The sequence below is a fragment of the candidate division WOR-3 bacterium genome, from assembly GCA_039802005.1.
In the GTDB taxonomy this organism is placed as follows: domain Bacteria; phylum Hydrothermota; class Tepidihabitantia; order SM23-42; family JAOAFX01; genus JAOAFX01.
Genome location: JBDRVV010000005.1, coordinates 1 through 57,671, shown reverse-complemented (window position 1 = coordinate 57,671; position 57,671 = coordinate 1). Strand labels below are relative to the sequence as shown.

Annotated in this window: 60 protein-coding genes and 3 tRNA genes (1 of these 63 running past the window's edge); 26 read left to right on the top strand and 37 right to left on the bottom strand. The window is 36.6% G+C overall.

The window, feature by feature from the left end:
- The 4 genes in view from recG to ABIL69_02895 are tightly spaced (at most 3 nt apart) and all read right to left on the bottom strand, a layout consistent with a single transcriptional unit that may run on beyond the window.
- Window positions 1-738, bottom strand: partial view of an ATP-dependent DNA helicase RecG gene (recG, locus tag ABIL69_02910; GenBank protein MEO0122936.1) — the 5' portion only. 1,344 nt of this gene lie to the left of the window's left edge; the window shows 738 of its 2,082 coding nt (coding positions 1-738); it begins with the start codon at window positions 736-738; the stop codon falls past the left edge of the window.
- Window positions 738-1,811, bottom strand: a complete 1,074-nt coding sequence (locus tag ABIL69_02905) for a type IV pilus twitching motility protein PilT (protein ID MEO0122935.1) — start codon at window positions 1,809-1,811, stop codon at window positions 738-740. The genes recG and ABIL69_02905 overlap by 1 nt, the downstream gene beginning before the upstream one ends.
- The gene (locus tag ABIL69_02900) at window positions 1,808-2,872 is read right to left on the bottom strand and encodes a type IV pilus twitching motility protein PilT (GenBank protein ID MEO0122934.1); all 1,065 of its coding nucleotides are present in this window, start codon (window positions 2,870-2,872) and stop codon (window positions 1,808-1,810) included. Before ABIL69_02900 ends, ABIL69_02905 begins: the two co-directional genes overlap by 4 nt.
- Before the next feature lie 3 nt (window positions 2,873-2,875).
- A complete protein-coding gene (locus ABIL69_02895) occupies window positions 2,876-3,595 on the bottom strand; it encodes a hypothetical protein (protein ID MEO0122933.1) in 720 nt (239 codons plus the stop codon).
- A 110-nt stretch (window positions 3,596-3,705) separates the two neighbouring features.
- On the opposite strand from ABIL69_02895, the gene rfbD reads away from it, so the two are divergent.
- On the top strand, window positions 3,706-4,551 hold the full coding sequence (rfbD, locus tag ABIL69_02890) for a dTDP-4-dehydrorhamnose reductase (protein MEO0122932.1): 846 nt from the start codon (window positions 3,706-3,708) through the stop codon (window positions 4,549-4,551).
- Window positions 4,552-5,005: 454 nt separating this feature from the next.
- A tRNA-Leu gene (locus ABIL69_02885) sits at window positions 5,006-5,091 on the top strand.
- Between the two features lie 115 nt (window positions 5,092-5,206).
- Here the strand turns inward: ABIL69_02885 and ABIL69_02880 are convergent.
- From ABIL69_02880 to ABIL69_02870, 3 genes are all read right to left on the bottom strand, one after another.
- The gene (locus ABIL69_02880; GenBank protein ID MEO0122931.1) at window positions 5,207-7,273 is read right to left on the bottom strand and encodes a glycoside hydrolase family 57 protein; all 2,067 of its coding nucleotides are present in this window, start codon (window positions 7,271-7,273) and stop codon (window positions 5,207-5,209) included.
- Window positions 7,274-7,320: 47 nt separating this feature from the next.
- A complete protein-coding gene (locus tag ABIL69_02875) occupies window positions 7,321-7,980 on the bottom strand; it encodes a tetratricopeptide repeat protein (GenBank protein ID MEO0122930.1) in 660 nt (219 codons plus the stop codon).
- Window positions 7,981-7,992: 12 nt separating this feature from the next.
- Window positions 7,993-8,066, bottom strand: a tRNA-Arg gene (locus ABIL69_02870).
- Between the two features lie 100 nt (window positions 8,067-8,166).
- On the opposite strand from ABIL69_02870, the gene ABIL69_02865 reads away from it, so the two are divergent.
- Genes ABIL69_02865 through ABIL69_02840 form a run of 6 tightly spaced genes read left to right on the top strand, consistent with a single transcriptional unit; the run spans window position 8,167 to window position 14,692 of the window.
- Window positions 8,167-8,895 (top strand): polyprenol monophosphomannose synthase, encoded by a 729-nt coding sequence (locus ABIL69_02865; protein MEO0122929.1) that lies wholly within the window; start codon window positions 8,167-8,169, stop codon window positions 8,893-8,895.
- A complete protein-coding gene (locus tag ABIL69_02860; GenBank protein ID MEO0122928.1) occupies window positions 8,892-11,057 on the top strand; it encodes a T9SS type A sorting domain-containing protein in 2,166 nt (721 codons plus the stop codon). The genes ABIL69_02865 and ABIL69_02860 overlap by 4 nt, the downstream gene beginning before the upstream one ends.
- A 35-nt stretch (window positions 11,058-11,092) precedes the next feature.
- Window positions 11,093-11,434, top strand: coding sequence for a hydrogenase maturation nickel metallochaperone HypA (gene hypA, locus ABIL69_02855; protein ID MEO0122927.1), 342 nt, complete (start codon window positions 11,093-11,095; stop codon window positions 11,432-11,434).
- Between the two features lie 12 nt (window positions 11,435-11,446).
- Window positions 11,447-12,097 (top strand): hydrogenase nickel incorporation protein HypB, encoded by a 651-nt coding sequence (hypB, locus tag ABIL69_02850; protein MEO0122926.1) that lies wholly within the window; start codon window positions 11,447-11,449, stop codon window positions 12,095-12,097.
- Between the two features lie 14 nt (window positions 12,098-12,111).
- On the top strand, window positions 12,112-14,418 hold the full coding sequence (gene hypF / locus ABIL69_02845) for a carbamoyltransferase HypF (GenBank protein MEO0122925.1): 2,307 nt from the start codon (window positions 12,112-12,114) through the stop codon (window positions 14,416-14,418).
- 55 nt (window positions 14,419-14,473) lie between these two features.
- Window positions 14,474-14,692 (top strand): HypC/HybG/HupF family hydrogenase formation chaperone, encoded by a 219-nt coding sequence (locus ABIL69_02840; protein ID MEO0122924.1) that lies wholly within the window; start codon window positions 14,474-14,476, stop codon window positions 14,690-14,692.
- 106 nt (window positions 14,693-14,798) lie between these two features.
- Here the strand turns inward: ABIL69_02840 and ABIL69_02835 are convergent, their stop codons facing one another.
- On the bottom strand, window positions 14,799-15,374 hold the full coding sequence (locus ABIL69_02835; GenBank protein ID MEO0122923.1) for a flavodoxin family protein: 576 nt from the start codon (window positions 15,372-15,374) through the stop codon (window positions 14,799-14,801).
- 4 nt (window positions 15,375-15,378) lie between these two features.
- A complete protein-coding gene (locus tag ABIL69_02830; protein ID MEO0122922.1) occupies window positions 15,379-17,496 on the bottom strand; it encodes a PEGA domain-containing protein in 2,118 nt (705 codons plus the stop codon).
- 144 nt (window positions 17,497-17,640) lie between these two features.
- Between ABIL69_02830 and ABIL69_02825 the strand changes: the two genes are divergently transcribed.
- The 4 genes from ABIL69_02825 to ABIL69_02810 all read left to right on the top strand — a co-directional run bounded on the left by ABIL69_02825 (window position 17,641) and on the right by ABIL69_02810 (window position 22,455).
- Window positions 17,641-18,006 carry a hypothetical protein gene (locus ABIL69_02825; GenBank protein MEO0122921.1) on the top strand — a complete coding sequence of 122 codons (366 nt, stop codon included), beginning with the start codon at window positions 17,641-17,643 and terminating at the stop codon, window positions 18,004-18,006.
- 74 nt (window positions 18,007-18,080) lie between these two features.
- Window positions 18,081-20,519 carry a DNA polymerase I gene (polA, locus tag ABIL69_02820; GenBank protein ID MEO0122920.1) on the top strand — a complete coding sequence of 813 codons (2,439 nt, stop codon included), beginning with the start codon at window positions 18,081-18,083 and terminating at the stop codon, window positions 20,517-20,519.
- A complete protein-coding gene (locus tag ABIL69_02815; GenBank protein MEO0122919.1) occupies window positions 20,519-21,586 on the top strand; it encodes a metallophosphoesterase in 1,068 nt (355 codons plus the stop codon). Before polA ends, ABIL69_02815 begins: the two co-directional genes overlap by 1 nt.
- Window positions 21,583-22,455 carry a membrane dipeptidase gene (locus tag ABIL69_02810; GenBank protein MEO0122918.1) on the top strand — a complete coding sequence of 291 codons (873 nt, stop codon included), beginning with the start codon at window positions 21,583-21,585 and terminating at the stop codon, window positions 22,453-22,455. Before ABIL69_02815 ends, ABIL69_02810 begins: the two co-directional genes overlap by 4 nt.
- Before the next feature lies 1 nt (window position 22,456).
- On the opposite strand, the gene ABIL69_02805 is transcribed toward ABIL69_02810, so the two are convergent.
- The 5 genes from ABIL69_02805 to ABIL69_02785 all read right to left on the bottom strand — a co-directional run bounded on the left by ABIL69_02805 (window position 22,457) and on the right by ABIL69_02785 (window position 25,521).
- Window positions 22,457-23,605: a radical SAM protein gene (locus ABIL69_02805; protein ID MEO0122917.1), complete on the bottom strand. Its 1,149-nt coding sequence runs from the start codon at window positions 23,603-23,605 to the stop codon at window positions 22,457-22,459.
- A gap of 117 nt (window positions 23,606-23,722) precedes the next feature.
- Window positions 23,723-23,795 (bottom strand) — tRNA-Ala (locus ABIL69_02800).
- Between the two features lie 72 nt (window positions 23,796-23,867).
- On the bottom strand, window positions 23,868-24,719 hold the full coding sequence (locus tag ABIL69_02795) for a hypothetical protein (GenBank protein MEO0122916.1): 852 nt from the start codon (window positions 24,717-24,719) through the stop codon (window positions 23,868-23,870).
- Between the two features lie 39 nt (window positions 24,720-24,758).
- Window positions 24,759-25,307 carry a hypothetical protein gene (locus ABIL69_02790; protein ID MEO0122915.1) on the bottom strand — a complete coding sequence of 183 codons (549 nt, stop codon included), beginning with the start codon at window positions 25,305-25,307 and terminating at the stop codon, window positions 24,759-24,761.
- A gap of 13 nt (window positions 25,308-25,320) precedes the next feature.
- The gene (locus ABIL69_02785) at window positions 25,321-25,521 is read right to left on the bottom strand and encodes a hypothetical protein (protein ID MEO0122914.1); all 201 of its coding nucleotides are present in this window, start codon (window positions 25,519-25,521) and stop codon (window positions 25,321-25,323) included.
- A gap of 170 nt (window positions 25,522-25,691) precedes the next feature.
- Between ABIL69_02785 and rplM the strand changes: the two genes are divergently transcribed.
- From rplM to frr, 6 genes are read left to right on the top strand one after another with little or no spacing between them, the layout of a single operon-like run.
- On the top strand, window positions 25,692-26,120 hold the full coding sequence (gene rplM, locus ABIL69_02780; protein MEO0122913.1) for a 50S ribosomal protein L13: 429 nt from the start codon (window positions 25,692-25,694) through the stop codon (window positions 26,118-26,120).
- An 11-nt stretch (window positions 26,121-26,131) separates the two neighbouring features.
- Window positions 26,132-26,515, top strand: a complete 384-nt coding sequence (gene rpsI / locus ABIL69_02775; GenBank protein MEO0122912.1) for a 30S ribosomal protein S9 — start codon at window positions 26,132-26,134, stop codon at window positions 26,513-26,515.
- 15 nt (window positions 26,516-26,530) lie between these two features.
- Entirely contained in the window at window positions 26,531-27,238 is a 708-nt protein-coding gene (gene rpsB, locus ABIL69_02770) for a 30S ribosomal protein S2 (GenBank protein ID MEO0122911.1), read from the top strand.
- Window positions 27,239-27,826, top strand: coding sequence for a translation elongation factor Ts (tsf, locus tag ABIL69_02765; GenBank protein ID MEO0122910.1), 588 nt, complete (start codon window positions 27,239-27,241; stop codon window positions 27,824-27,826).
- Window positions 27,819-28,526: a UMP kinase gene (pyrH, locus tag ABIL69_02760; GenBank protein ID MEO0122909.1), complete on the top strand. Its 708-nt coding sequence runs from the start codon at window positions 27,819-27,821 to the stop codon at window positions 28,524-28,526. The genes tsf and pyrH overlap by 8 nt, the downstream gene beginning before the upstream one ends.
- A 20-nt stretch (window positions 28,527-28,546) precedes the next feature.
- On the top strand, window positions 28,547-29,104 hold the full coding sequence (frr, locus tag ABIL69_02755) for a ribosome recycling factor (GenBank protein ID MEO0122908.1): 558 nt from the start codon (window positions 28,547-28,549) through the stop codon (window positions 29,102-29,104).
- Here frr and ABIL69_02750 read toward each other — a convergent pair whose 3' ends face one another.
- Genes ABIL69_02750 through ABIL69_02740 form a run of 3 tightly spaced genes read right to left on the bottom strand, consistent with a single transcriptional unit; the run spans window position 29,105 to window position 31,307 of the window.
- Entirely contained in the window at window positions 29,105-29,782 is a 678-nt protein-coding gene (locus ABIL69_02750) for a hypothetical protein (protein MEO0122907.1), read from the bottom strand. It lies immediately after the preceding gene.
- Window positions 29,779-30,762: a hypothetical protein gene (locus ABIL69_02745; protein ID MEO0122906.1), complete on the bottom strand. Its 984-nt coding sequence runs from the start codon at window positions 30,760-30,762 to the stop codon at window positions 29,779-29,781. Before ABIL69_02745 ends, ABIL69_02750 begins: the two co-directional genes overlap by 4 nt.
- Window positions 30,759-31,307: a hypothetical protein gene (locus tag ABIL69_02740; protein ID MEO0122905.1), complete on the bottom strand. Its 549-nt coding sequence runs from the start codon at window positions 31,305-31,307 to the stop codon at window positions 30,759-30,761. The genes ABIL69_02745 and ABIL69_02740 overlap by 4 nt, the downstream gene beginning before the upstream one ends.
- A gap of 119 nt (window positions 31,308-31,426) precedes the next feature.
- Between ABIL69_02740 and ABIL69_02735 the strand changes: the two genes are divergently transcribed.
- The 4 genes from ABIL69_02735 to ABIL69_02720 are packed head-to-tail and all read left to right on the top strand — an operon-like array spanning window position 31,427 to window position 34,542.
- Window positions 31,427-31,732, top strand: coding sequence for a hypothetical protein (locus ABIL69_02735; GenBank protein MEO0122904.1), 306 nt, complete (start codon window positions 31,427-31,429; stop codon window positions 31,730-31,732).
- 17 nt (window positions 31,733-31,749) lie between these two features.
- The gene (locus ABIL69_02730) at window positions 31,750-32,199 is read left to right on the top strand and encodes an Hsp20/alpha crystallin family protein (protein MEO0122903.1); all 450 of its coding nucleotides are present in this window, start codon (window positions 31,750-31,752) and stop codon (window positions 32,197-32,199) included.
- An 8-nt stretch (window positions 32,200-32,207) separates the two neighbouring features.
- Window positions 32,208-33,698, top strand: coding sequence for a DegQ family serine endoprotease (locus ABIL69_02725; GenBank protein ID MEO0122902.1), 1,491 nt, complete (start codon window positions 32,208-32,210; stop codon window positions 33,696-33,698).
- 4 nt (window positions 33,699-33,702) lie between these two features.
- Entirely contained in the window at window positions 33,703-34,542 is an 840-nt protein-coding gene (locus ABIL69_02720) for an RNA polymerase sigma factor RpoD/SigA (GenBank protein MEO0122901.1), read from the top strand.
- Window positions 34,543-34,553: 11 nt separating this feature from the next.
- On the opposite strand, the gene hslV is transcribed toward ABIL69_02720, so the two are convergent.
- Complete coding sequence (gene hslV, locus ABIL69_02715; protein ID MEO0122900.1) at window positions 34,554-35,078, bottom strand: ATP-dependent protease subunit HslV; 525 nt, start codon at window positions 35,076-35,078, stop codon at window positions 34,554-34,556.
- 83 nt (window positions 35,079-35,161) lie between these two features.
- Between hslV and ABIL69_02710 the strand changes: the two genes are divergently transcribed.
- Together ABIL69_02710 and ABIL69_02705 are read left to right on the top strand one after the other, a co-directional pair.
- Window positions 35,162-36,058: a hydroxyacid dehydrogenase gene (locus tag ABIL69_02710; GenBank protein MEO0122899.1), complete on the top strand. Its 897-nt coding sequence runs from the start codon at window positions 35,162-35,164 to the stop codon at window positions 36,056-36,058.
- 64 nt (window positions 36,059-36,122) lie between these two features.
- A complete protein-coding gene (locus ABIL69_02705; GenBank protein ID MEO0122898.1) occupies window positions 36,123-37,394 on the top strand; it encodes a DUF1015 domain-containing protein in 1,272 nt (423 codons plus the stop codon).
- A 1-nt stretch (window position 37,395) separates the two neighbouring features.
- Here the strand turns inward: ABIL69_02705 and nadD are convergent, their stop codons facing one another.
- From nadD to ABIL69_02615, 18 genes are all read right to left on the bottom strand, one after another.
- The gene (nadD, locus tag ABIL69_02700; protein MEO0122897.1) at window positions 37,396-37,992 is read right to left on the bottom strand and encodes a nicotinate-nucleotide adenylyltransferase; all 597 of its coding nucleotides are present in this window, start codon (window positions 37,990-37,992) and stop codon (window positions 37,396-37,398) included.
- Window positions 37,979-38,740 carry an outer membrane protein assembly factor BamD gene (bamD, locus tag ABIL69_02695; protein MEO0122896.1) on the bottom strand — a complete coding sequence of 254 codons (762 nt, stop codon included), beginning with the start codon at window positions 38,738-38,740 and terminating at the stop codon, window positions 37,979-37,981. The genes nadD and bamD overlap by 14 nt, the downstream gene beginning before the upstream one ends.
- Window positions 38,740-39,609 carry a tetratricopeptide repeat protein gene (locus ABIL69_02690; GenBank protein ID MEO0122895.1) on the bottom strand — a complete coding sequence of 290 codons (870 nt, stop codon included), beginning with the start codon at window positions 39,607-39,609 and terminating at the stop codon, window positions 38,740-38,742. Before ABIL69_02690 ends, bamD begins: the two co-directional genes overlap by 1 nt.
- Window positions 39,606-40,418, bottom strand: coding sequence for a purine-nucleoside phosphorylase (locus tag ABIL69_02685; protein MEO0122894.1), 813 nt, complete (start codon window positions 40,416-40,418; stop codon window positions 39,606-39,608). The genes ABIL69_02690 and ABIL69_02685 overlap by 4 nt, the downstream gene beginning before the upstream one ends.
- A complete protein-coding gene (locus tag ABIL69_02680; protein ID MEO0122893.1) occupies window positions 40,415-40,864 on the bottom strand; it encodes a DivIVA domain-containing protein in 450 nt (149 codons plus the stop codon). Before ABIL69_02680 ends, ABIL69_02685 begins: the two co-directional genes overlap by 4 nt.
- A 12-nt stretch (window positions 40,865-40,876) precedes the next feature.
- Complete coding sequence (locus ABIL69_02675; GenBank protein ID MEO0122892.1) at window positions 40,877-41,881, bottom strand: diguanylate cyclase; 1,005 nt, start codon at window positions 41,879-41,881, stop codon at window positions 40,877-40,879.
- A 13-nt stretch (window positions 41,882-41,894) separates the two neighbouring features.
- On the bottom strand, window positions 41,895-43,004 hold the full coding sequence (locus ABIL69_02670) for an alanine--glyoxylate aminotransferase family protein (GenBank protein ID MEO0122891.1): 1,110 nt from the start codon (window positions 43,002-43,004) through the stop codon (window positions 41,895-41,897).
- Window positions 42,991-43,482 (bottom strand): archaemetzincin family Zn-dependent metalloprotease, encoded by a 492-nt coding sequence (locus tag ABIL69_02665; protein MEO0122890.1) that lies wholly within the window; start codon window positions 43,480-43,482, stop codon window positions 42,991-42,993. Before ABIL69_02665 ends, ABIL69_02670 begins: the two co-directional genes overlap by 14 nt.
- Before the next feature lie 9 nt (window positions 43,483-43,491).
- Complete coding sequence (locus ABIL69_02660) at window positions 43,492-44,241, bottom strand: slipin family protein (GenBank protein ID MEO0122889.1); 750 nt, start codon at window positions 44,239-44,241, stop codon at window positions 43,492-43,494.
- Between the two features lie 115 nt (window positions 44,242-44,356).
- On the bottom strand, window positions 44,357-45,457 hold the full coding sequence (locus ABIL69_02655; GenBank protein ID MEO0122888.1) for a SpoIID/LytB domain-containing protein: 1,101 nt from the start codon (window positions 45,455-45,457) through the stop codon (window positions 44,357-44,359).
- Window positions 45,458-45,895: a Mut7-C RNAse domain-containing protein gene (locus ABIL69_02650; protein ID MEO0122887.1), complete on the bottom strand. Its 438-nt coding sequence runs from the start codon at window positions 45,893-45,895 to the stop codon at window positions 45,458-45,460.
- Between the two features lie 5 nt (window positions 45,896-45,900).
- Window positions 45,901-46,839, bottom strand: coding sequence for an AAA family ATPase (locus ABIL69_02645; protein ID MEO0122886.1), 939 nt, complete (start codon window positions 46,837-46,839; stop codon window positions 45,901-45,903).
- Between the two features lie 36 nt (window positions 46,840-46,875).
- Window positions 46,876-47,472 carry an RdgB/HAM1 family non-canonical purine NTP pyrophosphatase gene (gene rdgB, locus ABIL69_02640; protein ID MEO0122885.1) on the bottom strand — a complete coding sequence of 199 codons (597 nt, stop codon included), beginning with the start codon at window positions 47,470-47,472 and terminating at the stop codon, window positions 46,876-46,878.
- A gap of 45 nt (window positions 47,473-47,517) precedes the next feature.
- A complete protein-coding gene (locus tag ABIL69_02635; protein MEO0122884.1) occupies window positions 47,518-48,171 on the bottom strand; it encodes an SPOR domain-containing protein in 654 nt (217 codons plus the stop codon).
- Entirely contained in the window at window positions 48,171-49,190 is a 1,020-nt protein-coding gene (locus ABIL69_02630) for a sugar phosphate nucleotidyltransferase (GenBank protein MEO0122883.1), read from the bottom strand. Before ABIL69_02630 ends, ABIL69_02635 begins: the two co-directional genes overlap by 1 nt.
- 13 nt (window positions 49,191-49,203) lie before the next feature.
- A complete protein-coding gene (locus tag ABIL69_02625; GenBank protein MEO0122882.1) occupies window positions 49,204-49,944 on the bottom strand; it encodes a DUF3108 domain-containing protein in 741 nt (246 codons plus the stop codon).
- 4 nt (window positions 49,945-49,948) lie between these two features.
- Entirely contained in the window at window positions 49,949-50,851 is a 903-nt protein-coding gene (locus ABIL69_02620; protein ID MEO0122881.1) for a M48 family metalloprotease, read from the bottom strand.
- 1 nt (window position 50,852) lies between these two features.
- Window positions 50,853-51,395: a LemA family protein gene (locus ABIL69_02615; GenBank protein ID MEO0122880.1), complete on the bottom strand. Its 543-nt coding sequence runs from the start codon at window positions 51,393-51,395 to the stop codon at window positions 50,853-50,855.
- 89 nt (window positions 51,396-51,484) lie between these two features.
- Here ABIL69_02615 and ABIL69_02610 point away from each other — a divergent pair, with 89 nt between their 5' ends.
- Window positions 51,485-52,810: an HD-GYP domain-containing protein gene (locus tag ABIL69_02610; GenBank protein MEO0122879.1), complete on the top strand. Its 1,326-nt coding sequence runs from the start codon at window positions 51,485-51,487 to the stop codon at window positions 52,808-52,810.
- Here ABIL69_02610 and ABIL69_02605 read toward each other — a convergent pair.
- Window positions 52,787-54,085, bottom strand: a complete 1,299-nt coding sequence (locus tag ABIL69_02605; protein ID MEO0122878.1) for a thymidine phosphorylase — start codon at window positions 54,083-54,085, stop codon at window positions 52,787-52,789. The two genes, ABIL69_02610 and ABIL69_02605, sit on opposite strands and share 24 nt — an antisense overlap.
- Window positions 54,086-54,435: 350 nt before the next feature.
- Here ABIL69_02605 and ABIL69_02600 point away from each other — a divergent pair, with 350 nt between their 5' ends.
- Window positions 54,436-57,375, top strand: coding sequence for a T9SS type A sorting domain-containing protein (locus tag ABIL69_02600; protein MEO0122877.1), 2,940 nt, complete (start codon window positions 54,436-54,438; stop codon window positions 57,373-57,375).
- Window positions 57,376-57,671 lie beyond the last annotated feature (296 nt).

The following is a 57,671-nucleotide window of genomic DNA, read 5'->3' as shown; positions in this document are numbered from 1 at the left end:
ACCTTCCTGGCTCTTTGCTTTTAGTCTTCTTCGAGCAAGGGCGAGTTCAAAGAAGAAAAATTCATCATAAACGAGTCGCTGCCGTGCTTTTTTTGCCTTTTCAATTGCCTGAGGAAAATGCAAATCTTTTATTGCCTCTTTTAATGATGGAAGATTATTTTTTTGTAATATATATTCAGGGATAGTTTCTACAATTTCATTAAGACAGAGCTCAATGGCGATATTCATTGCCCTTCTTACATCCCAGATACCCAGTCCTTCTGTTAATGGATATATCGGAATTATTGTTCCCCCGGTTTTTTCTGAAATTGTTTCTTCGTCTCCGATTATTTCATAAATAGGATTGATGAATTGCTTATTGTAGAAAAAAGTTACTTTTCCTGAAACTATCAACCAATCACCAATTTTAAATTTGTTTTTCAAATCAGGTCTGTTAAACCATCTTAATACCACGCTGCCTGTTTCATCTTTCAACAATACATTGACCATTTCTCCCCTGTGTCTTGCTTTTTTAATTTCAATAAGATGAATCCTGCCTATAACCGTTGCTTCGTCATTAATCTTTAGGTCTTTTATCTTTAAAACAGTGGAGTAATCAAGATACCGATGCGGAATTAAAAATAAGAGGTCTTTTACATTCTCAACATTCAGTTTTTTGAAATAACTCGCCCTCTTTGGTCCAATTCCCTTTATGTATTGAACCGGACTATCAAGTCTTAAAAACTGTTTTTTTTGCACTATTTACCCTGGGTTATTATTTCAATCTCCTTATGAAATGTATCAGGGTTTAATGCCTTTGCCTCAGCATCCTTTATTGAGACAAGATTCTTCTTTACAAGATTTGCCAGACAGGCATCAAAGGTTATCATACCTTGTTGTTGGGAGGTCTGCAGGATAGATAGCAATTGATGGGTTTTTGCTTCCCTTATTAAATTGCGGACGCTCCCCGTAGCGATCAATAATTCATAGGCTGCGATACGACCCTTGCCATCTGCCCTTTTTATCAAATTCTGAGCAAATATTGCCAGAAGGTTCAATGATAATTGCATTCTTATCTGGTTTTGCTGATGGGGTGGAAAGACATCTATAATACGGTCAATAGTGGATATGGAATCCGCGGTATGGAGGGTTGTAATGACAAGATGCCCGGTTTCTGCGGCAGTAATTGCCAGCGAGATCGTTTCAAGGTCGCGCATTTCACCCACGAGGATTACATCGGGATCCTGCCTGAGTACAAATTTTAATGCATTCGCAAAGGAATGTGTGTCTCTTCCAACTTCACGCTGGGTTACGAGTGCCTTTTTATTCTTATGAATGAATTCAATTGGGTCTTCAACTGTGACAATATGGCAATTATCGTTTTCGTTACGATAGTCAATCAAGGCTGCCTGGGTGGTTGATTTTCCACAACCAGAAGGTCCGGTGACAACGATCAACCCCCTCGGTCTCATTGCCATATCCTTTAAAATCTGCGGGAATCCAAGTTCATCAATTGTTGGAATTTTTTCTGGAATAAGTCGGAATACTGCACCAATATTACCCTTCTGCCTGAACAGGTTGACGCGGAACCGAGCAACGCCGGTCATTTCATAAGATAGATCAAGCTCGTTATTTTTTTTGTATTCTTCAATCTGTTCCTTCTTGAGCATTTCAACGAGTCCTGATTCAATATCAATCGCTGTAAGGGGTGGAACTTCAAGACTTGTAAGGTCACCATTAATTCTCAAGATTGGTGGTGAACCTACCTTTAAAATCAAATCTGACGCACGACTATTTACCTGGGTATGTAAGAGATCATTGAGTTTTATCATGCTGACACCCGCCTTTCAAATTCATCGGGATTTGTGCAATGTGCAAGTGCCTCTTCATATTCAATTATTCCCTGATTCAGGAGATTGCGGAGATATTGATCCATCTGTATCATACCGAGTCTGGAACCAGTCTGTATCGCAGTATAAATTTGTGGTGTTTTTCCTTCCCGGATTGCACTGCGAATTGCCGGTGTGCAAACCATAATTTCAAATGCCGCAACGCGTCCGGCCCCGTCTTTTCTTCGCACCAGCGTTTCAGTTATCACCGCCTGAAGTGTTGTTGATAACTGGAGTCTTATCTGCTGCTGCTGGGCAGGCGGAAAAACATCAATGATACGGTCTATGGTTTGTACTGCATCAATTGTATGAAGTGTTGAAAAAACCAGATGACCTGTTTCTGCAGCAGTAATAGTTTGTGCCATTGTTTCAAGGTCGCGCATTTCACCCACGAGTATGATATCAGGATTCTGTCTTATGGCACGTCTTAACGCTTCGGCATAAGATTTTGTGTCAATACCAATTTCCCTTTGTTCAATAATGGATAACTTATCACGATGTAAAAATTCTATTGGGTCTTCAATTGTTATAATATGCTTTCGGAAATGTTGATTAATGTGTTCAATCATTGAAGCAAGGGTTGTAGATTTTCCACTTCCAGTGGGACCGGTTACAAGAACAAGACCCCTGGGTAGTTCAGCAATACGTTTTAATACAGATGGAAATCCCCATTCATCAATAGTTTTTATCTTTAAAGGTATGATTCTCATTACCACACCAATATTTCCCATCTGTTTAAAACAATTTACCCTGAATCTTGCTACTCCAGGTATCTCATATGCCATATCAAATTCAAGATTTTTTTCAAATATCTCGCGCTGGGCGGGTTTCATTAAACCATATATCAAACTTTCCATATCTTCTTTTGTTACTGGCGGATTGTCAGATCGTTGAAGTTCACCGGCAACACGGTATATCGGTGGTTCACCCACACGCAGATGCAAATCTGAACCTTCTCTTAAAACAAGTTCTTCTAAAAGGACATCAATTTCAATATTTGGCATATCTTATTTCTGCGTTCTAATGAATGCACGGAAGCCTATTGATGTATCAGTGATATAATCAAGTTGAGCCATTTTTGAAGAACTAATCTTAATGGTGTAAGGCATCGAATCTATTGGGAAAAGGGAATCAGCATTGCTGACGAACAGAATTGTATCAGCAATGGTCGTATCGTATAATGGATTTGTTAAATAATTTAGGAGACTATCTATTGATTTAGGCGCCCCCTTATATATTGCGATATCCGTGGTGTCAAAGCCCGATATACGGGTGAAAGATATGCAGAGTGTATCATTTAAGATAGAAATAAATTCTGCATCGGGTTTATGAAAATGCTGGACCGGGGGGATTTCTACCGATAGGTCAATTATATGGTCGCTCGCCTTTCCATAGAGTGAATTTAACCTGTAATAGACCTTTGTATTTGGTCTGAGTAAAGTATCGGCATCATTGAAATACATTATCGTATCAATTGGTACTGTATCAAGTGCAACGAAATTTGTTGAGTCATTGCTCCGCTCTACTATCACTGCATCAATCTGCGGTCTTTGCAATGTCCAGCCCCAGGTCAAATTCACAAATACCTGAGACTTTTCGCCGAGAATGCTCGTTTCAACATTAATAACCTCACTGGTATGTTTAACCCAACATTCAAGATTGACTTCCATTCCTGTTTCACACCCAATAACCATTAAGACAAATAGAAAAGCACATAGTTTCTTCATAGGACCTCCTTTTGGATAATTTGATAATAATAACTAATTTTAATTAATTGTCAATGGGAAACATAGGTTCGGACTTGACGCAGGATAAAAATCCAATATAATCTGAATGAATGAAAGTCTTTATTACTGGTTCCCAGGGATGTTTGGGAAGTGTGATGCAAAATCTGCTCAAACAGGAGAATGTTAACCATTTTGGGGTTGATGTGCAACAAATTGATATATCAGATTTCAAAAAAATCAATGAAACAATTATGAATTATAAACCGGATGTCATACTCCATTTTGCTGCAATCAGCGATGTTGATGCCTGTGAACGGGAACCCGATTTGGCGTTTAGAATAAATACCCTTTCAACCCTGGGTATTGCAATAATTGCCCGGAAAATAAATGCAAAATTGCTCTACACCAGCACAAATTTTGTATTTGATGGCAATATTGAGAGACCGTATTATGAATATGACGAACCCAATCCAATAAGTACATATGGAAAAACGAAGTATCTTGGAGAAAAATACATCAGAGAAATTTACAATCGCTTTTATATTGTCCGCACATCCTGGCTTTTTGGAAAAAATTCGAAAACATTTGCATCAAGATTTTTGCAGCAGAATGAGAAACCACGTTCAATAAGTGTTATTTGTGACCAGATTGGTTCTTTTACCTATGTTGTGGACCTTGCCGAAGCGATATTTAATATAATTAAATCAGAAAATTACGGTACATACCATATTGTAAATGGAGAGTATGGAACATGGCTTGATTTTCTGTTAAGGGCAAAGGAGATTATGAAATTTAACACAGAGTTGATTCCGGTCAAAACGGATGAATTAAATCTCCCCGCACCGAGACCAAAATTTGCACCACTTGGTTCAAAAAATTATGAATTTTTATTTGATAAAAAAATGCGTTCCTGGCAGGATGCCCTTGTTGAATTTATAAAGACACTCAAGATTTAAGTTCATATATCTTACCTTTCTAAATTTTTCAATATTAAGAGTTAGTTCCTGAATTTTCTTTTTAAATATCAGAAGTTTTGTTTTTATTTAATAATCTCCCACTATCTCCTTTTACAAAAGTTTAATCCCCCATTATCCCCCTTTTCAAAAGGGGGAAAGAGGGGGATTGAAATTGTGATTTCATAAATATTTGCGAAAAGTGGGTACGACAGAAAAAAGAAATGCACTATGGACATGTAGTATGAAGACTTAAAATTTCAAAAGAAAAAATGTGGAGAGGACTCAGGTAAAATTATAAGTTGACATATATCTATTTTTGGATATAATTTTTCTCCGACTCCGCATAATAAATGCGGGTCTGAGATCCCGAGCGGATGCGAGGGAAAAATCTTGATTTTGTAGTCCGCCTGGATATGTATAAAGAAATGTTGATGAGCAGATAAAATACTTTACTGCCGAGATGGCGGAACTGGGAGACGCGGCGGACTCAAAATCCGCAGTGCTGAAAGGCGCGTGGGGGTTCAACTCCCCCTCTCGGCATAAGGGTTTCCTCATTAAAAAATGGTTCAAGGTTATTGGGCATGGATGCTGTTATGATCTTTGGTCTATGGTTTAAGGTTAATGGGTTTGAGTGCTGGAAATATCTCTTGAATTTTCACACTGTCCAATTCTTTAAAATAATATCTTTCTGGGTAAGAATTACTCTTAAAAGCGGTGTGCGGTCTATTTCCTTGCCAGCTTCACGCGCCTTTATTATAAATTCTATGTAATCTTTAATTGTTCCTATGTAATCAAGGGGAATTGCTACTTCAACAAATTCATCTATTTTAAAGATGATATTTTTTTCCATACTAAGAATAAATTTTAATCCACCCGGTCTCTCAAAATCTATTTCATATTCATACTGGTTTATATCCTGATTTAAAATATCAAATCTTATGTATAAATTTTTATCATCAAATCCATAAAAGACCTTTGAAAATAGCCCAGCAAATCTCTGCATTGTGCCACCGGTTCTTTTTAAGTCAAGATAACCAGCGTTATACCACTCATAAAAAAATGTCAGTTTGCCATCAATGGTGGGTGAGATATAATCTATAGGTTGTGTAGCATATAACTCTGTCTGGGGGTTTATTGGCAGGAATAATTCATGCGGTGGTTCAATATTTATTTTTTTATATATCCAAAGTGCATTCTGTCTGAATAGTTGGTCAAATACTTCGGTTGTAACAGAGAAAAAATCATCTCCAAACCACCAGAACCAGTCACTGCCTTCAAGGAAATATAATCGCCTCCAGATTTCAGGGTCGTTTATTCCCGATTCAACGAGTTTATTCCTTAAATTTTTTATGATCAACCATGCCTTATGGTCTTCAGATTTACCAATCCAGATATTGAAGTTTGCTCCAATCCAGGAACCAGGAAATAAGTTTGTGAGACTATTAATTGCTTCTGAATGTTCATTCACAAATTTTGAGAATGTCGTTGTTGGAATTTTTTGTTCAGAAATGGTTTTATAAAGTAATTGTAGAAAATCAGTTCCATCATTCGCGAAATACTCCCAGGCATTTTCGCCATCAAGGATAACAGGAAGAATAAATTTTTCTAACGGTGAAAGGGAACCCGCAATTTGTTTTATCCTGCCTACAAAATCTTCAACTGCCTTTTCTGGTTCCCATCTGTTATATACGAATGCAATGCGGTCTGATAGTAAATGGTCCCGGAAAAATATCTTGATATTACCCATTTTCCAGGGTTTATAAAGCAGATTGCTGTGATTTGGAATTCCATTTTCATCCCGTTTGAATGAGATATTTATTGAGCGGGCAAGTATCTCCTCATCAGTTGCAATCCATTCAAGGCCAACATCGGATATAATTGGGATCAGTTCAGAGCAGACACTTCCCTCTGACGGCCAGAGTCCTTTTGGTTTAAATCCAAATATTTTTTCAAATACTTCTATTCCCTTTTTGATTTGTTCTTTTGCATCTTCGGGGTGTTTGAATTCAAAAGGTATCTCGAGATTGGGATTTGATATTTTTGCAAGATTGCTATTAATAAGCAAGGGCAGAATTGGGTGTGATAGTGGGGATGTCGTAAGTTCAATCTGTCCTGATTCTGCTGCTTTTTTATATTCATCAAAAATAGAATTAATTATTTTATTCTGTAGGTTAATAATGAGTTCTTTATCCTGCTCTCTATAATTCCTGCCTTTCTGATATAAATCTTTTATCTCGTCTCTAAAAACAGGGTCAATCCAGGTAAGATTTGCCCATATTTGTAAATCCCTGAATTCGTCGGTTGTAAAACTTTCGGCGACACTCGGCAATTCTTCTGGCACAAGTTTTTTGCCCCTTTTCATCAGTAGAGAAAAATACCTTGGATAGGGTTCAACCATTTCATCCCAGTTCGCAAGAAAAAAATCCTTAAGGATTTCAATTTTATCTTCTATAGTTAAATTTTCTGCTGGTTTTTTGAAAAGTAGAAACTGGCGATCAGTGCATTTGTTTTCCTTATATTCCTGGAGTTGCATGAGCAGGGTGGGTGTAAAATTGAATGTTGCATGAATCTGTGGAAAATTCTGTAGATTTTTTAACATATCAAGATAATCTTTTATTGCATGCAATCGGACCCAGGGCATTGGTAAAACTTTATCTTCTGGATTTGAGTATATCGGTTGGTGGAAGTGCCAGAGGAATGCAACCGATAGATTATTCATCATTAATCAATTCTTCGGGTCCTAAATACCAAAAAATGAATAGATAGGTATTATTTATTAAAATAGCCAAGATAGAATTTTGCATCATTTGTAATGTCCTGGGGTGGGTTCTGTTCCAGAAGTTTTCGCAGTATTTCTTTTGCCTTATCGGTGTTACCTAAAATTCCATTTATCCTTCCCCAGGCGAGCATTCCCAAATAATAGAAATGGGAATCTTTGTTTTTGGCAACACTCTCATAATACTTTAATGCCCGTTCATAATCTTTTAATCCTTCGGCGGCACAGCCCGCACCAAATTGTGCTGATGGGGTTAATAAAAAGTCTTTCTTTTCTTTAGATAGAAATTTATCAAAATAATCTAATGCTTCGCTGAATCGCGCAGTGTGGTAATTTATCACCCCGAGATAATAATAAGCTACCTTACCCGGTCTTGTATTATTATATTTTTCAGTTAACTGCAAAAAATAATTTTCCGCATCTTGCAGCCTTCCCATAGTAACAAAATTGATTGCCTGTGTATAAATCAACTCTGCTTCAGGATTTACTTTTTCTGAAGGATAAAAAAGATATCCTATAACAAATATTGCTGCAACAATACCTATCCCTATCCAGATTGCTATATCACGATGCCGAACAATAAATTTTATTAATTTTTCCATCGTTTTCTGGAATGAGTCTTCGGTCTTAAGACCTCGCTTCATGTCTCTCATAATTCTCCTAAATACCCCTGACCCGATTTGAACGGGTGACCTGCGGTTTAGGAAACCGCTGCTCTATCCTGCTGAGCTACAGGGGCACAGACATAGTTAGATTATATAAAATTTATAACGAAAGTCAATAATTACTTACCATTAAATCTGATTGACAAGTAGATTATTTTAAGTATAATGAAAATAATGAAGCGTGGATTGGTGATAATTCCAACCTATAATGAAGCGGTTAATATTGAGAAGATTATTAATGCAGTTCTTTCAAAATCGGAACAACTTGAAGTTTTGGTAATTGATGATAACTCTTCGGACAATACCCCAGAGATCGTTGAAAGTCTAATGAAACAAAATAATAGAGTGCATATCATTAAAAGACCTCGAAAAATGGGGCTCGGCACTGCCTATGTTACTGGGTTTGGATATGCGCTTGAAAATAACTACGATTTCGTCTTTGAAATGGACGCTGATTTTTCACACGACCCGAATGATCTACCCAGGTTCATTGAGCTCTTAGATAAATATGATTTAATCATTGGCTCCAGATATATAAATGGTGTGAGTGTTGTCAACTGGCCAATGAAGAGACTATTATTGTCCTTTTTTGCCTGTATCTTTGCGAGGATTGTCACCGGTGTCCCGGTGCGCGACCTTACCAGTGGATTTAAGTGTTATTCGCGCCGCGCGCTCGAAAGTGTAAACTGGAAAAAATTTAAGGTTGATGGTTATGGATTTCAAATCCAGAGTGTCTATGGTGTGTTCTGTGCCCGCCTGCCCATAAAGGAAATTCCGATAATCTTCGTAGAACGCAGAGCAGGAACATCAAAGATGTCAAAGAGAATAATCTGGGAGGCATTCTGGCTTGTATGGAAGTTACGACTTATGTCAATTTTCAACAAAAAATGGCTCTGTAAATGATTTTAATTGAATTTTTTATTCTTTCCATTTCGTTAAAACCAGTTTTCTATACAAATCACAATTATATATACAATATTGCAGTCAACGATTCGTTTGTTTATGCAGCAACTAATGGTGGTGTTGTTGGTTATAATTATCTAAATAATACTTTCAGAGTTTTAACAAATACTGATGGACTTACGGTTAATCGTCAGCAATGCATTGCAATTGACAGTGCAGGAAACATCTGGGCGGGTTCGAACAATGGACTTGTCCAGGTTGATAAATCATTCACTAATATCCGGATTTATCCGATGGAATGTTTGCCCTGCACAAGGGTGAATACAATCTATTGTTTAAAAGATACGATTTTGGTGGGAACTCAAAACGGTTTGTTAATCATAGATACAAAAGGCACATTAGAGAATTTCCAGGATGACAGAGTTTTAAAGGTATATGATTTCCAAGGATTATCTTCCAATAACGTGCTGACGATTGCAATCGATACTGGATTCTGGATTGGAACGGATGAAAAAATAACAAGATTTAGCAATGATTTCCAGAACTATACTATTTATGGTGTGGAAAATGGACTTCTTAAAAACTACATTAGAAAATTAAAAATTATAGATTCAGTTCTATATGTCGGAACTGATGCAGGATTAAACAGATTTACCGGAATCTATTTTGATACAGTAATTATCGGATATAAAATTGTTGATATAGAAAAAGCCGGTGATTCATTATTGCTTGCCCTTGATTCCATTCGTCAAATTGGCATATTTTTTCAGGGAAATTTAAGCCTTTTAAACGCAGGTATTCCATATCTGACCAGGGTCAATGATGTTGAGAATTATAAAGGTCAATGGTTCTGTGCCACCGGCAATCCCTTTAAATCCGATTATTTCGGGGAAGGAATAGGTATCTATAATTTTCCCAATCAACAATGGGAATTAAAAAAAGACAATGGTCTCGCTTCAAATCATATTTGTAGTATTACGGCAAATCAATACGGTGTTTTCATTGCGCACGGGACAAGGAATGTTGATGCACGCGGGGTTAGTTGGTTTAAGAATGATAATACCTGGCAAAATTTGTGTCAGGATTCACTTGTTCCAACAAAATTCATCCACCGTTGTGTCACTGCACCGGATAAAAGAGTCTGGTTTGCTCTACATTATACAGATTCTTTACTGGCAATTTCTTTTAACCCAGAGAATAATAGCTGGTATTATTTGAGGCAAAAGTATCGCGGTATTGATAGCACTGTAGCAATATGGGATTTGAAATTTGACCTGAAGAATAATATGTATCTTTCCCTTGCCGGACCATCAGACAAAATTTGGGTATATGATTCTGCATTGACAACAGCGTATCTCCTTGGCGATAGGACCCCGGGATTTGAGGTTGAACTTGCAATAGATTCAAGTTTGCGTGTATTTAGTACGATCTTTGATGCCGCAGGTGGAGTTTTGATGATTGATACCAGGGGGACTATTTTTGACCGCGGTGATGATGTTAATTTAAAGTATGGAAAGACCGATGGATTACTTTCACAGTTCTGTTCAGGTATAACAGTAGATGAAAAAAACAATGTTTACATTGCTAATGAAGTGGGTGTCTCGGTGCTTGTAAATAATATCTTTGAACACATAGAAAATTTTAATGGCGGTGTGATTTATGATGTACTCGCTGATGGCGAAGGCAGGGTATGGATAATGGCTGACAATGGAGTATACAATTATGATATAAACTACAAAATGCTTAAAGGTTTTACGTTCAATGAATTGGGTGTTAATGTAGAATTTTTGCCGGTAAGTAACGAAATAATACAGGTCCAAGGATTTTGCTATGATTCTTATCGTTCTTGTTTCTGGTTGGGTAGTCAGAATGGGTTGCTAAAACTTGAAATTATTAAAAAAGACACTTCTTCATTGGACAGTATAGTAATATATCCAAATCCTGTAATAAGAGGAGATGCGGTACGAATTAAGAATATTCCCAATGATGCTTCGGTCATTATATTTTCAATTTCAGGTAGAAAATTGACAGAAGGATTGAAACCAAACTCCCTGGGCGAAGTTCTCTGGCACATTCCCCATAATATATCAAGTGGTTTATACTTCGCACTGATTAATACCGGTAATGATAAAAAGGTTTGTAAATTTGCTATTGTCAAATAGATTGAAGCACATTGAATTAGTTTTTTCCCTATATTATGCATGAGTATAGTGTAACCAAGTCGCTTGTTGACCTTTGTAATCAGGAGGCAGAGAGACATAAAATAAATTCGGTAAAGTTAATAAAAGTTAGACTTGGAAAGTTCACCGGATTTTCTCCCGAGGCAATAAATTTTTATTTTGATTATTTAAAAAAGGGAACACGGTGTGAATTTGCGAAGATCGATTTTTTTGATATTCCGATTCGTATAAAATGCTGTGATTGTAATTTTGAAAATGAGATAGAAGAACCGTTATTTGTTTGTCCGCAATGTGGGAAAACAGCCATAGAGATATTATCGGGCAGGGAATTTTATGTAGAATCAATAGAAGGTGAATAAGAAAGGAGTATTATGAAGATAAATATTCTCAAACCTGTTTTGGTATCAAATCAGGAAAGGGCAAAAGAAAATAGAAAATTTTTTGATAAGTCAAATTCTTTGGTTTTAAATATCATTGGTTCACCGGGTTCAGGGAAGACATCGGTGATAGAGAACATTGTAAAAAGATTAAAATCGCGATTCAAAATCCTTGTAATAGAAGGGGATATCAAGGGGTCAATTGATAGCGAGAGGTTGAATAAATTGAAGATTGATACGATTCAGATAAATACCCAAACTGAATGTCATCTTGATGCATTTATGATTGCCCAAACCCTGCCTAAGGTGGATAAACCTTATGATTTAATACTTATTGAAAATGTTGGTAACCTTGTTTGCCCTGCCGAGTTTGAAATTGGTGAAGATTATAAGATCGCAATTCTTTCTACCCCGGAGGGCGATGATAAACCAATAAAATATCCCTTATTGTTTCATCTGGCAAAGGTTGTGATCATTAATAAAATTGACCTTTTGCCTTATCTGGATTTTAAGGTCAAAAAAGCCAAAAAAAATATAGTAAATAAAAACCCTAAGGCATTAATATTTGAAGTTTCAGCCAAAAATGGTAGAGGGTTTGATAAGCTTATTGATTTTATAAAAAAAGAACTGGCTAAGAAAAAGTAAAAATTTATTTATCAATGGCGCGGAGTCTTGTTCAGGTTAAAGGCATTGTTCAGGGTGTGGGATTTAGACCTTTTGTTTACCGCCTGGCAAATAGATTAAATCTTACCGGTTTTGTCCGCAATACGTCTTACGGGGTGGAGATAGAGATTGAAGGTAATACAAAAAGAATAAAAGAATTTTTAAAAAGACTTTCATTGGAAAGACCAGCTGCATCAATAATTGAATTAATTACAGTGAAACAGATACCAGTCAAAGGAGAAAAAAGATTTGTCATAAAACACAGTAAACAATCCAGTGGTTTCACCCAGATTTCACCGGATATTGCAACCTGTAAAGATTGTTTGAAAGAATTCTTTAATCCTGAAGATCGTAGATACAAATTTCCTTTCATAAATTGCACGAACTGCGGTCCCAGATATTCTATAATCTACACTACACCTTACGACCGTCAGCAGACTTCTATGAAAGAATTCAAAATGTGTCCGGAGTGTGAAAAAGAGTTTGAAGATGTCTATAATCGCAGATTTCATGCCCAGCCTGATTGCTGTTTTGTATGTGGACCAGAATTTTCAATATACCGGATTGATGGAAAAATGATTAAAACAAAAGACCCGATAATTGAGGCAATAAACTTGCTGAAAAAAGGTGAGATTGTTGCAATAAAAGGGATCGGTGGATTTCATATTGCCTGTGATGCCACGAATTGTAGCGCTGTAAATAAATTGAGAATTTTGAAGAATCGTCCAACGAAGCCATTTGCAATAATGGCTTCTGAAAAAGTTCTGGAAAAAATAGTGAGGGTCACACCACAAGAAAAAAAGTTTATAAAATCTCCGGTCGCACCGATAATGCTACTTGAAAAGAAAAATAGTGAAGTATGTGAAGAGGTTGCACCAAATAATCCATATCTTGGTGTAATGCTGCCATATGCGCCGGTTCATTATCTTCTTCTTGAGAAAATTCCACTTCTTGTTATGACAAGTGCCAATATCGCAGATGAACCACTTGTAAAGGATGATACAGAAGTGAAAAGTAAGCTCAAAAAGATTGTTTCGTTCTATCTTACCCACAATCGTAAAATTATAAATAGATGTGATGACTCTATAGGATTTTATCTCAAAGACCGTGGATTTTCAATAATTCGTCGCTCAAGGGGTTATGTGCCGGTGCCGATTGAACTGCCATTTTCTGTGAGACCAACCCTTGCAACCGGACCTTATTTAAAAAATACCTTCACCCTTGCTGATAAAAAGAATGCCTATGTTTCACCACACATTGGAGACCTTGATAACTCTGAGACATTAAATTTTTTCTATGAAATGGTTGGAAATTATAAAAGATGGTTTAAGATTGAGCCAGAGTTGATTGTGCACGATTTGCATCCAGATTATCTATCTACCAAGGTTGCCTTTGAGATAGCAAAGAAAAAGGGATTAAAAAAAATTGGTGTCCAGCATCACATCGCCCACATTGTTTCTTGTTTGGGCGAGAATAAAATATCTGAAACAGCAATTGGTATTGCATTTGATGGAACAGGATACGGATTTGATGGGAATATATGGGGTAGTGAATTCTTTATCGGTGATCTAAAAAATCAAAAAAGGGTTGCCCACTTAGAATACCTTCCCTTACCAGGTGGTGAAGAGAGCATTAAAAAACCTTATCGTATTGCGATAGCCTATCTTTATAAAATTTTTGGTAAGGATTTTATAAAAGACTTATGCCTTAACATTCATTCTAATGAAATTGATGTAATAATTAAAATGATAGAACAGAATTATAATCTTGCTTATACATCAAGTATGGGAAGACTCTTTGATTGCATTTCAGCAATGCTTGGCATTACCCAGGAAATAACCTATGAGGCAGAGGCAGCGATAAACTTAGAATATGTAGCCAAAAAAGGTATAAAGGATTATTATCCCTACGAAATTTCTAAAATATCCCTGAATTACTTAAGACAAGGGAATGTAACGACTTCCACTTGCGATAATGAATTTCTAATTCGTATCCGTCCCATCCTTGAAGGTATATTAAACGACCTTAAAAGGGGTATTGATAAAGGTCTTATTTCAGCAAAGTTCCATAATACGGTAGCACAATTTTCCCTTGACATTGTCCGAAGACTGCGTAGAATTTATGGCGTGAACAGAGTAGTTTTGTCCGGCGGAGTTTTTCAAAATAGATATTTGTTGAATTTAATGATCAGACGGATGGAAGATAATGATTTCAAAGTTTTCACACACCATAAACTCCCAACAAATGATGGTTGTATCTCTTACGGGCAAGTGATATGTGGGAACTTATTAAATGAGAAGTGAGAAATGAGAAATGAGAAGTGAGAAATGGGAAATGAGAAGTAGGAAGTGAGAAGTTATGTGTTTAGCGGTTGTTGGTAGAATAGAAAAAATTGATGGAGATATGGCAATTGCTGAAATTATGGGTGTGCGTAAGGAGATATCTATTGTGCTCACACCTGAAGTTAAGGTAGGGGATTATGTTATGATCCATGCGGGTTTTGCGATAAATCCGATAGATGAAAAAGAGGCTAAAGAGACTGAAAGACTTTTGAGAGAAGTGGCAAAATACTCATAACCGTAATCAATAATTCCTGCAGAACATTTATCAACTTCGATTTTCGAAAAATAGTTTAATGAATGAGATGTCCAAAAAAATAAATAGAAAAATCAATATAAAATTTTCAAACTATTCTGTTTCCAATTCTTTGAGCAGTTCTCATTAATTTCTCATTTTTAGCAGCATCACCGATGGAACTTATGCCGCCTCTAACTATCTTTCCAATAATTTCTGCATTCAAAGGTGATTTAAGAACAGATTCGAGCAGTTCAATAGTTGGTTTTCTTTTTTGTGCATAACCTTTGTCACTTGCTGCCCATACAAGGACAAATGCACCTTTTCTCCTCCCCTTTAATTTATTGTTGAAGTCTTTATCAAAGAGCGAATACAATCTGTCTATAAAGATTTTTGTCTGGGCAGAGATTGTACCAAAATAAATTGGTGATCCAATGATTACTCCAGTTGCTTTTTTGATTTTCTCTATGACTTTCTGAAAATCATCTTTTGTTTTACAATTTTTGTGGCTTTTGCAATAATCACATCCCTGACAGGGTTTTATTTTTAACTCATTAAGAAAAATCTTTTCAATCAATGCTCCTTTTAAAGATGCAGTTTTTAAGATATTATGTATAGTAACTGATGTATTACCATTTTTTCTTGGACTACCTATTATTCCAATTACATATTTTTTTCTTTTCATAATTCTATTGTTCCTCCCTAACTGCCCACCAATCTTTTTCACCAAGGCCTTCGGCATAATGCTTGCCTTCAATGCGCTCCCAATCATCAGAAATTTTTCCTTTTAAAATAACCCTCTTTTTTGTTGTGGTCCAGTAAAACACATTTCGTTCCTTACAATTTACATTACCATCAGCAAGAAAATCATTCTTTGATATCACCCCATTTATCTCACCACTATAAGTCATCTCATTTTTTGGCTGGTGAAAATATTTTATTTTAATCTGACCATCTTTTTGATTTACCGTCATTTTAAAAGAAGCATTATACGAAATTCCATCATGTCCGATCTTTCCTTTCCAATTACCGACAAGATTTTTAAGGATAATAATTCCAAGGTCAAGCGTCTCGCCTGAAACGAGCTTTATATCACTCGTGAATATTTGATAACCCGGCATTCTCAATTCAAGTTTATGTGGAATTGCCTGTATATTTTCTGATATATAGGGTGTTTTGCCAACGAGCATTCCATCAAGATAGACATCTGCACTCTCGGGTTGAGAATTTATCTGAAATACACCATAGATTGGAACAAGGCTTGCACTAATCACAGTATTTTTCCCGAATCTAAGATTTACTTTTGCCTGCCATTTTTCATACCCTTCTTTTTCAATATCAATAATATGAGACCCCATGAAAAGTTCCGGTGTCTCATAAACACCAATTTTTCTATTTACCAATTCCATTCGCCTTCCGTCAATTAAGATTGTTAAGTCAGTTGTGGGTTCAATATTTATTATAATTCTATTGCGTGTGAAATTCCATAATAATATCACGATGATATAAACCGCAACTGCACTGCCAGCGATTAGCAATGCCTTTTTAATAAAATTTCTCTGTGCGGCTAAAATTTCGGTTCTTATCTTGCTTAGAATTTCCTGATATTGTTTATTATCGGGATCACATTTAATTGCCCTTTCAAAGAAAGATATTGCTTCTCTCTTTTTGTTATTATTTATTTTATTTGTGCCAATCTTTGAGAGAATCAAAGCTAATTTTTTGCGTGATTGTTCATCTATTCTATCAAATGGTTCTTGTATCTTTAATACAAAATTTTCTGCTTCAGTAAGATTATTCTTGGCAAAACTTGCAAATGTCAAATAGGTCAGTATCATAGTTCGCATTTCATCAGTAATTCCTTCTTTAGTTAATAACTTATTAAGCATCTCGGTTGCCTTTTCATAATTGCCATTTTCATAATAATATTTTCCAATCGCCATGCCCAGTTTTGTATCTTCTATATTCATCTCCTCCATTTTTTGATAATATTTGGCAAGTCCTTCCATATCGTTCTGGTCGGTAAAATACTGGACAATTTCTTTTATCACCTGTTCATTATCAGGAACAAGTTGCTCTAATTTCTGTAATTCTGAAAATGTCTTTTCTTTATCGCCCTTTTGTTTGTAAAGATTTTTCATCAACATATGGAACTCTACACTCTCGGGTTTGATTTTGACGACCTTCTCACCAATAGTAATCGCTTCAATAGTTTTGTTTTGCAGATAATATACACGAAACAGACCAATGAGTGATTCTTCAGAATCAGGTTTGATATGTAACGCTGAATGGAACGCAGATTCGGCATTGTGCAGGTCATTTAGTTTAAGATAAATTAATGCGGATTTGCTATGGGCATCAAAATTATTTGGGTCTATTCCTATTGCAATTTTATATTCATCAAGTGCTTCATAAAGGAGCCCATTTTTTTGATAAAGACTTCCAAGTTCAACCCGTAAATTTACATCTTTTGGGTCTGATTCAATTTTTTTCCTTAAAAGATTTATATGGGCAGTGGTTTCAGTACTGAGGTTTATCAGGATTGTACCGCAGGCACTGCATAATTTATAATTTTCTTTTATTGTTGCGCCACAATGTGGACAATTATTCATAACCCCTACCTTTTTGGAGATCAAACCCCATATAATAAGTATATAAACATTATATAATATGTCAAGGGCGGTTAAAACTGACTTCTTTCCAACTTTATAGAATGGTTTCTTTAGTTTCAATAAAATCTTTTCGTAAGATTTGTAGTGGCAGACCTTGGTCTGCAAATATTTAAAAAGCCGAGTAAACTCGGCCACTACATTTAATTCATATTGATATGTCGACGATAATCAATAGGCAGTTTAAGGGTTAAAAATAATTTAAATAAATGTGTAGAGGATTCAGAGATTAGCAAATGTCCTGCTGATTGACTTTAAAGAGAAACCTGATATAATTATTTAATGCTCCAACAATTAAATGAATTTAAATATAAGGCAGAGACCAGAAAGGTTTATATCGTATATTTTTTAAAATTCTGGAAAGATGGGGAAGACTATATTGTAAAGTATCAAATCAGGGGAGAGGATAAAGATATATTCTGGTATGGGAGGATATCTAAAGAAAGGGCTTTGATTGATTTGAAGATCGAGCCAAAAGAAATAAAGACGATTGCTAATGAAGAATTGGAAAAGAAAATTAAAGAACACCTGATGGTTTTATTTACAACGGTTATAAAAAAAGGGCTTGATAAAGGATTTGAAGAACCGAATACTGAATTTGTGTTTTATAAAGAATCATTTGTAACTAAGCGTCTCTGGGACGAATGAATCATAGACCATTAGTATTCGAAGTCATCAAAGATTTATACTTGCAATATTTTTAATATCAGATATAATTGGCAATGAAAAAATTTTTACTTCTTGATGCCCATTCTCTGATATTCCGTGCCTATTTTGCATTTATAAAAAATCCACTCAAGAATTCAAAAGGGCAGAATACTTCAGGGGTCTTTGGTTTCCTCAATTCTCTAAAAAAAATAAAGACAAAATTTGCAAGTGATTATATAGTTCTTGCATTTGATGCCCCAGGTGAGACCTTTAGAGATAAGGTTTATAAGGAGTATAAGGCAACCCGGCCACCCGCACCAAGAGATATACCATTTCAGATTGAAAAGGTAAAAGAAATAAGTCATTATCTTGGCATCAAAAGTTTTGAAATGCCCGGTTATGAAGCAGATGATATTCTGGCAACTTTAGCAAAAAAATTGAAAGATTATGGTGAAGTTTATATTGTAAGTTCAGATAAAGACCTTATGCAATTAATTTCAGAAAATATATTTATCTACGATGTCTTTAATGATGTAGTATATGATAGAGAAAAGGTAAAAGAAAAATTTGGTGTTGAACCTGAACGTATCGGTGAATACCTTGCACTTTGTGGTGATTCAATTGATAATATCCCTGGAGTTCCCGGCATTGGTCCACATCGGGCAATAGAGATTTTGAAAAAATATCAGAATCTTGAAACAGCAATGGAAAAAGAGTCAAAATTAAAAGAACATCGCAATCTGCTTCAGTTATCCATGAAACTTGTAGAACTGGATATTAATACTCCAATCCAAATAAAGATCGACGATTTGGCGGCAAAAAATATAGAGATAGATAATCTTTTAAAAATTCTCTCTGAACTTGAATTCCATTCTTTAATAAAAGAATTTGCACCTAAATTTGATGCAAAGAATTTTAATAAAAAAACAGAATTGCCCGGTGCTGTAATAAATAAGAATCTTGGTATCGCATTTAGTGAAGATAAAGTTTTTTTGAGTTTTAGTGAAGGGGAGATATATACTACGAACTTAGAAGATGGGAAAAAGATTATATCTGATACAGGGATAACAAAGATCGGGTTTGATTTAAAAGAAATATATAAATCAATTCCACTGACCCCGCCGCTATTTGATGTGAAGATAGCATCCTGGCTTATAGAGCCGAATCTAAAGAACGAACGATTTGAAGATATCTGTTTAAAATATCTTAATTGTTATGTGGACTCATCGCCCGAGGTCATATCCAACCTTTCATTAAAACTTTATCCTGTTTTAAAGAAAAAACTGGAAGAAATTGATGAATTAACACTCTATAAAAGGATTGAAGAACCCTTAATAATTGTGCTGGCAAAAATGGAAAAGAGGGGCATTGGGATTGATCTCAATTTTTTAAAGGAGCTAAAGAAAAGGATTGAAAAAGATGTTCGCCTCCTTGCAGATGAGTGTTATAAGATTGCTGGATGTGTATTCAATATCAATTCTCCAAAGCAACTTGCGGAAGTTTTATTTGAAAGGTTAAAACTTACCCCGGTTAAAAAAGGAAAATCACATTTTTCTACAGATTTTGAGGTTTTGCAGCAATTGAGTGCGAAGCACGAATTGCCACGCAAAATCCTTGAGTATCGCGAACTGGCAAAGGTTGCAAACACATATATTGACCCTTTAATTGAATTGGCAAAAAACGGTAGAATACACACTACATTCAATCAAACCGGAACTGCTACAGGCAGGCTTTCATCGAGCAATCCAAACCTACAAAATATTCCGATACGAAGTTACTGGGGTAATGAACTGAGGAAGGCATTTATTGCCCAAGATGGGTTTTTGCTTATTTCTGCTGACTATTCCCAGATTGAATTGCGGATTCTTGCCCATATAACCAAGGACAAAAATCTCATTGATGCATTCAAATCAGGTCGTGATATCCATAACCATACTGCATCCTTGATATTTAATACCCCTGAAGAGAATGTCAATGAACATCAAAGACGGATAGCAAAGGTGGTAAATTATGGTTTAATTTATGGAATGAGTGATTATGGGCTTGCCCAGGAATTGAGTATATCCCGTGAAGAAGCAAGTCAATTTATTCAGAAATACTACACACTGTATCCTGGGGTTGAAGAGTGGAGAAAGTCGGCAATAAAGAGTGTTGAAGAAAAAGGTTATACAGAGACAATATTTGGTAGAAGAAGACCTATCCCCGAGATATATTCAGAGAATTTTAATCTTAAGGAATCAGCAAAGAGACTGGCAATAAACACACCGATACAGGGGACTGCTGCGGATTTGATTAAGCTCGCAATGATTGAAGTTGAAAGAAGACTTTCGGATGCAAAGTTCGCAAGCGGACTTGTATTATCAATCCATGATGAACTTTTGTTTGAAATAGAACAGGAGCGTGCTGAGGAGGCAAAAGAGATAATAAAAGAGGTGATGGAAAATATACATAAGTTTGAGGTACCTATTGAGGTTGATATTGGTATAGGGAAAAATTGGAAAGAGGTGCATTGATGCAGTTCTTTTTTATAACATTGATAATTTACAATCAGATTGCAAGTCTTGAACAGAGACAATTTTATAGTTTTGATTCTCCACCTTATCTAACACCGAGTTCATCACCATCAACTTCGGTCGTAATCAATTGGAACACAAAATTGCCAATGCCAAGTATTGTTGCCTTTGGGACGGATTTGTTATTAAGGGATACTATCACAATATATAAATTTACAAATTTCCATCATATAGTTATAAATAATCTTAATCCTGGGTCAGAGTATTACTACAAAATTTTGCCGGATGGAGAAATAAATACATTTAAAACCTTCCCCTTGTTTGCAGATTCGTTTAATTTTATCGTAATTGGTGATACAAGAAGTGATTCTACTAGCCACCAGGCAGTGATTGATAGAATTTCACAATATGATTTTGAATTTATTATCCATTCCGGAGATTTCGTTACCAGGGGATATAGCACTGATGATTGGAGGAGATTTTTTAATATAGAAGGTAAAATCATTTCGAAAAAACTATTTTTGCCCGCAATTGGCAATCATGAAAAACCTTTCTGGCAGTATGATACACTCTTTGCCCTGCCCGGAATAGAAGATTTTTACTCGGTGAGATTCGCCAATGTCTGTATTATTTGCCTGAATACCGAAATGGAATTAGCTGGTTTACAACAGAAATGGCTCGTCAAGGAATTGAAATTTCTCTCTACGGATACAACCATTCACTGGATATTTGTGAATTTACACAGACCTCCTTATTCTTCAGGAAGTCATGGTAGTGATATGAAGGTGCGCAAGACTTGGTGTCCCATATTTGAAGAATATGGTGTGGATATCGTATTCTGTGGACATGACCATTCTTATGAGAGAACAAAAGAGATAAACGGAGTTATTTATATAGTCTGTGCAGGCGGTGGTGCACCACTATATAATGTAGGAAAGAATGAGTGGACTGCATATTCAGAAAAAACCCATCACTTTTGCCTGGTTTCTGTTAAAAGAAAGGAATTATTATTAAGGGCAATAAAACCTGATGGAACGGTCTTTGATTCACTGAGGTTAAACAAATGAATATACCTGTCTTTGACCTTCATTGTGATACACCATTGAATATAAAAAAGAAAAAATTCAAGCACCTCAAACCTGACTATCTAAATCATAAGATATTTTATGGGGCAATATTTGCCCATTTTATTTATCCAAAAGAGAAAGAGCCATTTGATGCGGGTGTTAAACTTGTGTTGAATACATTGAATTATTTGAAGAGCAGAAAAGAAATAAATATTCTTTACGAATTAAATAGACTTGATACTAAAAAAACAAATATCATATTGGGAGTTGAGGGTGGTCATATATTTGATAAAAGTTTCACACAATTTGAGACCTTTTATGAACTCGGTGTGCGTGTATTTACGATTACCTGGAATAATTCAAATAGATTCGCTCATTCCGCATTTGATAATGATAAAAAGGGATTAACAAGAATGGGTAAGGAATTTATTAAAATGCTTAAGTACTATGACATAATAATAGACCTTTCCCATTCCTCAACCCGAACAGCATTAGAAGTTTGTGAAATCAGTGAAAATCCAGTAATTGCCTCACATTCCTGTATCAGGAGTTTAAATCCATTTATCCGAAACATTGATGACCAGGCAATAAGGGCAATTGTGAAGAGAGACGGCGTTATTGGTATGAACTTTTCTAAGAAACACCTTGGGACTCATAATGTAGTTGAGCATATTGATTATCTTTATAAAAATTTTGGAATTAGTAGCGTGGGGCTGGGTAGTGATTTTGATGGAATCACTGATCCAATTTTGAAATGCCCTGAAGGATATATAAAAATTGAAAATATGCTAAGAGAAAAAGGTTATAAAGAAAACCAAATTGAAAAAATATTTTATAGAAATTTTTTGGGGATTTTAAGAGAAATATAAATTATGGTGTAACATCCGTATAACGCACGATAAAAGCCGAACGGTCGTAAATATCCTGGAGTTTAATATCTTTATCAATGAGGATTTTTTTTATCTCTGATAGCCTTTCTTTTACAATTTGGACATGGGCTTTTAATAGCTCACAATATTGTTTCGTCCTCAATTTTGTTCCGTATAGAATTTGTATTGGACACCTCCCTCCACAATAAAAGTGGATACCGCAATTATAACAACCGAGCGATTCTTTCAATAATAGAAATTCCTCTGGATTTTGTTTCAATTTTTTACCAATTTCAAATGGTAAATCAACACAGGCAAGTATCTCTCCACCGACGAGGTCGTAATTCGTTTTTAACTCTGCACCGCAAGCTGTATGATTTCTCTGCTTTTCTGTAATTAGATATAAAACCAACTCATTAAGATGGGCAATGGGTAATAAAATTCCGTTCTTTAATTTTTCAATGTAATATCCAACTATTGTTTTGAAATCATTTGTGTAATTTTCAAAATATGCAGAAAAATTTTTAAAATCATCCTGGGTTTCAAGCCAGTGCCAGAAGAAATGATTAACAAGCCCTTCATTATATAATCTGATAAATTCTTCAAAACATTTCAATAATGATTGATCTTCACGTAATGTTGCCCACATTAAAATATTACCGCGATAATCTCCTTTTATTAATTTAAGGTTTTTCCTGATCCGTTTGAGGTCTGTTCCAATCCTTACCCGGTTATGCTGTTCTTCGTCACCATCAATTGACACCGCGTAAATCCAGATATTTTTAGCAATCTCTAAATAGTCTTTAAAAAATCTGGCAAGAAATTCTCCATTTGTATAAATCATAAATTTAACTTTGCTATAATCTTTACCTTTCTGCAAATTTTCAATTATCGGCACAAAACGATGGGGTTCAAGGAGTGGTTCTCCGCCATAAAAACACATCGTTGCCGGCAGGTTTTTATTTTTCTTGAGTATTTCTTTTATGATTTTTAAATCGCGTTCTATATTGATTTCTAATTCTTCTGGTTGTAGTTCTGAATTATTCGTAATCGTCTGATTGATACACTCCTGGCAGCGGGCGTTGCATTTGCTCGTAACAAAAATATTAATAATCAAATCTCTGTTTTCTTGAAAGTCTGCAAAATTCATTTTACCTGCCATTTTATTTCATTTATTTTCGTAATTACTAAATGTAGGACTTGCAAAATATATTTTTTGCATCCTACATCTTTGAAGAAGATCTATTACTTATTTATGCACGCTTAATGGAGGTGAGCGGAGTCGAACCGCCGACCTATGCGTTGCAAACGCATTGCTCTCCCAGCTGAGCTACACCCCCTAACGGATGTTTATTGGTTACAGGGCATAGTGGTTGGAATAACTGATGCCCCAAAACTTATTATCTTAAGAATTAAAATCTTCCAAAGTTCAGATCTAAGCCAAAGGATTTGAAAAAAGTCGTTTCTTTATTAAAGAGTCTTTCCTGATTAAGATGAAAATCCAGATTAAATTCCCTTATGCGTAATCCAATCCCGGGTTCCACAATCCATGCTTGAGGAACGAAGTCTTGGTTAAACTCTTCACGCGCACCCATTCGGAGATAGAATGTTTTATTCAATGGTAGTTCAAACCCAGCAAAAAAGTAGGCGAAGTCAGCCGTGATATCCCCTTGGCGCAATAGATATTCCATCCCCAATATAACGAATCCATCATTGAGAATGAGCCTCTGGAGTGCCAAACCAATATTATGGCTCTGATAATCATAGGGTGCAGATTTAATATTCAATGAATACTTTGGAATCAAGATATATTCACTTTTACGTTTGAGCAACCTGATATTTATATCATAGCTTTCGTTTACATTTATTTCGTTATTAATAATACCCGAGAAATCAATTCGCATATCAAACGTCGCGTAGCCCAATCCTATGCCCAGGCGATTACGGTTTTTTACCGGTGAACCCATAATACCGAGTTCAAATTTTTTTACAGTAATGCCATAGCCAATGTTGAAATTCTTATCCTGCCAGAACGCGAGCCCACCATATTTCTCAATGGGTGTGATCACTATACCAAAATCGTTTTTTAATGATACTATATCGCCATAGAAATTATTTGGAAATACATTTATGTGTTGTGGATAGATACCTATATTCACCGGGTCATCTATATAATCGCCAACCACCAAAGTATTCATTCTCGTCCAGTTTGCCCATAGAGGGCTGAACACCACAATCAATCCAATAAACATTATTTTCTTCATAATAAAATATTATATCCAAAATTCTTAATTAGTCAATGATCATTTATTTTTTGTGAGCAATTTTTTTAGAATATATCCGGTCATTAACCGATTTAGGTGCTCAAATCCAGCACTGCCGATAAGATCTGACGCCTTCATTTCTGTAGTATAACACTCATCACTGTCAATGTGTTTTTTCTCTACTTTTATCGGGTATTCAGCATCAAATGTAATCATAAATTCCTTTAAAGGGACATTAAATACGCCTTTTTCCGAATATTCAGTGATTAGACTTTCAATATCGCGACGATTGCGCGACAATCTTTCAATTTCTTTTTCAATTTCACCGCGGGCTGAGGTTATCTTGCCAAAATAGAATTGTAACTCATCGGGATTTTGAATTTCTTTCAGTCTTTCTGTACCTTTTTTTAACGCGCCTTCAAGAATGGCTATTGCCTTTTGAATTTTATCCTGAGCGTCAATGAGAAAAGAAAGGTAGGCTTCAACAATCTGAAAAGAGGGCATTTTCTCCAAGTTATCATAAAACAATTGTCCAAATGGCTTGCAGAATGGCCCTTTTTCAGAGTCCTCCATATCGTCAAATATCATTCAATGCCTCCGTTTATCCTTTTTCAAGTGCCTTTGCATATGCGACCGCAATCCTGCCAAGTCTTCTATAGCCTGCCTTAAGATACCATTTTCTCATCCACTGGGAAATGACCTTTTTTACATCTTCTGGCATCTGGTCAAATTCTTCTTTGGCCTTCTGTGCTGCTTCATCCATGCTGGCAAGTAGTGTTTCGTTAATTTTTTCCTCTTTCATGATTCCCCCTTAATATAGATACATTATATTCATATATATATAGTTGTCAACAATGTGTTCTGAACAGAGATTTTAGAACCATTTTTTTATTGAGAACAAATGAGAATAATGGATGGTATTAAAAATTTTCAGGTATTGACTTTTTTCATAAAATGGTTATAATTTAGGCTATGAAAACAAAGGTTTTAAAGAAATCTGAGATAAAACGAAACTGGCATGTGATTGATGCCCAGGGTAAGATACTTGGAAGAATGGCAACAAGGATTGCCAGAATTCTAATAGGTAAAGATAAACCACAATATTCTCCCCATGTTGATTGTGGGGATTATGTGGTTGTGCTCAACGCTGATAAATTTAAAGTCACGGGCAATAAGCTGGAAGATAAGATTTATTATAAACATTCTTTTTATCTTGGTGGTTTAAAGGCAATTAATCTGAAACTTATGCTTGAAAAGAACCCAAAAAAGGTGCTCTATCATGCGGTCAGCGGCATGCTGCCCAAGAATAAATTCCGCGCACGACGACTAAAAAGATTGAAGATTTATCTTGGGACTGAGCACCCTCATATGGCACAATCACCAAAGGAAATTCAGATATAGGAGGTTTATTAATGGAATCAATCTTCACTGGTTCGCGTAAAAGGAGTGTGGCAAAGATTAGATTATTTCCAGGAAAAGGAATAATAAAAATAAATGGAAAAGATCCCATTAAGTATTTCTGTCGCCAGGACCTTGTTGATCTTGTGAATCTGCCTTTGATTACCGCTGGTGTAAAAGGGGCAGTGGATATTTATGCGAAGGTTTCAGGTGGCGGGGTTTCTGGTCAGGCAGGTGCGGTTAGTTTAGGGATTGCCAAGGCACTCGTTAATTTCAACCCTGAGTTGAGGCCAACATTAAAAAGTGCGGGATTATTGAAAAGAGACCCACGGGAAAAAGAGCGTATGAAATATGGATTGGCAAAGAGACGTAAAAGATTCCAATTCTCCAAACGTTAAAGAGAAGGAGGTATTTTGGAGATAGTTACAATGCAGGAATTGATAAGTACCGGAATACATTTTGGACATAGGACAAAGCGCTGGAATCCAAAAATGGCTAAATATATTTTTGGTAAAAAGAATGGGGTTCATATCATTGATCTACGCCAGACCCTTGAAAATCTTAAAAAGGCTTATGAGATAACGGTTCGTATTGCGGAGCAGGGAAAAGGAATATTATATGTGGGAACAAAAAAGCAGGCACGAGATGTAATAAAAGAAGAGGCATTAAGGGCAGGTGCATTTTATATCACTGAGCGCTGGCTTGGTGGTTTACTTACAAATTTTAGCACATTATATACGAGGGTGCAAAGATTGCGAGAATTAGAACAGATGAAAGAAGACGGACGGTGGTCAATGCTTCCCAAAAAGGAGCTTGTCCGGTATGAACGCGAGTTTACAAAACTTTCAAAGTATTTTGAAGGCATAAAAGAAATGGACAGACTACCAGGACTGGTATTCATCGTTGATATAATAAAAGACGCTACTGCAGTTAAAGAAGCAAAGAAGGTAGGTGTTCCAATAATTGCAATTGTGGACACGAATACAGATCCAACCGATATAGACTATCCGATTCCGGGGAATGATGATTCACTCAGGGCAATTTCCCTTGTTGCAAAGGTCATTTCTAATGCAGTCCTTGAGGGTAGAAAAGGTTTTGAAACTGAAGAAAAGGAGGCATAAATGGATACTGAAAAAATCAGGGAGTTAAGGGAAAGGACCGGTGCAGGTATTGTTGATTGTAAAGATGCCTTGATGCAGGCAAATGGAGATATAGAACAAGCAGTTGATATTTTGAGAAAGAAAGGAGTAGCCCTTGCTGCAAAAAAGGTGGGCAGGATTACAAAAGAAGGCATCATTGATGCCTATATCCATCCTGGAGACCGATTGGGGGTTCTTGTTGAGGTAAACTGCGAAACTGATTTTGTGGCTCGCAACCAGGATTTTCGCAGGTTCGTACATGATATTGCATTGCAGATTGCGGCAAGCGAACCATTGGTGGTAAGTCGTGAAGAACTTACACCCGAAATAATTGAAAGGGAAAAAGAAATATATCGGAGTCAGATGCAGGATGTCAAAAAACCCCCTGAAATAATTGAAAAGATTATTGAAGGTAAAATGGAAAAATTTTATAATTCGGTATGTCTTTTAGAACAGCCCTTTGTAAAAATTCCGGAAAAGACTGTTGGTGACTATTTAAAAGAACAGATCGCAAAGTTTGGCGAAAATATTGTAATCAGAAGATTCATCCGTTTTCGCCTCGGTGAGTAGAGACAAGATAAAATACAAAAAAATTCTCTTAAAAATCTCCGGTGAAATACTCGGACAGAATGACGAAGTTTTAACACCGAGCATATTAAATTACATTGCCGAGCAGATACTTTCAGTTTATAAACTTGGTGTTAAAACCGCAGTTGTAGTCGGGGGCGGTAATATAATAAGAGGCAAAGAGATTTCCTGGTTAAATCCAGTGGAAGCAGATTTGTGTGGAATGGTTGCTACGGTAATCAACGGTATGGCACTTTATTCAATACTAAAAAAAACCATAGATAATGTTTATTTGCGCAGCAGTTTTGAAGTTACGGGATTTGTAGAGAGTTTTCACAAAATAGAAGACCAAACGATTTATAATCAAGGTGGTGTGATCATTCTGGTAGGGGGAACAGGTAATCCTTTATTTACTACTGATACTGCTGCCGCACTTCGTGCCGTTGAATTTTCTTCAGAAATACTAATAAAAGGAACAAAGGTTGACGGTGTATATTCAGCCGACCCTAAAAAGAATAAAAATGCGAAATTTTATCGTAAGTTGAGATTTCAACAGGCGATCGAAAAAAATCTAAATGTTATGGACATTACGGCATTTAGAATATGCAAAGATGCAGGGATTCCCATTTATGTTTATAATCTTATGAAATATCCTCTCAAAAAAATTCTTTACGGAGAGGCAGTTGGTACCCTTGTTTATTGAGGAAATTCAGGAGGAAATTTATGATAGATAAAATCAAAAACGATGCCCGGCAGAAAATGGAAAAATCAATAAACCTTTTAAATCAGGAATTTGCAAAAATAAGAACCGGAAGGGCTACGCCCGCACTTCTTGACGGCGTAAAGGTTGAGTATTATGATAGCCTTTTGCCATTAAATCAGGTTGCCAGCATCAGCATCCCTGAGCCGAGGTTGATCGTAATCCAGCCCTGGGATAAGCAAGCACTTTCTGCGATTGAGAAGGCAATATACAAAGCTGATATCGGACTTACCCCGAATAATGATGGTAATGTGATTAGACTATCTTTGCCGCCATTGACTGCAGAAAGAAGGGAAGAACTCGTGAAGCTCACACAAAAACTGGCTGAAGAATGCAGGGTTGCGATAAGAAACATACGAAGGGATGCAAATAATGACTTAAAAAAATCGGAAAAGGAAAAAAAGATTTCTGAAGATGACTCATTTAAAGCACAGGAATCAATCCAGAAAATGACCGATGAGTATATAAAAAAAATTGATGAGATACTCAAGAAAAAAGAAAAGGAAATCAGAGAAGTTTAGTTAATCAAATAAGTTATAATACAATATAATACCTATCCCTGAATGGTCTAAAATGGCAGTTGGATTATTATGATTGTCAGGACCGATATAAATATATCCCATTATCTCATTGTAATATAAAAAACCGTCTTCATTATAAAACTGGTCATTCCGTGTATAAGTATAAAAAATTTCAAATTGGAATTTTTTTATCTTTTTTCCTAATCCTATGAACAGCCCTACATCATTGCTCTCAAAATATTTAGGATATTTTTCATTCATCTGATAATTACTCAGTGCATCAATCGTCAGTTTTGTAAATGAAACTTCAAACCCGCTTATAAAGATTATTGGACCAAGGTAAAGATTGAACTTAATATCAAAGGGTATTCGCCAATATCGCCATTCTTCATTTAACCAGAATGTATCGGTACCAGCAGGATAACTGAATTTCCCGGTACTTTTGTCCCTGAAATAGTAAATTGAAAGGCAAGTTGAGAGATTTTCAATCTTCATAAATTCTAATTCCAGGGTCGGCGAATATAATATATTATCAAATCTACCAAGATCGCCATTCCAGCCAAGCATTGATGCCCTGTTTTCAAGAAATTGGAAATGTTTATTAAAATGCCCGATAGTGCAATAGTCTATCTTTAATCCGAGTAAAAATGGGATTGAATTTATTAGAAAGAAGATCATGGGGGTAAAGGGGTATCAAAAAAATATAAAAGGGCAGATTCGGATTCAAATGCATCGCTGAATGATATAAGGTATTTATTGCCATTTACTGAAACCAATATTGGTAATTCTGAAATGCAGGAAAAGTTATGGACTATTCCCATTGATATATCATATATTCTTCCATCTGCATATAATTTAAATGCATTTACATTAGAGCCGTTTGAACAAAGAAGCAATAATCCATCTTCAATGCCTATAATTGACAAATTATTGGACTGAACATTTTTGAGTTCGGTCCAGTTTGTCCAATCTTGAGACATTATAATTCTGTTTTGAATCAAAAGATAAAGTCTTTGTTTTTTATCAATGGCAAAAGCAATTATTGGTTCAGTTTCTGAATTATAAAGAGTATCCCAGTGAAGCCCCTGATTTGTTGAGTTTAACAAGCAATGCGTGGTCGCTACAAATATCTCTCCAGATTCTCTGACCGAAAGATTTATGATTTTGTCTGAACCAGTCAATATTGTATCAAAGTCAATGCCTGTCATATCGGGTCTCAATAAAATATTGCTACTGGCAAGATAAAATATTGATGTGTCCAATGGTGAGAATGAAAGGTACTCAATACACTCAATATCTGGAACAGAAATTATTCTGATAATACTCTCCATACTACAATAATAAATCTTGCCATTATCGGTTCCTATGAGCAATCGCTGGGGAGCATTAAAAGAAGATGCAATAACTGTTAATATTCTATATGGATAGGTAATCGGCAGTCGTTTTATGACAGTGTCCTGGAGGATATATATATTGTTTTCACTGCCGATGAAAAATTCGTTTCTGTTAATTTTTGATGCCTCTATTCGGTAGATCAAATCTTCAAAATTAATTTTCTTCCAGCGGTCCTCAAACTCATCACCAAGCGGAACAAAGTGCCCATAATAATCACTGCAGACAATAAAAAGCAAGGTTATGAGCAGAGGGAATTTTTTCATTTTAAATCAATTTTAAAAATTTTTAAATATAGTTTTGGAGTATTGGTTTTCATTAGATTGTCTTCATTATCTATAGATTTATAGTTGGTTTCTAAGGGTAGAGTATTGTGTCCCATAACCGCACCGATTATTGGAAGAGGAAGGATAAAAAGCCCTGCCCAATATTTTGTATCACGAGAGATATGTGAAGTGATTAGGATTGTACAGAGCCCGAGTTGGGCACCAATAAAACTGTTTTTTATAGCCTGAATAAAAGATTTTTTTGAGTGATTTTTATTATAAGGACTAAAATGAATAAAAGAAGATGCACAGATGGGCATTCCAACGGTATAACCAAACACATAGCCAAGTTCTTGAGCAAAGTTGCCCGTACTATAATCGGTTAGGGAAAGCGAAAAAAATGTAATATAAGCAACTGACCCGAAACCAACTGCGCCACCGATCAATCCATGGATTCCATCGACAAAATAATTGCGGTCTATTGCAATTACTGAATCGGTAGAAATATTGCTTAGACTTATGATAATTAGAAAGACTCCCGTCATATAGACAAATATTATATACTAATTAGCACAAGTCAATATATAGTTGGGCTTTTATTTTACCGATTATTATACTAAACTCAAACGGCTATTTTTTGTCAAAATAACGAATAGGAGGTAAAATGCCTAAATTCTGGGATGATTTTTCACGGTGGCTTGAGGATGCTTCTAAGGTTCTGAGCAAGGAAGCTGGTGACCTGACGATGAAGGGTAAGTTGAAAATGGAAATATTTGAACTAAAGAGGCAGTTGCAGGAATTGTTTAAGGAACTCGGAGAGGCTTTTTATGGTTTTTTCCCGTTGAAGGGAAATGAGGATTTCAAAAGTGATAAAAATATTAAAGGTCTTGTGCAAAAAATAAAACGGATTAAGAATGAAATAACTAAAAAGGAAGCAGAATATAAAAAAATTGGTCAGAAGAATAAATAAAAGAAAGGAGGTTAACCATGGCAGATAAATTTATTAAAAGATGGGATCCTTTCAGGGAATTGGTTTCATTAAGAGAGGATATGGATAGGCTATTTAATGCATTCTTTGGTAAACCACTTGCTGAGGAATCAGAAGGAGTTTGGATTCCAGTGATTGATATTGAGGAAGATAACGAAAATTTCATTGTCAGTGCCGAACTACCTGGCTTGAAAAAAGAGGATGTAAAGATTTCTGTTCGGGGCAACTTATTGACCATTTCCGGGGAAAGAAAACAGGAGACTGAGACTAAAAACAAGACCTATCATAGAGTTGAAAGAATGTACGGAAAATTCGCAAGGACGATATCGTTACCGAGTGAAGTTGATGTGAATAAAATAAAGGCGGTATATAAGGATGGCGTGCTACATATAACACTACCCAAACCCGAAACAATGAAACCGAAAGAAATTGAAGTTGAGATAAAATAGGGGTGATAATGGAAGGCAAAATTTCATTAAGGGGTGTGGGTATCATTGCTGGGGTGTCAGCAATTGTCGCCTTCTTGTTCGGATTGATTATAAGTACTGGGATTCCTGTTATTTCAAACAAAACCGAAGCAAGTCAGGGCACGGTTGGATTAAATCCAATCATCACCGAACAAGGAGAGAGTCCGTTTACCAAAGTGGCAGAAATGGTTTCACCTGCAGTTGTAAATATCTCGGCTGAAAAAACTGTTAAAACAGGTATAGAAGACTTTGAATGGAATTTCCGTGGTCCATTTGAAGACTTCTTCCGTGACTTCTTCAGAAATTTTCCACGCGGTGAGAGCAAGACTACAACCCTTGGTTCTGGCTTTATCATCTCCGAAGATGGTTATATCGTAACAAATCACCATGTTATAAAGAATGCAAATAATATTATAATCCGTCTTACCAATAAGAAAGAATATAAAGGTAAGGATGTCAAAATAATCGGTTCTGACTCCCGAACAGATGTTGCGTTGTTAAAGATAGAAACAAAAGAAAAATTTCCTTATTTAAATTTTGGCGACTCTGATAAGATAAAGGTTGGTGACTGGGTAATGGCTGTTGGCAATCCTTTTAATCTTGAAGGAACGGTTACTGTCGGCGTGATATCAGCAAAGGGCAGAAGTCATATCCCATTAAGTGAAGGTCCTGATTTACAAAATTTTTTGCAGACCGATGCGGCGATAAATCCCGGTAATTCAGGGGGACCATTATTAAATCTTAAAGGTGAAGTAATAGGCATTAATACAGCAATTACATCAACGAGTGGCGGCAATATCGGAATTGGATTTGCCATACCAATAAATCTTGCAAAGAATATTATTGAAGAACTGAAGACGAAAGGCAAGGTCACAAGAGGTTATCTTGGTGTCTATCTTGAGGAACTGACAGAGGATATGAAAAACGCATTGGACCTTAAATCTCTTGATGGTGTTCTGGTAAATGAAGTTATTGCTAATTCACCTGCAGATAATGCTGGAATAAAAGAAGGTGATGTGATTATTGAATACGATGGACAGAAGGTGACTGATGTTCAGTCATTCAGGATAATGGTTGCATCAACAACACCGGGTAAGAGCGTAAAATTAAGATTGATAAGAAATGGTAAAGAAATGGAGATAAAGGTGAAGATCGGTGAAATGAAAGAAGAGGTTGTTGCAAAGAGTGGTGAAGAACACGAAACCAAACTCGGTTTGCAGGTTGTGGATATTGACAGCCCTGATGCAAAAATGTATAATATCAGCGCTAAGAAAGGGGTTGTTGTGACGAGTGTGGAATCTAATTCTCCGGCAGGAGATGCTGGAATACAGGTTGGAGATGTTATCCTCGGGATTGGAAATAAAGATATTAAAAATATTGCTGATTTTAAAAATGCAGTACAGAATTTAAGAAAAGGTAAGCCGGTGATATTTCAAGTTCAACGTGGTGAGAGAAAGAGATATGTGGCAGTGACACCATAGATTAATGGGGATAAAGAAACGGGTAAAGGAAGCAGGGCTACAACAGTTTATTGAAGAGATCAGTAAATATCCCATTCTCTCAAAAGAAGAAGAATTTGAACTTGCCCGCAGGATAAGAGAAAAAAAAGACAACAATGCCAAAGAAAAACTAATTCTTTCAAATTTGAGAAATGTTCTTCATATCTGTAAGCAATATCAGGATTATAGTTTAAGTTTAAGTGAATTGATAAATGCTGGGACACAGGGGTTGATGCATGCAGTAGATAAATTTGATGAAAGAAAGGGCTACAGGTTTAGCACATATTCAACATGGTGGATAAAGCGCGAGATTTATAAAGCAATATTCTCTGAACAGGAACTCATACCAAAGAGTAATCTGGCAAAAAGAATAAAGATGTTCATCCCTAATTTTGTTCAGGAACATGGACATGAACCGACAATACAGGAAATTGCCAAACATTTTAAAGTTTCTGTTCACCAGGTCTCAAATGCCCTTATTGAGTTACTTCCTATGATTTCGCTTGACGAGACGCAGATGGATGAGGAATCGGGTCCTATGATAGAAACAATATCAATTGAGCAGTGTGCATCAGAAAAGTTAGTTTTACCATCACCCGAAGAAATTTTGAAACAGAAACAAGAATCAGAAAAAATTCAAAAGGCGTTGAAGAAATTATCGCCTCGGGAAAAAGAGATATTAGAAAGAAATTTTGGGCTCGGCGATTTTGAGGTTCAAAGTCTTGAAGAAATAAGCAGGTTAATGAATATAACAAAGGAGAGGGTAAGGCAGATAAGGGATAACGCATTGAAAAAATTGCGTTTAATCCTCCCGCGGATAAAATAAATTTTCAGATTTTATAATTCTTCAATAAAGATTTCGGTATTTGTATAGATACAAATTTTGGCGGCAATGTTTATTGATTCTTCAACGATCTCTCGCGCCGAGAGATTGGTATATTTTACAAGCGCCCGTGCAGCAGCCAGGGCATAGGGAGCGCCCGAGCCGATTGCAACAATGCCATCATCCGGTTCAATGACATCTCCTGCTCCAGAGACAATATATGAATGTTCTTTATCAAGGATCGCCAGAAATGCCTCCAGCCTTCTTAATATCTTGTCCTGACGCCAATCTTTGGCAAGTTCAATCACACTCCTCGCTACATTACCCCGGTATTCTTCTAATTTTGCCTCAAATCGTTCAAATAGTGTTAAGGCATCTGCAGTTGCACCAGCGAAACCAACAAGAATCTTATCTTTGTACATTTTACGAATCTTCCTTGCGCGGTGCTTCATTATCGTTTCACCAGCCGTTACCTGACCGTCGCAACCAATAGCTACTTTGTTATTATGCCTCACACCAAGTATCGTGGTTGACTTCATAAAATTATTATAGTCAGAGAAAACATTATGTCAATCATTGATTTTAAGAAATTTTTGAATATAATTATCCAAAGGAGGCAAAATTGAAAGTTCTGATTTCTGACCCAATTGCGAAAGAAGGGATTGAAATTTTAAAGAAGAGTGGATTTGAGGTTGTTGAAAAAACTGGAATGACGCCGGATGAGTTGATAAAAACTATTCCGGATTTCGATGCAATAATTGTGCGCAGTGCAACAAAAGTAACAAAAGAAGTTATTGAGGCAGGAAAGAAATTGAAGGTGATAGGCAGGGCTGGTGTTGGGCTTGATAATGTTGATGCGGAGGCAGCAAAGGCAAAGGGGATTAAAGTGGTTAATACACCCGCTGCGACTTCTATATCAGTTGCCGAACTTGCCTTAGGAATGATGCTATCAGCTGCAAGAATGATTCCCCAGGCCACCGCATCAACGAAGGCGGGTAAATGGGAAAAGAAGAGATTCCACGGAACCGAGCTCTATGGCAAAACGCTTGGTATCATAGGTATCGGAAGGATTGGTTCTGAATTGGCAAAAAGGGCAAAGGCACTGGGAATGGAAGTTATTGCCTATGATCCCTATGTCAATTCTACTGATTTTGGAAAGATCGTTGATTTTGATACATTATTGAAAAACTCGGATTTTATATCCTTACATATTCCCAAGACAAAGGAAACGACCCATTTATTAAACAAATCTGCATTTGATAAAATGAAAAACGGTGTAATAATCGTAAACTGTGCAAGGGGTGGTGTTGTAGATGAGGATGCTCTATATGATGCATTGGTTTCAGGAAAAGTTAAGGTTGCCTGTCTTGACGTCTTTGAAGTTGAACCCGCTAAAGAACATAAATTATTCAGTTTGGAACAGGTTATTCTCACACCCCATATTGGTGCCCAAACCGATGAAGGACAGCAAAGGGCAGGGGTTCAGATCGCTGAGTTAGTCAGAGACGCACTTAAATAAATACCGAAGAGCCTGATTACCTAAATAGCATAAATGCCATTTACAAATTCAAAAAGGAGGTTCAATGCCGGAGATTAGACCCTTCAAGGGTATCAGGTATAATCCAGAAAAAATTAAGAATCTTGCTGAAGTGATAACTCAGCCTTACGACCAGATAACAGATGAAATGGAAAAGGAATACAAAAAAAGGAGCCCTTATAGTTTTGTTAACCTCGTCCTTACCCATTATGCTGATGGTCATGATCGTAACAAGGAATATGAAAATGCAAAGAATTGTGTTGAAACCTGGCTGAGAAATCAAATATTTGTGCAAGATAAAGAAGAGTCAATTTATCCATATTTTCAGGAATTCAGTGTTGAAGGAAAACGTTATATAAGAAAGGGTTTTATATGTAGATTGAGACTTGAAGAATTAGGAAAAGGTAATATCTTACCCCACGAAAAGACCCTTTCTAAACCAAAAGAAGACCGTCTTAATTTAACAAGGATTACCAAAAAGGATTTTGAGCCAGTATTTTTATTGTACACTGACCCAAAGAATACGGTTATGGATATGATTGAGATGAAATGTAAGGACAAACCACTCGTGGATGTAATGGATGATCGGGGAGTGACACATAAATTATGGAAGATTTCGGATAAGGATACAATCAAAAAGATTGCCTCGGCATTAAATGAAGCGATATTTGTCATTGCTGATGGACATCACCGTTATGAAACTGCATTCAATTATCTAAAAGAAATTGGAGAGGTAGGCACAGAACATCCAGCAAATTTCAAAATGGTGACCCTTGTGAATATTCAAGATTCAGGGCTTGTGATACTACCCACCCATCGTTTGCTAATGAATTTGAGGGATTTCAAAACCGATGATTTCATAAAAAAGGCAAAGGATTATTTTGAGGTGAAGAAAATAAATAGGCAAGAACTTAAATCAGCACTTGCAAAAGAAAAGATGTACACGTTTGGATTTTACACAAAAAACGATTGTTATACTCTTAAACTAAGGGATTTGAAGGTGATGGAAAAATTCCTCCCTGAGCGGAGCAAGGAATACCAAAGTCTTGATGTGGCAATACTCCATACGGTTTTGATAGAAAATATCCTTAATATAAAACCCGAAAAGATTGAAGATTATGTAAGATACCAACGTGGGATTGAGGAGACATTGAATAAAGTTGATTCTGGAGAATTCCAATTTGCGTTCTTGATGAATCCAACCAGGGCTGAGCAGGTGCGCGACGTCGCAACAAAAAAAGAGCGGATGCCTCAGAAATCAACCGATTTTTATCCTAAATTGATTTCGGGGTTGGTATTTTATGACATAAAGGGATAAATTAAAAATATAACTTATTCTTTTTAATATATTCTAATACTTTGGGGACTGTGAGATATTCAACGCACAGCCCCCTTCTTATTCTATCTCTTATTAATGTAGAAGAAATATCTATCAATGGGGCACTACTGATAATGATTTTATCATAGAATGGTTTGATTTTTTTAATTTCAAAATTAGGACGGGGTAATACAATCACATTTGTTTCGTTAAAGATCACCTCTGGTTTTTTCCAGTGGTTTATCTCGTTCCACTGATCTGCGCCGATTATTAAATAGAGATTTGCTTGTTGATAAATTTTATCAGATTTCCTCAGTGTCTTAATTACCTTGAATGTATAACTTCTACCTTTGATTTTCTTTTCAATGTCACTGATAAAAAATCTTTTATTGCCTTTGATTGCAATCTTGGTCATCTTATAACGATGTTTATAAGGAGAGTAATTAAGTTTATGAGGAGGATTAAATGCAGGAATGAAAATTATTCTATTTAGGCTGAATTCTTCAAGGACCCACTCACATATTATCAGGTGTCCAATGTGGGGTGGGTCAAATAGACCACCAAAAATTCCTACTGATATATTATTATGGCTTTTCAATTTGCAATCTTTTTATTCTTTTTTCTGCTGATTTTTTCCAGCCTTCAGTTTCGCGCAGTTCTTTGTATATCTCATAAGCTTCTTGTTTTCGATTAATTTTTTCATAAGTTAGAGCAAGTAAAAATTTTGATTCATCAGCAGACGGCGTCTCTGGATAATTTTCAATAACATATTTAAAGTACAGGATCGCAGATTCATATTCTTTCATCTTAAAATATAATCTTCCATTTTCCAATTCTTTCTTCGCCAGACGATTTCTTGCCTGGAGGATCAACAATCTTACCGAATCCCCATAACTTGAATTTGGGAAACGGGTTATGAAATCATCAAATAAAGATATCGCCTCTTTTGTTTCGGTCTGGTCTTTTTCATAGCCGGGCGATTTTAAATAATATGCCTTTGCCCTTAATAGATAACTTTGCTCAAGAAATGGACTATTGGAAAAATTCTTTATTAAATATTCAAATTCAGTAATTGCTTGATTATAATCCTTTTTTTCAAAATATGATTTTGCGAGATAGAACTGGGCATCATCAACAAATTCGGTTGAGGCATGATAGAATATAATTTTTTCAAAGGATTTTATTGCCGAATCGTATTTTTTGTGCTTATAGAATTCCATTGCCCTTTCAAATTCATCTTCAGGCTCAAGCGGTGCTATCACCTGCTTACTACAAAAAATAACAATGCAGAATATCAAAAATTTTAATTTCGCAATCCGCAATCCGAAATCCAAAATTTTGTTCATTATCTCTCCTTTATCTCTTTTATTCTTTCCCGTGATCTCTGGACAAGTTCACCTTTCTGATAGGGGTTAAGGCTGAGTACCTTTTTGTAATATTCCATTGCCTGGTCATAGTTTTCGCTGGTATAAAATATTTCACCAAGATAAAAACAGGCATCGTCGAGCAATGATTTGGGTTCTTGATTTGTCACAACTTCCTTTAAAAATACGGTTGCACTGTCATACTGTCCTTTATCATAATACTTTTTTCCTAAAAGAAAATTGATTTCACCGAGCAATAGCAAATTTTCTGAAGTCCTTGCCCTTTTATATTCTCTCAGGGCTATTGTCCGTGCCAGCAAAAGGCTATCACATTCAATCAGCGATTTCAAAAAATTTTTTAATGACCTCCTTGCCATTTCAGATGTAGAATCAATTTCATATGCTTTTATGTAACCGGCAAGAGCACCAGGATAATTGCCCTGTTGAAAATTCAAATCTGCAACTAAAAATAGATTGTCTGCCTGTTTGTAATCGGGGATTAATTCGGGAATTGTTTTATAAAGCTGGAGTGCCTTTCGTAAATCAGATATTTTTAGGGCTTTTTTTGCTGAAGTAGTGTAAATATATATAATACTATCTCTAAATATCGTATCCAACTGAAGGGAATTTTTAAAATATTCTTTTGCCTGGTCATATTTATTCTTTCCAAAGTAGCATAAACCTAATAGATATTGAATCTCTGCATCTTTATCTTCACGATATTTTAAGATTTCAATAAGTGCCCGATCATAATTCCACTGATTGATAAATTTTCGAGCATTATTTATATGAGCATTTTTCTGAGAACAGGATATTAAAAAAATTGATAATAAAAAAATTTTTAGTTTCACAGTTTTGCGACGACGCCCTCCACAATTTTTATAAGCTTTCGTTCTGCCTTTTTCGCCGCCATAATTATTTTTACAATACTCGCTGGCTGAAGTGCATCAGGAATTCCCATATCAGTAATCACTGAAAGTCCAAGCACCTTTATCCCTAAATATCTTGCCATAATTACCTCAGGGACTGTGGACATTCCAACAGCGTCAGCACCAATTGTTCTAAGGAAACGATATTCGGAACGGGTCTCAAGATTTGGACCGGGAACAGCAACATAAACGCCTTTTTTTATAAAAATACCAAGTTTCTGCGCAACACTTTCCGTGAGCTTGACAAGTTTGGGATCGTAACAGTTGAGCATATCAGGGAATCTTGGTCCCATCTTCAAATCGTCGGGACCGCGCAATGGATTATCGCATATTAGATTGATATGGTCGGTAATTATCATTATATCACTCGGGGAAAATTCCGGGTTCAAACCGCCCGCCGCATTTGAAATTATTAAATATTTGACTCCCATTTTTTTCATAACAATTATCGGATAAGTGATTTCTTTTGCATTATACCCTTCATAATAATGGAATCTTCCCTGCATTACCATAACCCGATGGTTGCAGAGATGACCGAAGAGCAATCTGCCTTTATGGAATTCAACAGTAGAAACTGGGAAATGAGGAATATCGGCATAGTTAAACGAATCTTTTACTTTTATACTTTTCACCAGACCACCGAGTCCGGTTCCGAGTATTATCCCGATCTCAGGTCTCAAACTTGTCTTTGCACAAAGATAATCCAGGGTCTTCTTTATTTTTGCCTTCATTTCTTTTCTAATCTTTCAAGTAAACGAAGGTAGGATTCAAGAAGTCCGCGGAATTCAGAGACGAGCAATAATTTCTGGTGTTCAACCATTTTTGTCTCTTCTTTTATCCTTGCCAGCTCGGACTGTGCCTCACGCAGGAATTTCTGTGCTTCAACCCGGGCGTTTGCAATGATTGTTTCAGCCTCTTTCTTTGCACCTTCCCTTAATTCCTCAGTCGCCTTCTGGGTAGTGGTAAGGGTGTCCTGTAAAATTTTTTCCATCCTTCTATAATCTTCAATCTTCGCATCAAGGTCTTTGACCCTTTCATTAAGTGAAGCATTCTCCCTCATCAAATTTTCCATTTCATTTGATATCATTTCGAGGAATGAACGGACTTCATGGGGGTCGTAGCCACGCAATGATTTCCTGAATTCCTGCTTACGAATTTCAAGCGGTGTTATTGCCATAATACCTCCTTATTACATAAACGCCATAATCTGATTACCACCTCTTTCCTTTGCCTTATAAAGCGCAATATCAGCCTTTTTTATCAATTCATAAGTACCACCTGCGTCATCAGGAAAGGATGCTATTCCGATAGAGACGCCTAAATCTTTTATCTTTGGATGATTTTTAAAAAAGTCATATTGCTGGATTGCGTAAAGTATCCGGTTTGCAGTTTTATATGCTGCTTCCTTTTTTGTTTCAGGTAGAAGAATAATAAATTCATCACCACCATATCGCGCAATCACATCTACACTCCTCAAATTTCTTTCAAGGAGTTGAGCCAGTTCAAGTAATACCTGGTCGCCGACTTGGTGCCCAAATTCATCATTTACTTTTTTAAATTTATCTATATCCAGGAATAAAATTGAAAGCGAGTGTTCATATCTTGATGCCCTCTGCAATTCCTTGCTCAATTGATTTTCAAAATACCTGCGATTGAATATTCCGGTCAATGGATCAAGCCAAATTCGATGTTTGACCCGTGAGTAGAAACAATTTGGTTTTAACAAATGTTCCACAAATACATAGGGATGATTTTTTAATATCTCAAGGACATCATGAGAACTTACCTTCTCAATCCGATATTGGCATAAAACAAATAATTTTAAATCAGGCTGGGTGTTAAAGTCATCAAGTAATTCTTCAAAGGTTAAAAAATCCGGAGTGCTTTCAACGAAGACGCGCATTCCCTGGTGTCCTTTTATCAATTTATCATATTCATTTTTCAACCAAGGAAGAAAGAGCGATGCCTCCATAATTTCTTCTACAATCATAATCTGATTTTTGAATTCACTTTTTAATTCTTTAATGCATGGTTCTTTACCTATGTAAACACAACGCTCTTTGCGCTCTACTCCTTCTTTTATAAGAGGTTTGATATTTTCAAGGAGTTGTTTTTCGTCTTTATAAAGATAGAGGGCATGAACTGGCAATTCAAGTTCAATACCTTCGTATCCAAGTTTAATATAACGATTCATTTTTCTGCCCTCCTCACCGGAGTTTAGACGAACTCCGCTTATTTTTAATTCTTTTTGCCATTACCATTTCAAGAATATCTATGACCTTGCTTAATTTATTAATAGTATAATTTCCCATATGGCCTATACGCAATATCTTTCCTTTCATCTCGCCCTGGCCATTGGCAAAAAGAATTCCATATTTTTCTTTGCATTCTTTTATTATCTCAGTGCTATCCAATCCATCAGGCATTTTTATCACAGTCAATCCATTGGATGGGCTTTCCGAAAATAACTCATAACCCATTTTTTTGACCCGTTTGCGAACATATTCAGACATTTTCTGATGATGTCTGAAATTTTCTTCTATCCCCATCTTTGTGATTTTTTCTAATCCCTTTTTCAACCCATATAAAACTGTGATTGCGGGTGTCCAGGGGGTCTGTCCTTTTTCCAGAAATTTTTCGTACAATTTAAAATCAAAATAATATTTCGGGGTATCAGAATTTTTGATCTTTTCAAATACGCGCTGTGATATTCCAACAAATGCAATCCCCGGAGGCGCCATCAATGCCTTCTGCGAGGCACCCGCAATGACATCCACATTCCATTTATCCAAATAAAAAGGGTCGGCTCCAATGCCTGCAACACCATCGACAATAAGATAACCTTCATATTTCTTTACCACTTCATTTATTGCTTTTATATCATTTACTACGCCCGTAGAGGTTTCAGTTAGGGTCGTAAAAACAAGTGGTGGTCTCTTTGTTTGTTTCAAACCATGCTCAATCATTTCTGGTGTAACAGGTTTTCCAAATTCCTGTCTTATGATTATTGGCTTTTTACCATAACTTTGGGCAAGTTCAACCCACCTTTCTCCGAATTTGCCACAAACAGCAACGACCAATTCATCTGAAGAAGAGACTACATTTACATATGAAGATTCCATTGCTCCTGTACCAGAAGAAGTCAAAAGATAAATTCTGTAATGACAATCTACGACCTTTTTTAACATATCGGTAATATCATTCATTAGAACTCGGAATTTATCCTCTCTGTGATAAATACATTTGTGGGCAGTTGCCTGAAGAACATCTTCAGGTATATCAATTGGCCCTGGTGTAAAAAGTTTATATCCCTTCAATTTTCCTCCTGCATTCTTCACACAAATCAATCCCCTTTCTGTCTGTATCAGCAATTGTATTTGAAAAATACATAACACAGGTTGGAATTGAACAGTGGTTTAAACCAAGAATGTGTCCGATTTCGTGAACAACCTCCTTTGCCAGCCTTTCTTTTAATAAACCATTTATTGAAAGACGATGAATAGAAACGATCGCCACTTTTCTCTGAACATCGGCAAGTCCAAATATAAAATTAAATCTCGGGGTATAGATATCAACGTCTACTATGACCAAATGTTTATCACAGCTTTTATCGTAACAATCCATAAGTGAGTCAATTATTCTTGATGCTTCGTACTGATCTCTCAATGGATTGAATGTCTCGGATTTTATTCTGAACTCTTTAGAACGCATTACGGATAGATTGAATTGTTTTTTTAGAATATCACCAACCAATTCCGAAAATTCTAAACCTTCTTGTTGATACAGACAGACCATTATGCTTTACTATTTTTCACTCATTTTTTTTATAAACGGCGAAAAGAGATCTATCGGTATTGGAAATATTGTGGTAGAATTCTTTTCCGTTGCAACCTCGGTCAATGTCTGTAAGAACCTCAATTGAATTCCGGTCGGTGTCTGTCCAATGATTTCTGCTGCCTTATTCAATTTTTCTGCTGCTTGTAATTCGCCTTCAGCGTGGATAATTTTCGCGCGACGCTCCCGTTCTGCTTCTGCCTGGCGTGCGATTGCCCTTTGCATTTCCTGAGGAATATCTACGTGCTTGATCTCAACGGTTGAAACCTTTATACCCCAGGGATCGGTATGTTCATCAATTATCTTTTGTAGTCTCATATTTATCTTTTCCCGCTCGGTTAATAAATCATCAAGTTCATATTCACCAAGGACACTTCTTAATGTGGTCTGGGCAATCTGGCTTGTGGCATATAGATAATCTTCAACTTCTATAACCGCCTTTGCTGCATCAAAAACCCTGAAATAAGCCACTGCATTGACCTTCACTGATATATTATCCTTTGTTATCACATCCTGTGGTGCAACATCCATTGTCACAACCCTTAAAGATACCTTCACCATCTTATCAATTCCGGGCCAAAGTATGAAAATTCCCGGTCCTTTAACACCAATAAATCTTCCCAACCTGAAAATGACCGCCCTTTCATATTCCCTTAAGACTTTAATTGCACTTAAAACAATTAAGATCAAAACAACTATTAATATGGTCGTTATTCCCATTTAACCTCCTTAAATATTGCTATATTATAGCCCTTTTTTATAATAAGTCAAGTCCAATCTAAACACAGATAACAAGAGTGATAGCAACCGGAACGGGTTTAATTTTTAGAGATATTCAGAAACGACTTATTTTTGTTCCGGGATAATAATGTTTTAAAATTTCTTTAAAATTTTTACCATTCTTCGCCATCCCCATGGCACCGAATTGACACATTCCTACTCCATGACCATATCCTTTACCTTCAAGTATTATTTTATTATCTTTAATATAGATATTAAAATTACTTGATTTCAATAACCCACCAGGATCTTTTTCTGAACCAAATAAACGTCGAATATTGTAGGCAGGGATTTTATAATCTTTCTTATCGGTGGTTATAATTACTTCAACAATCCTTTTACTCTTTATGTTCCTTTTGAATTTCAAACTCCTTATCAATTCAGTATCAGAAATTGCAATGCCCATTCCGTAAAGATTTTTTCTTAAAATTTTAAAAAAATCTTTTTTGTTAAATTCTTTTTTCCAATAAGAATGCGGACTGTCATTGCAGAATCCACATTTGACACTTTTTAAATAAGAAACCGGGTTCCCATTCCAGGCGTCATTGAAATCAGCGGTATAACCCCCACAGGTTGAATGGTATTTTGCATCAATCGGTTTACCCTGGTAAGTTAAGACGAGGCTCTTTGTTTTTGAGATTGCACTATTAATCAATGTGTCTTCAACTGAGATACCTTGATAAACCTGGTCTTTTACTGTTGCATAAAGGTCAAAGCCGAGATTTGCATATTGATTTAAATGGCTATATGCATAGGTGCGAGCAGCAATTGTTTGAGCCTTTGCCGCCTCAATCAATCGCGGATTTATCTTACCGATTTCGCAGGGCACAACTCCTTTTAAATAATCTTCAATATCAAGAACATTAATAACCCAGATTTTATTATCCATTTTTTTTATCTCTAAGTTTCCATAATAAAATTTATTATTGACTTTTACTTTATTTTCAAAAGGTTTTAAAAAAACAGGGAAATTATCGTTTAATTTTATTTTATAGTTTTCAAGATATTGTTCTCCTTTAATTCCACTTACATTAACAGAATCTAAACCAGTGATTATGGCAACACGGATTAAGTGTGGAGATTTTTGTGGCTGTATATAAGAAATACAATTAACAAATAATCCACAGAAAATAGTTATATTTAACCATTTAACCATTTAACCAATTAAATTGTTTATAGTCTGAATCATTTTCTTGTAATGGCTTCCCTTCCAGTAGATGCGTTGACATTTTGGACACCGGGCAAATTCATTAAAATTTTTGTATGTATAAAAAGGAATAAAATTTTTTATATCTTCTTTCATTACATTTATCAAAAGTTCATTGCAACGAAGACAGCGCGAAAAAAAATGTAACTGATCTGCAAGATTAAAATGTTTGATAACTACTCTTAACTGGTTAGATAAAATTTCGGATTCAACAAAAAATACACCTTCTTTTTCCTTTAATTTTAGATTTCTTGTTAAAAAAATTCTATTTTCTTTTTTCGCCAGAATCAATGATTTTATCCCTTCGTTGGAATAGAGTGTATCAATCCCGCAGATTCTCAAATATTTACATAATTTACCGAGCATACCATTGCAAATAAATTTCATATGTTTTAAGGTAGTCTAATTAGGGTATTGAATAAAAGAATTAAATAATTAGGATTGTGCCCAAGTACATTTATACAGCTGTTGAGCATTAAAATAGTTTTAATAATTTTCTCAATACTAACCCTCCGTGCCTTTGTGTTAATTTCCATTTCCAGTTCTTTTGATATTGATTGATTTAATTGTTTGTAAAATACAGAACGATAAAGAAGGAGCAGACTATAGAAAAGGTCAGTAAGATTTTCGTTCTCAAGTTCTCTTGCCAATTTTGCTACGCTCTCGGTAGATAAGGGTGCCTTTTTAAAGATTTCTCTTGCAATTGGAAAGATATTATTATCCCTAAGATACATTATTTCTCCTGGACTTCCGAGATAGAAATTATCTTTTCCTTCGAAAATTATGTTTTCTATTTGCGTGTTATTTAGATAACTGAATTTTACAATCTGACATCGTGAACGAATTGTAGGGATTAAAAAGTCGGGTCGGGAAGATGTTAGAATGAATAATGTATCTATTGGTGGTTCTTCAAGTGTTTTTAAAAAACTATTTGCAGATTCTTCATTCATCCGGTCTGCTTCAAGGATTAAAACAATTCGCTTTGTCCCTTTTGCGGGCATTAATAGTAGCCATTCAATTAGTGTTCTTATCTGTTTTATTACAATAGATGAAGAATCATCAAGATGGACAACGGTATTTTCAGGGAGATAATTTTTCATATATTCAAATATCTTTTCTTCCTTGGTGCCTGGTGGGACCGGTGCAATGAGCATAAAATTTGGCGAATTTGGTGGACAGCCGAGTGTTTTTGATAGGGCAAACGCAGTTTGTCTTTTACCAACACCTTTTGGACCGGCAAGTAGTAGATTGTAAATTTGATCTTTTTTTAGAGCGTTGCGGATAAATTTTTTTGCTGTTTCCTGCCCAATAATCTCATCAAGGTAATCCACAGACTATTATAATAAATTTTTTTATTAAATCAAGATTCAATCAGAGCCTATTTCCTGCGCAAAATTCTTGAGCAAAAATTTTTTGAATTTTTTTAATGCCCTTGCACGATGGCTTATGCGATTTTTTACCCATGGCCCAAGTTCAGCAAAGGTTTTTCTATACCCTTTTGGAATAAATATAGGATCGTATCCAAATCCCCATTCCCCCCTTGGTTCATAGGTTATTCTCCCCTCAATCTCTCCTTCAAATACTTTATATGTATTTATATCGTAAAAATAAACAAATACAGCGCGGAACCACGCCCGTCTATTTTTTGCCTTTCCCAGTTCCCTTAAAACCCTTTCTATTCTTTTCTCATCATTCACTTCATATCTTGACGATAGAACTCCGGGTGCGCCATCCAATTCTTCAATAAATAATCCTGAATCATCAGCAAGCGCCGGAAGTTTTATTATCCTATGGATGAACTCTGCCTTTAATAAACTGTTCTCAATGAGTGTGTCGCCTGGTTCAGGAATGTGCAGATCAATGAAGCGTGTATATGGAATCAACAAAACCTTATTTAAATTTAATATCTGATTTATTTCTTCAATCTTATTATGATTTCTTGTTGCCAGAACTATGTGGAACATAAATTTATACAGGGGGTCTTTGACCCCCTGTATTCCTCTTCCCGTTTAAGGGTTTATCATTGTCTCAACGACAAATGCACCCCTGAAACCCTTACTTATTGCAAGATTTTTTAGAGATTCTGCTTCTTCCTTTGTGAGGCAATCTCCAATGCGGACTTTGTAGTATGGAGGGGTGTGCTCAATATATACCTTACCACCAAATAGACCTCGCGCATCGTCAGCAACCTTTGAAGCACCTTTTTGTGTTGATGAGGCAAATATTTGAACCCTGAAACCATAAATTGACGCAGGTGTGGTTGATGGCGATGGAGATGGTGAGGGTGTATAGGTGGGGGCAGGGGCAGGAATTGGTGGTAATGCTGTTACTTCTTCCATGGGCAATGGTGCAACTGGTGTGGGAACAGGCGGGGCAATTGTTACTTCTTCCATGGGCGCAGGAGTTTCTTCAATCGCGGGCGGTAATGCAGGTGCCTCTGTTGGCGGCGCGGAGACTTCGGGTGTTGGTGCCGGGGTTTCCGGTACTGGCGCAGGGGTTGCGGGTACTGGCGCAGGGGTTGGATAGACCGGTTCTTCAGAAATATTCTTTCCTTCTTCACCAAATACAACGACTTCTTCCAGCCCCTCTGTCTTTACCGTGGTCTTTTTGGGTGCACAGAATACAAAAAGCATAATAACACCCAATATCAGCAACTTCTTCATCATAACCTCCTTTTTTTCTTTTCCTTATAAAAAGAAAGAAGTTTTTTTAACTCCGGAGCCCTTTGCTTTTTGCATACAAGGACTCCCTTAGGGCTTGCCACAACAATAAGCCCATTTATTCCAAAGACCCCGACTGGGACACTATTAGTATATATAATTGAATTACTCGTTTCAAGACCCAAAATATCTCCTAAAAAGATGTTGCCATTTTTGTCTTTTATGAAATATCTCTCCAGGGCAAGATAGGTCCCAACATCATCCCAGCCAAAGTCGGATTTTATTACGCATATTTTATTACTTTTTTCCATTATTCCATAATCTATTGATATTTCAGAAATTTTTTCAAAGTATTTCTTGTCTTTAAATTTTAAATATTTTTCTACCCCATTATAGACATCTGGAACGAATTTCTTTATTTCTTTAAGTACCGTGCTTATTCTATAGGTAAATATTCCGCTATTCCATAAATATCTTTTGGATTTCAGATATTCTTTTGCTTTATTGATTGAGGGTTTTTCAGTGAACCCCTCACCATAAAATCCAGTGAGCCTTTTATCTTTAACAATCTCTTTTCCGATTTTTATATAACCATAGCCTGTCTCGGGTCTTTCAGGTACTATACCGTAGGTAACCAGAAATTCTTTTTCCGCCATCGCCTCTCCATATTTAAGACATTCAATGAATTTCTTATTGTCTTTAATGATATGGTCGGCAGGCATTATGTGAATTATTCCATCACCATATTTTTCTTTTAACGACATTGCACAAAGGCATATTGCTGGTGCGGTATTTCTTCGTGCCGGCTCAATGATAAGATTTTCGTTCCCGACAAATCTTTTTGTTATGCCCCTCAGTTCTTCGGGAATCACTAAAAATCTCTCATTTTTTTTGAAATAGCCACTGATTCGTTCAATTGTTTGATTTATCAATGGTTTATTATGGAATATATTGATAAATTGTTTGGGAAAGTCCGGCTGACTCAAGGGCCAGAACCTTTCTCCCTGTCCTCCTGCAAGAATTATCGCAAATCTTTTAATTAGACACCTCTTTCAGTTTAAATAATACAGTACCGAATTTTAGTTTTGTCTTTATCTGGACCGGAAATCTGTTTTCGTCATTTGTGTACCATATATCCATTGAACCACCCGCACCGAACACACCTTTGTTAGAAGTTTTTGGTGTTACGCGAATTGTTGAAAATTTGCCCAACGGTGTTTTTATAATTTCTTTTTTCCCCACCACACAATCTATTCTGTGTTGCTGTTTTGCTTCAAATATATAGAGCACGATTGTATCGTTTTCAACCAGTGGTATGCGTCTTAAATAATACCAGAAACTGAGCAGGTCCATTACTGGCTGAGAAATTTTTATCCTTGATGAATCATTGATTATTACATATAAACTATCCTGATTGAAGTTCAATTTCTGATAATTTGTGTATTTACCTTCGTGTATTCTTTTTTCATAAAAAACCGGTATTAAATCATTTATTGTTGTGGTGACATTTATCGTATCATTTAAGGTGAAGAGAAAGTTCAAATCAGAACTGGAATTAAGATGAGATGAGATAAGATAACATTGTTTACCATTGACAGTCGTTGTATCTATAATTTGCAAAGCCATATTACCAAGATTTATTAAGCCAAATCGTGCCTCGTATTCAAGTTTTTCACCTATAGGAAAGAATTTTAAATTTTTCCCGAATGAAAGATCAATAGGAATTACGAGTAAAAATAAACAAGATAATACTTTTATAAAATGTTTGACATTCATTTTTTTAGACAACCAGGCTGTTAAGTCTTTCTATCCTTTTATCTATGGGTGGATGGGTTGAAAACAGATTTGATATATTAAATCTATCTTTACCGAATGGGCTGGCAATGAATAGATGGGCATTTGACTGGGATGCCTTTGCCATTGGCTGATATGCCTGTTTTAGTTTTGCCAGCGCCTGGGCAAGCCCCTGGGGATAGCGGGTTATATATGCACCAGATGCATCGGCAAGATATTCACGCTGTCGTGATATCGCTGCCCTTATCAAAGCGACAAATAACGGTGCGATGATTGCGAGAACAAGACCGATTAGTATCAAAATACCACCACCCCTGCTGCTGCGATTGCTCTTTCTTCTGCCTCCTAAAAACATACTCCGTAAAAAGAAGTCCCTTAATAAAACAATCAAACCACCGATTGCTGCGACCACGGTCATCAAAAGAATGTCATAATTTCTTATATGTGCCATCTCATGTGCGATGACCCCCTGTAGCTCTTCGCGATTCATAATTTCAAGTAAACCAGTCGTTACAGCAACTGCTGCATTCTGGGGATTCCTTCCTGTGGCAAAGGCATTGGGCGCGGGTGAAGGTGTGATGTAAACCTTGGGTTTTGGAACACCCGCGGCAATTGCTACCTCCTCTACAACATTGTGGAGTTGTTTAAATTCTTCTGGGTCAGCCGGAACCGAACCGGTTGAAGCAAGGGCAATCTTATCTGAATTATAATAGAGAACAAAGTTGTAAATGACTATGAAAAGGCCGAAGAAGATATATCCTGCGGTTCCCCAATGTAGTAGTTCAACGACTATGTATCCCAGCGCACCAAGAAACAGACTGGTGATGACAATAAAAATAAATGTCTTGCGCTTATTTGCCGCTATCTGGTCATATAGTGTTTCGCGCATATTAGAATTTTACCTTTACTGCCTCTCTTTCTTCAGCCGGAGCGGTGAAGAATTCTCTCGGTTTGAAATTGAACATTGAAGCAATTATCGTCTGCGGAAATTTCTGTATTGTGACATTATAATCCATTACGACATCATTATAGAATTGCCGGGCAAAGGCGATTTTATTTTCGGTCGCAGTCAATTCTTCCTGAAGTCTCATAAAATTTTCATTTGCCTTTAACTGCGGGTAATTCTCAGCAACCGCGAATAGAGTTTTTAATGTTGCACTGAGCATATTGTTCGCCTCGGCAGCTTCCTTGGGACTGGTTGCACCCATTGCCCTTGAGCGCAATTCTGCAACCTTTTCCAGAACTTCTTTTTCATGTGCCGCATAACCTTTAACGGTTTCTACCAGATTTGGTATCAAATCATAGCGGCGTTTCAATTGCACATCAATCTGTGCCCAGCCATTATCCACTCTGGTCCTTTTGGTAACAAGACTATTATAAATTGCAATTACCCAAATCACCAGAAGGATAATGATTATCAGAAGTATTATCATTGAACCTCCATTTTGTTAAGTTTACTTAAAATTTTTGATTTGTCAATGAGGTATTGACATTTTTTAAAAATTGGATAGACTTAAACCCGATGGCCCCGTCCCTTTTTACTCTACCTGCGTTGGTATTATTATTTTTTATTAATATTACGCTTATTTATCTTTGCGCGTATGTCAAAAATGGTAAAAAATTCTGTCGGACAATACCATTCTTTGTGTCCGGCATATTTACAATATTTATCCAATTGTTAATAGAACAGAACAGTGACCCTGCAACCGCAGTGATCCTTACCAAATTACAATATATTGGATTCTGGACCTATTTTCTGACCGCACCGATGCTTGTAACCAGTCTGACTGATGAAAATTTTAAACCACTAATTTTAACAATCTGTGCAACCATCACACTAATAACAATCTTTCTAACGATATTCACAAATCTAATAATAACTTCTAATTCATATATCTATGCTAATTTTTACTCAGCCAAGATAGGTGTTTTATATCCATATTTTTGCACTGTGCTTTTCATTCTTTGTATTTACTACTTTAGCAAGATGATTTATTTTGCCAACCGATTAAAAAATCCTGAATTAAAGTATATAATACCCATTGGACTTGGTATCTGTATTCTAAGTGGCATATTTGATTATGCAGGAAGGCTAAATGGCATACCCATTTTACCCTGGCTTAAAGACGCATTCAGTATGGGGATGTTGTCTATCAGTCTTTCTTTCGGCATCTTTATTCTACTCAGTTATTCTCAAACAATGCTTGAATATCAAAAGGCATTGATTGAACTTGAGAATCTTTTGAATAAAAATAAACAGAATTTTAATGAATTTGTCCAGTTGATTGCAAAGACCATTGATGCCAAAGATAAATATACCGCTGGACATTCAATGAGGGTTGCTGAATATGCAGTGAGGATTGCAAAGATATTCAATCTGGATGAAAGACAGATAGAAATTTTAAGAAAAGCATGTTTACTCCATGATATAGGAAAAATTGGTATACCTGATGGAGTGCTTAATAAAAAATCGCCACTAACAACGAAAGATCGCTCGTATATCTATAAACATCCAAAACTGGGAAAAGAGATATTAGGGCAAATGAGCGATTTTCAGGAGATACTTGATATAATCTATTTTCACCATGAGCGGTATGATGGTTCTGGGTATCCAAATGGGTTGAAAAATGATGAGATTCCACTTCTTGCAAGGATTCTGGCAGTTGCCGACGCCTATGATGCAATGCTCTCAGAGAGACCATACCGTCCGGCAATGTCAAAATTTGAAGCAATCAAAGAGTTATTAAATTCCAGGGGCAAGCAATTTGACCCTGAGATTGTTGAAAAATTTGTTGATATAATAGCACAAAATAGCGACAAGACCCTACCTGATAATATCCCTTATTAATTTTTTTCTTTTGGAATGTTCGGATTTTATTAAAAATACTGTACTCAATTCATTTAAAACTTCTTTAACAAGCATTTTGTTATCAGAAAATATTTCAATGACAGGTTCACCTTTTTTTACAAAATCCCCGGTTTTTTTATAAATTTTAAAACCACAACCGGGATCAATTTTATCTTCTTTCTTCAACCTTCCTGCACCAAGTTTTGTGGCAAGCAAGCCTAATTTGAAGGTATCAATATTTTTTATATAACCAGTTTTCGGGGAGGAGAATAAAGTGCTTCTCTTCGCAACTGGTAATAGATTATAATCGTCTATCACCTTTGGATTTCCACCTTGATGTTCTATCATTTCTCTGAATTTGTTGAGCGCCTCACCAGTCTTTATCTTTTTTAACAACAACCCCCTTCCTCCTTGAAGTTTGGCAATCCTTAAAATGTGTTCTGATAGAGTAAATGTTATCTCCATCAAATCTTTTTGTCCATTGCCCTTGAGACATTCAATTGTTTCAATAATTTCAAGAGAATTACCGATGTACAATCCGAGTGGGTCATTCATATCAGTTAGAATAGCAACTGTTTTAACTTTGAACCCTTTGCCTGTCTGAACCAGATAATGCGCAAGTTCTTTTGCTTTTCTATAATCTCTCATAAACGCGCCATTGCCACATTTCACATCCAAGACAAGTCCGTCAAGATCTTCAGCAAGTTTTTTGGACATAATGCTTGCGGTAATCAAAGGTATCGATTCGACAGTTCCAGTTACATCACGCAGACTATAAATCTTTTTATCAGCAGGCGCTATTTCTTCGGTCTGTCCAATTATTCCTACATTGATTTTTTTTAATTGGTTTTTGAATTCGTTTAACCTTAGATTTGTTCTGAATCCTGGTATTGATTCTAACTTATCAAGTGTCCCACCGGTATGACCAAGGCTCCTGCCAGAGATCATTGGTACACAAACACCGCAACTTGCAACGAGAGGGGCAAGGATTAAAGAGACTTTATCTCCAACACCACCGGTAGAATGTTTGTCTATTTTTGGAATTTTTATATCTGATAGATTGAGCCTTTTGCCTGAATAAAGCATCGCCTTGGTCAGGTATGTTGTTTCTTTAAAACTCATACCTTGGAAAAATATTGCCATTAAAAAAGCCGAAAACTGGTAATCTGGAATTATGCCTTTTGTATATCCTGTTATTATAAATTCAATTTCAGTAGAACTCAAATTTTCACCATTTCTTTTTTTCATTAGCATATCTATAAAATTATACCGCATATAGTTATTATAACTATATATTTTTATAAAATCAAGAGTTAAAACCATATAAGACTCCTTTCTAAATATATTAGAGGCTCTTGTTTGTAAAATCTAACACCATATAGTAACCAAATTGGAGTTCGGTATTCTATCTTTACTGCGGACCCTTGACTTTCTTCAAATTTTAAATATAATATGCTAAGGTACTCGATGCTTACGGTTTTTGTTATTATTGAAAAAATATAAAATTCTGAAAGAAAGGGGGTGATAAACAAAAAAGAAGGGGTGGTTGCGATGTCTATCAAGACATCGTTATATCAGGAAAGCCGGCAATGCCGGGATATGTTCGATGAAAAAAAGGAGAAAAAATGAAGAGATTAGCATCAATATTATTAATGATGGCAGTTATAACAATTGCATTCGGTGCTAATGAAGACCTTAGGGCACCGAGTGATGTGCCATCACATGTTTTTAAGGTTTCAAGGAATCCAAACGGCATTCCTTATACCGGTCGGTTTGCAACCCCAACACTTGTGGATACGATTAGTCTCGCTCCAATAAATTCCGTAGGTTATTGCTGGGGTCTTGCCTATGACTGGGAAAGGGATGCACTCTGGGTTACTCAATGGAATAGCGCTTATCCTAAAATGTATGCGATTCAGAAACATTCTCCCTGTACAAAAGTTGATTCGGTTACCCTTGGTTCTGGAGCTCCAACATATCGTCTTGGTATTGGCTATGCTGGTAGTAACATAATGTACATGGCAGGATACAACAATACGATCTACCGCATTGACTTGACCAATGGTACAGGGTCGGTCTATCGCACAGTCAGCGGCACACTTGAAGGTCTTGATTTCAATCCTGTTGATGATGTAGTTTATGCTACGGACTGGACATCAAACATTCTTGGATATGCCAAGCCCTCCCAGACTGGAACCTGGACTACACAGGGTAGACCGCAATATCCTTGCGGAGTCAGTGGTGCCTATGGGACTACTGCACCAACATTATTATTCCAGGCTGAAGAGGCTAATCCTGCCCATTTCTACCAATTCCGTCTGACTGCTGGTGTGCCTGCGACATCACCAGAATCGGTCTGGCAGTGTGACCCAGGACAGACCCAGGGATATGAGGCAGACTGCGCATTCGATGGTCAGTATGTATATATCCTTGACCAGTCAGGTCCTGATAAAATTTGGGTCTATGATGTGGGAATTATCCTTGATGATACAATCCGCTGGACATTTGAAACTGGATGGCAGGGTTGGACTCATTCAAGTTCTTATACATTCCCTAATGCGTGGGGAGTGGCACGTTCCAATTTACATAGCGGCTGGATGCCACCAAATGCCCAGGATTCCTGCTTATGGTTTGATGATGATGCCGCAGGTAGTGGTGCACCACCATTAAAAGATACCGCACTTTCTCCAGTCATTGTTCCACATTCAACAACAAACTGGCTAAAATGGGGAGTGACATACAATTACTTAACTACTCCAGAGAAACTTGAAGTAGGTATAAAATACTTTGATGGTTCTAACTGGACAGTTGTGCCACTAAAGACCTACACTGCTGATATTCCAGGAACATGGGATTCAGCCGATGTAAGTGCTTATAAGACCTATCCAAGACTACAGGTTTATGCGTACTACGATGATGGTAATGGCTGGCAGTGGTATGGTGCGATTGACAATGTTACTATCAATGGTGAACTCTATGTTGCAACCCATGATGTGGGAACGACTGTGATTAACCAACCGCCCGATAATTTGTTGCCAAATACAACATATCAGCCAACCGCGACCTACAAGAACTTTGGTAATAACAACGAAACCTTTGATGTTTATTTTGTGATTGATTCTTCAGGAACGATTGTTTATAACCAGACCCAGAATATCACTGTCAATGCAGGTGAAGATACGGTTATTACATTCCCTAACTGGATTTGTTGTGGGACAACCGGTATTACCTACACCTTCAAGGCATATACTGTTTTGGCAGGCGATGTTAATCCAGCAAATGACACTCTGACAAAGAATGCGGTTGTTAATCCTACATTCTGGGAAATTCTCTCTGCTCAATTCCCATCCCCGAGTTCAGGACATTCAATGGCAACAATAAATGACGGTAAGTACATGGTATTTGGCATCAGAACAACCGGCGGTTATACAAATCAGACTCAAATCTATGATATCAATGCCGGTTCTTGGACTGCTGGTCCAAATAATCCTTATGGTTGTGGTGCTTATGGTACTGCCCAGGGTGTGAATGGCAAGTACTACAGACACGGTGGAACCGATTCCTGGCCCACCGCATTGACAAGGGTTGATATATATGACCCAGGTAGTAATCAGTGGTCAAGCGGAGCGCCGTCACCAACAGCGAATGTTGATCATGTATCTGGTGTATACAAAGATTCGCTCTTCTTTACATTTGGTGGTGGTAATTGGGGTGGAGCTGTGTCTCCGCATACGAATGTCTATTTCTATGATACCTATTTGAATACCTGGACCCAGGCAACCTCAATGACCGGTGTTGGCAGAGGTTGTGCTGCGGGCGGAGTGATTGACACATTTGCAATTGTTGCCTGTGGTTACGATGGTTCCTCGACATACAGAAATGATTATATTGTTGGTATAATCAATCCTGCAAACTGCTCTCAGATCACCTGGGGTTCACCGACAACGATTCCTGGTATGACTGATGGCCGTTATCGTGTACCAAGTGGTGTTGACCATGTAAATAAAGAACTCTGGGTTGTATGCGGTCAGACGGCAAGTGGTTCAAGTGCCCAGACCTGGTCATATAATCCATATACAAATACCTGGACCAACTGGAATAAACCTAAACCTACACCTGTGGGCAATGTTTCACCGATTGCAGTCACCTTGAGTGCTGCAGGAGATATTGGTGTATTTGTTGCCAGCGGTTATCAGGGTGGTTCTTATGTTCCTGCCCATGAAGTTTTCCATACGGGCCATGTGCCTGGTGTGCAGGAAAAACCGAATGCACCAATCTCCAATCTTAAATTCGGATTTGCTCCTAATATGCCGAATCCAACAAAAGATTACACGCCTATTTCATACACTACAACGAAGGCTGGAAAGGTAACGCTTAGGGTTTATGATGCAACTGGTAGACTTGTGCGCACACTCGTTAATCGTCCAAATGAGCCTGCGGGTGCAAAGACTGTTTACTGGAATGGCGAAGATGATAATCGGAGACAGGTTACTGGTGGTGTTTACTTCCTGAAACTTGAGGCAGAAGGTAAAGTTGCCACACATAAACTCGTCCTCGTGAAATAAGGAAAGCGGAATGAGTAAAGAGCCCCGCCTTAAGGCGGGGCTCTTGTTTTTAGGGATTGACAATAAAATCAAACTGAATAAAATATAAATGCCAAATCTATGATTTATTTAAGGTCAGAAAATGTAACTGACAAGGGCGGTAGCATGCACCAATTTTCCCCACAGATGTCAAGCGAAGCGCAGACAGATGTGGCTGGAAAATTGAGTGTCCCGAGCGTAGCGAGGGGCACCAATTGGGGTGTTTCGAGCGTAGCGAGGGGCACCAATTGGGGTGTTTCGAGCGTAGCGAGGGGCAC

Excerpts from the sequence above, each read along its gene's own strand:
- ABIL69_02815 (MEO0122919.1), top strand. The coding sequence starts at position 20,519 with ATGCAGTTCTTTTTTATAACATTGATAATTTACAATCAGATTGCAAGT.
- ABIL69_02860 (MEO0122928.1), top strand. The coding sequence starts at position 8,892 with ATGATTTTAATTGAATTTTTTATTCTTTCCATTTCGTTAAAACCAGTT.
- ABIL69_02825 (MEO0122921.1), top strand. The coding sequence starts at position 17,641 with ATGCTCCAACAATTAAATGAATTTAAATATAAGGCAGAGACCAGAAAG.
- ABIL69_02790 (MEO0122915.1), bottom strand. The coding sequence starts at position 25,307 with ATGATATTTGACGATATGGAGGACTCTGAAAAAGGGCCATTCTGCAAG.
- ABIL69_02810 (MEO0122918.1), top strand. The coding sequence starts at position 21,583 with ATGAATATACCTGTCTTTGACCTTCATTGTGATACACCATTGAATATA.
- hslV (MEO0122900.1), bottom strand. The coding sequence starts at position 35,078 with ATGAAGTCAACCACGATACTTGGTGTGAGGCATAATAACAAAGTAGCT.
- ABIL69_02840 (MEO0122924.1), top strand. The coding sequence starts at position 14,474 with ATGTGTTTAGCGGTTGTTGGTAGAATAGAAAAAATTGATGGAGATATG.
- ABIL69_02625 (MEO0122882.1), bottom strand. The coding sequence starts at position 49,944 with ATGAATGTCAAACATTTTATAAAAGTATTATCTTGTTTATTTTTACTC.
- polA (MEO0122920.1), top strand. The coding sequence starts at position 18,081 with ATGAAAAAATTTTTACTTCTTGATGCCCATTCTCTGATATTCCGTGCC.
- ABIL69_02635 (MEO0122884.1), bottom strand. The coding sequence starts at position 48,171 with ATGAAGAAGTTGCTGATATTGGGTGTTATTATGCTTTTTGTATTCTGT.
- hypA (MEO0122927.1), top strand. The coding sequence starts at position 11,093 with ATGCATGAGTATAGTGTAACCAAGTCGCTTGTTGACCTTTGTAATCAG.
- tsf (MEO0122910.1), top strand. The coding sequence starts at position 27,239 with ATGGATACTGAAAAAATCAGGGAGTTAAGGGAAAGGACCGGTGCAGGT.
- ABIL69_02720 (MEO0122901.1), top strand. The coding sequence starts at position 33,703 with ATGGGGATAAAGAAACGGGTAAAGGAAGCAGGGCTACAACAGTTTATT.
- ABIL69_02795 (MEO0122916.1), bottom strand. The coding sequence starts at position 24,719 with ATGAAGAAAATAATGTTTATTGGATTGATTGTGGTGTTCAGCCCTCTA.
- rdgB (MEO0122885.1), bottom strand. The coding sequence starts at position 47,472 with ATGTTCCACATAGTTCTGGCAACAAGAAATCATAATAAGATTGAAGAA.
- ABIL69_02740 (MEO0122905.1), bottom strand. The coding sequence starts at position 31,307 with ATGACGGGAGTCTTTCTAATTATCATAAGTCTAAGCAATATTTCTACC.
- rfbD (MEO0122932.1), top strand. The coding sequence starts at position 3,706 with ATGAAAGTCTTTATTACTGGTTCCCAGGGATGTTTGGGAAGTGTGATG.
- ABIL69_02865 (MEO0122929.1), top strand. The coding sequence starts at position 8,167 with ATGAAGCGTGGATTGGTGATAATTCCAACCTATAATGAAGCGGTTAAT.
- hypB (MEO0122926.1), top strand. The coding sequence starts at position 11,447 with ATGAAGATAAATATTCTCAAACCTGTTTTGGTATCAAATCAGGAAAGG.
- frr (MEO0122908.1), top strand. The coding sequence starts at position 28,547 with ATGATAGATAAAATCAAAAACGATGCCCGGCAGAAAATGGAAAAATCA.
- ABIL69_02675 (MEO0122892.1), bottom strand. The coding sequence starts at position 41,881 with ATGAATCGTTATATTAAACTTGGATACGAAGGTATTGAACTTGAATTG.
- ABIL69_02805 (MEO0122917.1), bottom strand. The coding sequence starts at position 23,605 with ATGAATTTTGCAGACTTTCAAGAAAACAGAGATTTGATTATTAATATT.
- ABIL69_02785 (MEO0122914.1), bottom strand. The coding sequence starts at position 25,521 with ATGAAAGAGGAAAAAATTAACGAAACACTACTTGCCAGCATGGATGAA.
- bamD (MEO0122896.1), bottom strand. The coding sequence starts at position 38,740 with ATGAACAAAATTTTGGATTTCGGATTGCGGATTGCGAAATTAAAATTT.
- ABIL69_02725 (MEO0122902.1), top strand. The coding sequence starts at position 32,208 with ATGGAAGGCAAAATTTCATTAAGGGGTGTGGGTATCATTGCTGGGGTG.
- ABIL69_02835 (MEO0122923.1), bottom strand. The coding sequence starts at position 15,374 with ATGAAAAGAAAAAAATATGTAATTGGAATAATAGGTAGTCCAAGAAAA.
- ABIL69_02665 (MEO0122890.1), bottom strand. The coding sequence starts at position 43,482 with ATGGTCTGTCTGTATCAACAAGAAGGTTTAGAATTTTCGGAATTGGTT.
- ABIL69_02875 (MEO0122930.1), bottom strand. The coding sequence starts at position 7,980 with ATGAGAGACATGAAGCGAGGTCTTAAGACCGAAGACTCATTCCAGAAA.
- ABIL69_02705 (MEO0122898.1), top strand. The coding sequence starts at position 36,123 with ATGCCGGAGATTAGACCCTTCAAGGGTATCAGGTATAATCCAGAAAAA.
- ABIL69_02905 (MEO0122935.1), bottom strand. The coding sequence starts at position 1,811 with ATGATAAAACTCAATGATCTCTTACATACCCAGGTAAATAGTCGTGCG.
- ABIL69_02600 (MEO0122877.1), top strand. The coding sequence starts at position 54,436 with ATGAAGAGATTAGCATCAATATTATTAATGATGGCAGTTATAACAATT.
- rplM (MEO0122913.1), top strand. The coding sequence starts at position 25,692 with ATGAAAACAAAGGTTTTAAAGAAATCTGAGATAAAACGAAACTGGCAT.
- ABIL69_02655 (MEO0122888.1), bottom strand. The coding sequence starts at position 45,457 with ATGGTTAAATGGTTAAATATAACTATTTTCTGTGGATTATTTGTTAAT.
- hypF (MEO0122925.1), top strand. The coding sequence starts at position 12,112 with ATGGCGCGGAGTCTTGTTCAGGTTAAAGGCATTGTTCAGGGTGTGGGA.
- ABIL69_02900 (MEO0122934.1), bottom strand. The coding sequence starts at position 2,872 with ATGCCAAATATTGAAATTGATGTCCTTTTAGAAGAACTTGTTTTAAGA.
- ABIL69_02615 (MEO0122880.1), bottom strand. The coding sequence starts at position 51,395 with ATGATAATACTTCTGATAATCATTATCCTTCTGGTGATTTGGGTAATT.
- ABIL69_02735 (MEO0122904.1), top strand. The coding sequence starts at position 31,427 with ATGCCTAAATTCTGGGATGATTTTTCACGGTGGCTTGAGGATGCTTCT.
- ABIL69_02610 (MEO0122879.1), top strand. The coding sequence starts at position 51,485 with ATGGCCCCGTCCCTTTTTACTCTACCTGCGTTGGTATTATTATTTTTT.
- ABIL69_02895 (MEO0122933.1), bottom strand. The coding sequence starts at position 3,595 with ATGAAGAAACTATGTGCTTTTCTATTTGTCTTAATGGTTATTGGGTGT.
- ABIL69_02650 (MEO0122887.1), bottom strand. The coding sequence starts at position 45,895 with ATGAAATTTATTTGCAATGGTATGCTCGGTAAATTATGTAAATATTTG.
- rpsI (MEO0122912.1), top strand. The coding sequence starts at position 26,132 with ATGGAATCAATCTTCACTGGTTCGCGTAAAAGGAGTGTGGCAAAGATT.
- ABIL69_02880 (MEO0122931.1), bottom strand. The coding sequence starts at position 7,273 with ATGATGAATAATCTATCGGTTGCATTCCTCTGGCACTTCCACCAACCG.
- ABIL69_02660 (MEO0122889.1), bottom strand. The coding sequence starts at position 44,241 with ATGGGAATAACGACCATATTAATAGTTGTTTTGATCTTAATTGTTTTA.
- ABIL69_02605 (MEO0122878.1), bottom strand. The coding sequence starts at position 54,085 with ATGCGGTATAATTTTATAGATATGCTAATGAAAAAAAGAAATGGTGAA.
- ABIL69_02730 (MEO0122903.1), top strand. The coding sequence starts at position 31,750 with ATGGCAGATAAATTTATTAAAAGATGGGATCCTTTCAGGGAATTGGTT.
- ABIL69_02750 (MEO0122907.1), bottom strand. The coding sequence starts at position 29,782 with ATGATCTTCTTTCTAATAAATTCAATCCCATTTTTACTCGGATTAAAG.
- ABIL69_02620 (MEO0122881.1), bottom strand. The coding sequence starts at position 50,851 with ATGCGCGAAACACTATATGACCAGATAGCGGCAAATAAGCGCAAGACA.
- ABIL69_02745 (MEO0122906.1), bottom strand. The coding sequence starts at position 30,762 with ATGAAAAAATTCCCTCTGCTCATAACCTTGCTTTTTATTGTCTGCAGT.
- ABIL69_02680 (MEO0122893.1), bottom strand. The coding sequence starts at position 40,864 with ATGGCAATAACACCGCTTGAAATTCGTAAGCAGGAATTCAGGAAATCA.
- ABIL69_02685 (MEO0122894.1), bottom strand. The coding sequence starts at position 40,418 with ATGAAGGCAAAAATAAAGAAGACCCTGGATTATCTTTGTGCAAAGACA.